The sequence below is a fragment of the Mesorhizobium sp. WSM4808 genome (assembly GCF_055811675.1).
In genome coordinates this window covers 181,256-236,426 of record NZ_JBVVQX010000012.1, presented here as the reverse complement: position 1 = coordinate 236,426, position 55,171 = coordinate 181,256, and the positions used below count along the sequence as shown (strand labels likewise).

The window sequence follows — 55,171 nt, the reverse complement described above, 5'->3', positions numbered from 1 at the left end:
TCGTAGTCGGAGGTCGTCTCCTCGATCTGGCCCTTGATCTGGGCGACGCGCGCCTGGATGGTCGCCTTGGTGCCGGCCCCGTCGATGATCGTGGTGGTGTCCTTCTCGATCAGCACACGCTTGGCGCGGCCGAGCATCTCGATGGTGACGTTTTCGAGCTTGATGCCGAGGTCTTCCGAGATCATCTGGCCTGATGTCAGCACGGCGATGTCTTCCAGCATTGCCTTGCGGCGATCGCCGAAGCCCGGCGCCTTGACGGCCGCGACCTTGAGGCCGCCGCGCAGCTTGTTGACGACCAGCGTCGCCAGAGCCTCGCCCTCGACGTCCTCGGAGATGATCAGCAGCGGCCTGCCGCTCTGCACCACCGCTTCGAGGATCGGCAGCATCGCCTGCAGATTGCCGAGCTTCTTCTCGTGGATGAGGATGTAGGGCTCTTCCAGCTCGACGCGCATCTTGTCGGCATTGGTGACGAAATAGGGCGAGAGATAGCCGCGGTCGAACTGCATGCCTTCGACGACGTCGAGTTCGGTCTCGGCGGTCTTGGCTTCCTCGACGGTGATGACGCCGTCATTGCCGACCTTGTCCATCGCTTTGGCGATCATCTCGCCGACGCTGGCATCGCCATTGGCGGCGATGGTGCCGACCTGTGCGATCTCGGCCGACGACTTGACCTTCTTGGCGCGCGCCTGGATTTCCTTGACCACGGCGGAAACCGCCTGGTCGATGCCGCGCTTCAAATCCATGGGGTTCATGCCGGCGGCGACCAGCTTGGCGCCTTCGCGCAGGATCGAGGCGGCCAGCACCGTGGCGGTGGTGGTGCCGTCACCGGCGAGGTCGTTGGTCTTCGAGGCCACTTCGCGCACCATCTGGGCGCCCATGTTCTCGAACTTGTCGGCAAGCTCGATTTCCTTGGCGACGGTGACGCCGTCCTTGGTGATGCGCGGCGCGCCATAGGCCTTGTCGATGATGACGTTGCGGCCCTTGGGGCCGAGCGTGACCTTCACCGCATTGGTGAGGATCTCGACGCCGCGCAGCATGCGGTCGCGCGCGTCGGTGGAGAATTTGATTTCCTTGGCAGACATGATTTTTATCCAGTTCGTTCGGAGAAAATGAGGTCAGGCAGCTTTCTTGGCGGCCACGGTCTTGTCGGTTGCGGCCGTCTCGCTCTTGTCGATAACGCCCATGATGTCGGCTTCCTTCATGATCAGAAGGTCCTCGCCGTCGATCTTGACCTCGGTGCCCGACCATTTGCCGAACAGGATGAAGTCGCCGGCCTTGACGTCGAGCGGAACAAGCGTGCCGTTTTCGTCGCGTGCGCCAGGGCCGATGGCGATGACTTCGCCCTCCTGCGGCTTTTCCTTGGCAGTGTCGGGGATGATGATCCCGCCCTTGGATTTGATATCGCCTTCGGCGCGACGAATGACGACGCGGTCGTGGAGTGGCCGAAATTTCATGGGAACTTTCTTTCTGGGGCCGGCACAGGCGGCCACGCCCCTCCTCTATAGACGCGTTGGCACTCGATAGATAGGAGTGCCAAAAATTATTCGCGGGGCAAATTAAATATTCAAAAGTATTATTTCAGCTGGCCGTTTCGTGATATCCGCAGAATGTCAAATAATTCAAAAGATTGAATTTTGCCGATCGAGTGCCTATTTATCGGACAAGTTCACTTTCACGATTTCAGGCACAAGGGAGATTTCTTCGATGGCCGAAGGCAATCAGACGATCATGGAAAAAGCTGAAGCCCGCTTTGTCGACAAGCAGAAGAAGACAGCGGAGAAAAACAAGGCGACCGCCGAATATATGTCCGAGGCAAGAGCCAGGGAGATCAAGACGGCAAGGCTGAGGGAGCTTCGGCTGGCCAAGGAAGAGGCCGATCGTGTCGCCGAGGCCCTCAATCCTACGCCGAAGAAGAAGCGGGCGACCAAGAAAGCCACGGAGGCCAAGACATGAGCCTCACCTTCCCCAACCCCAGCCGCAGCTATGACGAAGCGGGCCAGCGCATTCGTTTCGTCGGCCATGACGGCATGTTCCAGATCTCATTTTCCGTCGCTGCCGACGCCATGGCCAAGATGCGGCCGGGCACTGCTGCCGATGAAGCCGGTTATCTCCAGACATTCGACACCGAGAGCAGCGCCATCCGCGAGGTGGCGTCGAAGGCCTACGACCGCACCCGCAAGAGCATGTATGTGCTGACGGCGGCCGATTTCGGCTGAAATGCCGGCGAGTTGGCGCTGACCGCGATCAGGTCTTGCGCTCGGCCCTTTCGCGGCGTTTGACGTCGCGGACATTCATCTGCACGACCATGTCCTCGGCCTCGCGCGGCCCCATCCCGACCATCACCTTTTGCCGGACAACCGCAGGCTGGCCGGTGAAGACATCGATGATGCTCCAACTCTGGGGAAGCTCCATGCGCACCGTGTAGCGGTTGGCCATGCCGGTCAGCCTTGCATCCTGAAAAACACGGCGCCCAGGATCAGCACCGTCCAGGCGACGACCGACAGTTTCAGCACCATGCCGCCATGCGCAGCCAGAAGCTTCCGCAGGTGCGGCACACCTGCCGGCGAGATTGGTGCCGCCGCCAAGGCGACAGGGGTCTTGAGGCCAAGTTTTCCAAAAACGGGCAGCAGCGACGGTTCACGCACGAAAGGCCTCGAATGTCAGGAAAAAGCGAAGCAACAACGCTCGCCTCCCTTCCATAGCACTCTTTTCGCGAGCGCCTGCATGCCAAATTCAAGACAGGACTGCTTTGACGGCCGGTCCGTACTGCCTTCGCAACACACAATCTATTCGTGGGACCTGACTGCGCTCGGGGCAGATTGGGACGCCAAATTCTGGAGGCCTCGCCTCGGGATCGAACCGAGGCTTCAGAGATTTGCCGTCTCCAGCGTAGCCGCTCCGCCACGAGGCCATGGCTGTCGAAGTAGCGGCCAAATATTTACGGAAAGGTTAATCCCGAGGGGATTGTTCAGAATTTTCGGGATCGAGTTTCAGAGTGTTCGCCAGCCAACCTTGCCGGGCCTAGCTTCCGGCACAGAGTTGCGATCCCTCACGCCCAAGCGGCAGCCCGCCCCGTCTCGACCGAGGGCCTCCAGCACTGCGACTGACGTTCTTCCCCTGAGCTACGCGCTTCCGAGGCTGCTTTATACCCCGGGTTGCATTTCGGAGGAGAGGAGCGGAGGCCAACCAACTTTCCCCTTGAACAGCGATTCGATCTGGCTTAGCTTCATCTGAGAAAAGGTTTTCCCAAGCAATTGTCGTTGGGCTCGGCCACCAGCCGGGCCTCATCCGGCTCGGTAAGAGAAAACCTTTTCCCAACCAAGGATCTCGGCGCGATGCCATCGGACGATCTGCCTGTTCCGGTCTTTTCCAAGCCAGTCACCTTGCGTGACGTGGCCGCCCAGGCCGGAGTCAGTGTCGCCACCGCATCCAAGGCACTCAATGGCCAGGGCCGGATGACAGCCGAGACGCGCGAGCGCATTCGCGAGACCGCCCGGCGGCTTGGCTTCCGGCCCAACAGCCTGGCGCAAAGCCTGCTCCGGCGGCGCAGCTTCACCGTCGGCCTGCTCACCAACGATACCTATGGCCGCTTCTCGCTGCCGCTGATGTCGGGCATTTCGGACGCGCTGGTCGACAATGGCGTCTCGGTGTTCCTGTGCAATGTCGAGGAGGATCCGCGGCTGGGCCAGATGCATGTCGACGCCATGCTCGACAAGCGCGTTGATGGCATCATCGCCACCGGCAAGCGCATCGATCGCCATCTGCCCGTCGACCTCTCCAATCTGCGCGTCCCGGTGATCTATGCCTTCACGCAGCCAGATCCCGACGCCGTCGCCTTCGTCTCGGACGATGTTGGCGGCGCCCGGCTGGCCGTCGAGCATTTCTGCCGGCTGGGCCGCAAGCGCATCGCCCACGTCACCGGGCCGGCGAGCTTTGCCGTGGTGCACGCGCGCGTCCAGGCTTACCGCGACGTGCTCGTCGAAAACGGCCTGACGGTCAGCGAGCCGCTGCTCGGCTCCTGGTCGGAAGCCTGGGGTCACCAGGCGGTTGCGCAACTGTTCGACGGCAAAAGCGAAAGGCCGGACGCGGTCTTCTGCGGCAACGACCAGATCGCGCGCGGCGTCATCGATGCGCTGCGCGAACGCGGCCTCGACGTCCCCAGTGATGTCGGCGTCATCGGTTTCGACAATTGGGAGATCGTGGCCGAGGCGACGCGCCCGCCGCTGACCTCTGTCGACATGAACCTTGTCGCGCTCGGGCGCGAGGCCGGGTTGACCCTGCTTTCGCTGGTCGGCGGCAAGCCCGCCGCGCCGGGCATTCGAAAACTGCCGTGCCGGCTGGTGGTGCGGCAGTCATGCGGCCATCCGCCGGGTGGCTGAAAACGAAGCGCCGCGCAATCGGCGCCAAGCCGCGGACCGCGGCCAACCTTGGAGGAGGAGAACATGAGGAACCTGATTGCCAAACTGACCCTGGCCGCTGCCGTTCTGGGTGGCGGTCTCGGCACTGCCGCCGCCGAGACGGCCAACATCTGGGTGCGCGCCGACGGCTCGAATTTCATGCCGAGGATCGTCGATGCCTACAACAAGGCGCACACCAACCAGGTCAAACTCGACATCATTCCCAATGCCGAGATCATCCCGAAATACGGCGCCGCGGCCGCCGGCGGCACGGCGCCCGACGCGCTGTCGCTCGACTTGATCTACACGCCCTCCTTCGCCGCAGCCGGCCAATTGGAGGACATTACCGACTGGGCAAAGTCCCTGCCCTATTTTGCCAGCCTGTCGCCGGCGCATGTGAAGACCGGCACCTACAAGGATCACATCTATGGCCTGCCCTTCTCCGCCGACGCCTCGGTGCTGATCTGGAACAAGAAGCTGTTCAAGCAGGCCGGCCTCGACCCCGAAAAAGGTCCGGCCAACTGGGCCGAGATCGCGGCCGATGCCGAGAAGGTCAACGCGCTCGGCGGCAACATCAAGGGCTTCTACTTCTCCGGCAATTGCGGCGGCTGCAACATCTTCACCTTCACACCGCTGATCTGGGCGTCTGGCGGCGACATCCTGAGCGAAGACGGCTCGAAGGCGACGCTGGACAGCCCGCAGCTGCGCGGCGCCATTGATCTCTACCGCTCGATGGTCAAGAAGGATCTGGTGCCGGCGGGCGGGCAGACCGATACCGGCGCCAACTTCTTTGCGGCATTTGCCGCCGGCAATATCGGCATCTCGCCGTCCGGCGCCTTCGCCATCGGCGCGCTCAACACCCAGTATCCCGATATCGACTACGGCGTCACCTTCCTGCCGGGCAAGGACAGCGGCTGGTCGTCCTTTGCCGGCGGCGACAATTTCGTCGTCACCAAGGGCACCACGAAACTGCCCGTGGTGAAGGAGTTCCTCGACTTCGCCTATTCGCTCGAAGGCCAGACCATCCTCGCCAAATACGGCAGCCTGCCGGTGCGCGGCGACATCGCCAAGGAAGCGCTGAAGGATCTCGATCCGCGCTACCAGGTCGCCGCCGAGGCCATGACCAAGGGCAAGACGCCCTATTCGGTGGTGTTCAACGACCTGATCAACTCCGCCAACGGGCCGTGGACGCAGATGATCAACGAGGTCTTCTTCGGCGACGATGTCGACGGCGCCATAGCCAACGCACAAGAGACGATGCAGTCGATCATCGACCAGGCGCCGCAGAAATAGCCCAACCTCACCTCCCCCTTGAGGGGAGGTCGGACCGCAGGTCCGGGTGGGGTCGCCACCGCAGTGCTCGACGTTTCTTGATGTCGCGCGCTCCGCAGAGGACCCCACCCCCGGCCCACGGCCGGACCCTCCCCTCAAGGGGGAGGGGGACGCAGCGCCAAGGGAACAGCCATGACCATCACCGCAGCAACCCCTGCCCCGCCCCGCGCCCGCAGGGTCGCCAGCCGCCAACAATGGATCGGCCTGCTCTATGTCGCGCCGGCTGTCGCGCTGGTCGTCGTCTTTTTCCTGATCCCGCTCGGCATGACGGCGTGGATGTCGCTGCACAACTGGCCGCTGATGGGCGAGCACAGCTTTATCGGCCTCGGCAATTACGTCGCCATCCTGCGCGACACCAGGTTCTGGAACGCGCTGCGCTTCACCGCCTTCTACACGGTGATCGTCACCATCGCGATCTTCGTGGTGGCCTTTCCGCTGGCGCTGTTCGTCGAACGGCCGCGGCCGCTGACCAATCTCTACCGCACCATGTTCTTCATGCCGGCGGTTGTCGGTTTCGCCTCGGCCAGCCTGCTCTGGTCGTGGTTGCTGAATGTCGATTCCGGCCTGTTCAGCCCGGCCGCTTACGACCTCGGACTGATCGACAGGAAGTTCAACCTTCTGGCCACCTTCCAGCCGGCCTTCTGGTCGATCATCGCCATGGTCGTCTGGAAGGTCGCCGGTTTCACCATGATCATCCTGATGGCCGGCCTGCAATCGATCCCGCAGGACCTGCAGGAGGCGGCCGTCATCGACGGTGCCGGGCCTTTCGCCAGGTTCAGGGCGATCACCCTGCCGCTGATGCGCCGCACGCTGGCGCTGGCGCTGATCCTGTCGGTCGCCGGCTCGATCCTCGCCTTCGACCAATTCTACATCATCCTGCGCGGCGGCCCGCGCAACCAGACGCTGACGGCGGTCTACTGGATCTTCAACCAGTCCTTCGTGTCGTTCAAGCTCGGCTATGGCGCGGCACTTTCCATGGTGCTGCTGGTCATCCTGGTGGCGCTCAGCCTCGTCCAGCTATGGTTGTTGCGCAAGCCGGAGGGTCTCGACTGATGGCGCAGGCAGCCTCCCGTAGCCGCCGGCTCCTGAGCCGCGTCGCAGAGCATTCTACCGGCATCGTCGCCTCGGTGCTGTTCGCCGCGCCGATTGTTTGGGCGGTGCTGTCGGCGTTCAAGCCGGCGGCCGAAGCACGCCTGCCGCCGCTGCCGCCCTGGCCGACGTCGGGGTTCTCGCTGGAGAACTATGCCACGCTCAACAGCTTCGGCGACGGGCTGTGGGCCTCTGCGCAAAACAGCATCTATGTCTCGCTGATGACGGTCGTGCTGTCGGTCGCCGTCAGCGTGCTGGCCGGCTACGGCTTTTCGCGGTTTCGGTTTCCGTTCAAGGACCTGTTCTTTATCCTCATCCTGTCGACGATCATGATCCCGTTCCAGTCGATCCTGACGCCGATCTTCCTGGTGCTGACCAAGCTTGGCCTGCACAACACCCTGACCGGCCTGGTCGGCGTCTATGTGACGCTGCAACTGCCGTTCTCGATCTTCATGATGCGCAACGCCTTCGACGCCGTGCCGCGCGAAATCGAGGAGGCCGCCCGCATGGACGGTGCCAGCAATCTCACAATGCTTTTGAAGGTGATGCTGCCGCTGGTCTGGCCGGGCGTCGTCACCATCGCCCTGTTTGCCTTCCTCGGCGCCTGGAACGAATTCCTCGCCGCCCTCGTGCTGATGACCGACCAATCCAAGTTCACGCTGCCGGTGATGATGACCGCACTGCAGTCGGGCCGCTTTGGCGCCATCGACTGGGGCGCGGTGCAGGCGGGCGTCACCGTGATGATGGTGCCGTGCCTCATCCTCTTCCTGGCGCTGCAGCGCTTCTACATCCGCGGCCTGATGGCCGGGGCCGTCAAATAGAATGGAGTAAGTTCATGACCGCATCGCCATCCGCAAAAGGAAAACCGAAGCTCGCCTTCCGCCCGCTGCCGGTGCCGCAGGTCGACGTGCACGGCTTCTGGGGCGACCGCGCCGACGCTGTCGCCACACGCACCGCCGACATCCTCTACGAGCGCTGCGTCGAGGCCCGCATGCTGGAGCAGATCGATCCGGACCGCCCCTCGCCCGGCATAGTCATCCCCTTCCACTCGCCCTCCCCCGACGAAGCCGACCGCCAGGGCGCGGAATTCACTGGATCGACGGTGACCACGCAGATGTTCTGGGATTCCGATCTCGGCAAGACGATCGAGACCGCGGCCTATTCGCTTTACCGGCGCAAGAACCCCGAACTGGAGAAGAAGATCGATGCCGTCATCGACATGTATGGCAAGCTGCAGCAGGAGGACGGCTATCTCTCGAGCTGGTATCAGCGCATCCAGCCCGGCAAGCGCTGGACCAATCTGCGCGACTGCCACGAGCTCTATTGCGCCGGCCACCTGATCGAGGGCGCGGTCGCCTATTACCAGGCGACGGGAAAACGCAAGCTGCTCGACATCATGTGCCGCTATGCCGACCATATCGCGTCGGTGCTCGGCCCCGAGCCCGGCAAGAAGAAGGGCTATTGCGGACATGAGGAGATCGAGCTGGCGCTGGTCAAGCTGGCGCGGGTGACAGGCGAGCGGAAATACATGGAGCTGGCCAGATACTTCATCGACCAGCGCGGGCAGCAGCCGCATTATTTCGACGAGGAGGCCCGCGCCCGCGGCGCCGACCCGAAGGCCTATCATTTCAAGACCTATGAATACAGCCAATCGCACATCCCGGTGCGAGAACAGCACAAGGTTGTCGGCCATGCTGTCAGGGCGATGTACCTCTATTCCGGCATGGCCGACATCGCGACCGAATATGGCGATGATACGCTGCGAGCAGCACTCGACCTTCTGTGGGACGATCTCACCACCAAGAGCCTCTACGTCACCGGCGGACTGGGACCGTCGGCGCACAATGAGGGGTTCACCAGCGACTACGACCTGCCCAACGAAAGCGCCTATGCCGAGACCTGCGCCGCGGTCGGCCTGGTGTTCTGGGCCAGCCGCATGCTTGGCATGGGGCCGAACGCCCGCTACGCGGACATGATGGAACGCGCCCTCTACAACGGTTCGATCTCGGGCCTGTCGCTCGACGGCTCGCTGTTTTTCTACGAGAATCCATTGGAAAGCCGGGGCAAGCACAACAGGTGGAAATGGCACCGCTGCCCGTGCTGCCCACCCAATATCGGTCGCATGGTCGCCTCGATCGGCAGCTATTTCTACAGCCTGGCCGACGATGCGTTGGCCATCCACCTCTATGGCGACTCGACCGCCCGTTTCGACATATCGGGCGTCCCGGTCAGCCTGACACAGGCGAGCAGGTATCCCTGGGACGGCGCCGTCGAGATCACGCTTGAACCGCAGGCGCCGGTCGAATTCACCTTGCACTTGCGCATTCCCGCCTGGAGCGCCAGTGCCCAGTTGAAGGTGAACGGCGAGGCCATCAAGCTGGCTGAGATCACCAGCGACGGCTACGCCGCGATCAAGCGGACATGGAAGAAGGGCGATGATGTCCGGCTCGATCTCGAAATGCCGATCGAGCGGCTCTATGCCAACCCGCAGGTGCGCCAGGATGCCGGCCGAGTCGCGCTGTCGCGCGGCCCGCTGATCTATTGCGTCGAGGCATCAGACAATGACAGCCAGCCGCATCGCCTGACGCTGCCGCGGACGGCCACCATCGAAGCGCAGCACCGGCCGGAACTTCTCGGCGGTGTGGTAACGCTGTCGACCGCGGCACTTGCCGATGCCGCCGACGGGTGGCAGGACGGGCTGTACAGGCCCGAGCCGCCGGCCACCGCCGAGACACGCCTGACCGCCATTCCCTATTTCGCCTGGGACAACCGCGAGCCCGGCGAGATGCTGGTATGGCTCAGGGACGGGTGAGTTGTGATGTTAGCCCGATTTCTTCGGCCACCAGTTCCTGCAGCCGCCACAAATTGCGGTCGCGGATGCCGCAGGCTTCGAGGTGGCGGATCGTCTCGAAAAGATATTGCGCGCCCGAGCCCCAATGACCAACGGCTGTCACCAGCGTCGCCGCGATCGCCTGCTTGTCGAGGTTGCCGGCATAACGCGGATTGGCGGGATCGACGACGAAGCCAAGCGCGCGACATGGGCCGCCTTCGGTCCTGACCTGCAGCCAGCGCGGCACGTTGACGGCGGGCAGGATGGTCATTTCGCGGCGCAGGAGCGCTTCGAGGTTAGCCGCCACCGGTTCCGCGATCTCGAACACCATGCCCTGGCACTGGCCGCCGCGATCGAGCGCCATCATCAGGCCGGGCTGCTCGACCGTGCCGCGAAAACGCTGCACCGTGAAGCAGAACGAACGATGCCAACCGCTGGCCACCGCGCGTTCTCCGCCCGTCACCTCGCCGGCGGGCTTCCACAACAGCGAGCCATAGGCAAATAGTTTCAGCGACCCGGCCGGAGCGCCGGCCAGCACCTCGTCGCGGATGCGCGTATAGTCGGCATCGGTCATGTGAACCATGCCCGGCGTCGGCCCGGCATCCTCGACAGCACGCATGGTGCGCGCGACCAACGCCTCGGTCAGCGCCATCGGCGTGTTGCGCGGGACCCTCGATGATGCGGTGGAAATGGCCTTGCTCATCTTCGCGCTCCCAGTCCTACCGCCATGTTGCTGAAGGCTGAAGGATTCTCAAGGGCCGTGCAGCCGAGATAGATCACGAGTGGCCGATGCCGCTCTTGCGTGACGCGTCTTGGAACGATGTTGCCGGCAAACTGTTCTGTTCCTTGCCGGAGGATGCCATGAACGACGCGTCGGCAAAGCCCGTTGGTCCCGTCCTCTCATCGGCGGAGCGCGTCAACACGCTATCCCATTTCCATCGCGCCGAGATCGCTCGCATGGCGGGATGGCGCGACCGGCTCGACCTGACGACCAACTGGGCAATCACGGTGGTGGCGGCGCTGCTTTCGGTATCACTCTCGACGGCCAGTGCGCATCACGGCGTGCTGCTGTTCGCCATGCTGCTGATCCTGCTGCTGCTGTGGATCGAGGCGCGCCGCTATCGGTTCTTCGATTTCTATCGGGCGCGCGTACGCCAGTTCGAACGCCACTATTTCGCCCAGATCTTTTCCCCACAGCCCGACTTCGCCTCGGACTGGCTGCTCATCGTCGGCGAAGGCCTGCGCGCGCCGAAATTCCTGCTGTCGCAGCGCGTCGCGCTAGCCCGTCGGCTGCGGCGAAATTACATCTACCTGTTCCTGATCCTGTTGCTGGCCTGGGTGCTCAAGATATCCACACCCAGCCTTCAAACCGTGGGCGTCAGGACCGGCTTTGCCGGCTCGCTTCGCCAAGCCGTGGACAGCGCCGCCCTTGGCCCCGTTCCCGGTGTGGCGATCGTGGTTATCGTGGCCGCATTCTATGTCGGGTTGCTTGCCATCGTCTTTTTCACGGCCGATGACGACGGCGAACTGTCCTTTGGCGAGGTGCATGTTTGACGTTTATGCCCGCAACAAGTCGCTGCAATGCAAACGGCGGCCCGCGCGTTGAAATGGTCGGTCCGCCGAAACGTTTGGGAGAACGGAACTGCGCGCCTAGATGCCGAAGAACTGCTTGCCAACCATGTAGCCCAGCGCCGCTACGACCAGCGGAAACAGTGCCGGCGCGGCTTTGCCTAGAAGGGAGACCTGCAGGTCCTTCGCCGGCGTATGACGTGCATTGCCGAGATTCTTGGTCATTGCTTGCCTCGGGTTCGAAAGACTCATTAGCAAATGCTGATTAACAGCATGGCCGCGTTAACGGCCTGATAGGAAATCAACTCTGATCAGATGCAAATTCGAATGATCGGCACATGGACGGCAAAGACGCGCTGCCCTATTTAGCGGCGTTCGAAGCATTGGCCGGGACGCGCTGCCTGTTCGCGCCAATCGGGAAAACCGCGCCTGAACAACAAGATGGCTCAGGAGCTCAATTTAGCAGATGACGCCAGCTCCAGAGCCGCCTCGCCCGAGCCTGGTGTTGATAAGCGCTGGTCGAACGGCAGGCCCGCGGCGTACACAGGCCGCACGCTGTCAAAAAATTCGCAAACCAATGTCGGACTGGCCAGGCTTCGTCCGTCCTTGGGGTATCGAACAGGCATTCATGAAAGGATCCAGCTATGCCCGGCACCGTACGTTTGCACCGCGTCCTGACGACCAGCCCGGAAAAGGTCTATCGCGCCTTCGTTGAAGCGGACGCGCTGGCCAAGTGGCTTCCGCCAAACGGCTTCACCTGCACGGTCCATAGTTTCGAGGCAAAGGTCGGCGGCACGTTCAAGATGTCGTTCCGCAATTTCACCACCGGCGACAGCCATTCCTTCGGCGGCGAGTACCTCGAACTCGTCCCGGGCGAGCGCCTGCTCTACACCGACAGGTTCGACGATCCCAACCTGCCCGGCGAGATACGGGTCACCGTGACCTTGAAAAAAGTGTCGGTCGGCACCGAAATCGATATCACCCAAGCCGGCATTCCGGACGTCATTCCGGTCGAGGCCTGCTATCTCGGCTGGCAGGAGTCGCTCAGAAACCTGGCAAAGCTCGTCGAACCCGAAATCAATCAATAGGCTGGGGCCGGAAGAACGGGTCGTTTCTGGCCTGCCGAAGCGTGAGACTTGGACTGTGGCGGGAACTGCCCTTTGTCGCTAGCAATTCATCATCGACATCCCCTGTGACTGGACGTGTCAATGAAGAATGCAGCGGAGGCTGAAAAAGCATGACTCTGACCAACCGAGACATCATCGAGTTGACCGCGTGGCGACGCCAGCTGCACCAGGCCCCGGAAATCTCGAATGAAGAGGAAAAGACGGCAAAGGAGGTTGTCGCCTTCCTCGCCGATACGGGGCCGGACAAGGTGCTGACACAACTCGGCGGGCACGGCGTCGCGGCCATATATGACAGCGGCAAAGCGGGGCCGACGGTGCTGTTCCGTTCGGAACTCGATGCCTTGCCTATCGAAGAACTTTCAGGCGTACCGCATTCGTCGCGCGTGCCGGGCAAGTCGCATATGTGCGGCCATGACGGACACACCGCGATCCTGGCATCCCTCGGCCGTCAGTTGGGGCGCGAAAGGCCTGCAAGCGGCCGCGTCGTGCTGATGTTCCAGCCGGCGGAGGAAACCGGCAATGGCGCGGCAGGCGTCGTCGCCGATCCGCGCTTCGGCGAGATTGCTCCGGATTTCGCTTTCTCATTGCACAACCTGCCCGGCGTGCCATTTGGCGAGGTGCGGCTCAAAGCCGGCGTGGTCAACTGTGCTTCACGCGGCATGCGCATCGTGCTGGAGGGCAAGACCGCCCATTCGTCCATGCCGGAGACCGGCATTTCGCCGATGCTGGCGGTCAGTGAGCTGATGCCGGCGCTGCCGGCGCTCGGGCGCGGGACCTTCGCCGATGACGACTTCTCCATGCTGACGGTCACCCATGCCGCGATGGGCGAAGCCGTGTTCGGCATCTCGCCGGCTCACGCCGAGGTGTGGGCCACGCTGCGCACCCGGCGTGACGAGCGCATGGCGAACCTTTGCGCTGCTGCCGAAGCACTGGTCGCCAGGATCGCGGGCGAGCATCGCCTTTCCGCCCGCTGGGACTATCACGAGATCTTCGTCGCCAGCGTCAACGCGCCGGACGCGGTGGAGCATCTGCGGCGCGCGCTCGATGAAGAGGGCGTCGCGCACGGCGAAGAAGCCCTGCCGATGCGCGCCTCGGAAGATTTCGGCCTGTTCGGCCGTAGTGCCAAATCGGCGATGTTCTTCCTCGGTGCAGGCGAGCGGCATCCTGCCTTGCACAATCCCGACTATGACTTTCCCGACGACCTGATCCCGATCGGGTCGAGGATCTTCATGCGCACGGCACGCAATCTCCTGGGTTGACCTCCGCCAATTCCAACGCCGAAAGGAACACGCAATGCCAAAGATGCCAAAGAACACGATTTGCCTCTGGTTCGACAAGGACGCCGAGGCTGCGGCGCGCTTCTACGCGGAGACCTTTCCCGACACCATGGTGGGCGCCGTTCACCGTGCGCCGAGCGACTTTCCGTCCGGCAAGAAAGGCGACGTGTTGACGGTCGAATTTACCGTTGCCGGCATTCCCTGCATCGGATTGAACGGCGGCTCCACATTCAAGCAGAGCGAGGCCTTCTCGTTCCAGATCGCCACCGACGATCAGCAGGAAACCGACCGCTACTGGAATGCCATCGTCGGCAATGGCGGCCAGGAGAGCGCGTGCGGCTGGTGCAAGGACAAATGGGGCGTGTCCTGGCAAATCACGCCGCGCACGTTGACCGAGGCCATGGCGGCCGGCGGCGAGGAAGCCAAACGCGCCTTTGATGCAATGATGGAGATGACGAAGATCGACGTCGCGGCGATCGATGCAGCCCGGCGCGGCTGACCTCGATCGCAGCTGAGTTGCTATCGGACCTTGATGACGACCTTGCCCTTGGCGCGTCCTGTTTCGACATAGGCCAGCGCCTCGTTGGTCGCCTCGAAGGGAAAGACCCGATCGACGACCGGGCGGATCGCGCCGGCTTCGATGAGCGATGCGATCTTGCTCAACTGCTCGCCCTGCGCCCACATGAAGAGAAACGAGAACGTCACGCCACGGCGCTTGGCTCTCGCTCGAATACCGCGGCTCAGCAGGCGAAGCACCAGCTTCAGCACCATGTTCAGTCCTTTTTCCCTGGCGAAGTCGGGATCCGGTGGGCCGGAGATGGAGATGAGCTTGCCCCCCGGTTTCAAAACATTCAGTGACTTTCCAAGTGTCTTTGTGTCCTGGCTGTTCAAGACGACGTCGTAGCCCGACAGCACTTTTTCGAAATCGTCTTTCCTGTAGTCGACGACGACATCGGCGCCGAGCCCCTTGACCAGGCCGGCACTCGCCGCGCTGGCGGTGGTCGCAACGGTCGCGCCGAGATGCTTTGCCAGTTGGATGGCGAATGTCCCCACGCCGCCGGATCCGGCTTGAATGAAGACCTTCTGTCCCCTCTTCAGGTTGGCCCTTTCGATGAGCGCCTGCCAGGCGGTCAGGCCGACCAGCGGGATCGAGGCCGCCTCCTCCATGCTGAGGTTCCCGGGCTTCAGGGCCACGTCGGCTTCATCCATGGCTATGAACTCGGCGAACGTCCCGATCCGGCCATCGCGCGGCCGCGCATAGACGTCGTCGCCGAGTTTGAACTTGCGGACTTTCGATCCCACGCGGACAACCCTCCCGGCCACGTCGTGACCCAGGATGAACGGCCGGCGATAGGGCAGGATCAGCTTGAACTCTCCGGTTTTGACCTTGGAATCGAGCAGGTTCACCGCCGCGGCGTGGACCTCGACCAGCACATCACTGTCCCCGAGTTTCGGCTCCGGCATTTCGGCCAGCCGCAGCGTGCCGTTCTTGCTGTATTTGTCGACGACGAATGCCTTCATGGCAGTGACTTTCTGAGAGATTGTTGATGTTCGGGACGAAAGCCGCCCGGTGAGAGGTGTCAGGCCTCGAGAAAGGCCAATGCTTTCGGAACGAAATTCGCGTGGTTCTGGAACACCCCGCCATGGCCGGCATCCGCATAGATCACCAATTGCGCCCCCGGAATGCGGCGGGCGAGATCGTGGGTATTGACGCTCGGCACCATCCTGTCGTGATCGCCATTTGCGATCAGCGCAGGGACGCGGATGGCGCTCAAATCTTGCGGCGCCTGTAGTCCATAAGCCTTCACCGCCCGGAGTTGCGCGCCGAACGCGCTAAGCGATATCGGCCTGTCGCGGTCGGCCTTGCGCTCTGTCAGCCGCTGCAGGAACGCCTTCGCGGCGCGGCGCCCGTTCACCGTTCTGGTGAAAAACAGATAGTATTTCGGATCCCGAAAAGTCAGCGCACCCTTGATCATGTCCACGATCGTCAGTGGCGTCATCTTGTCGATGCCTTGGCCGCCGGCCGGCCCGGTGCCGGCCAGGATGAGCTTGCGCACAAGCCTGGGCTCGGTCAGCACGATCTCCTGCGCCACGAAGCCGCCGAGTGAGAAACCGAAGAGATCCAGCGCCCGGACAAAGGCGACCGCATCCCGTGCCATCTCGGCGATGCGTGACGGCGTTTTGCCGCCTGAAGCACCAACGCCCCTGTTGTCGAAGGCAATCACCCACCGGGTCGCGGCGAGGCCATCGACGATGCGTGGATCGAAATTGTCCAGTTGAGCGCCGAGATGGTTCAGCAGGATTACCGGCACGCCCGTCCTTGGTCCGAGCTGCCGATAGACGAATGCCGTGCCGCCGACATCGGCGGAGTGCGTTGGCGTGTCCTGGAACGATGCCCGTAAGTGGGGCGACCGCTTGAACCCATGTGTCATGCTTGGCACCTCCGCCTTGCGGGGGCTGGCCAATCGTGTTGTCGTTGCCAGTCGCATGTGCGTAAAATCCTCTGCTCGCTGTTGTTCAAACCGGCAGGCGGAACTGTTTGCGCAGGCTCTTGTCGAATATCCCCGCGGGAGCAAAGCGACGCAGCAGGCTGACTTGGTGCGCTGCCCTGCCGGCGGTGTAGCGCCGTTGCGGACGGGCATCGGTCGCTGCTTTGACGACCACCTGCGCCACCACCTCCGGCCGATCGGCTACGGGCATCACATCGCGAAGCAGCGCTTCCAGCGTAGCTCGAGCCTGATCGTATTCCTGCAACGACGAATCCGGTTGGATCCCGTTCTGGTCGAAGACAGTGCGAACGAATGCCGGCTCGATGACCGAGACGCGGATATTGAAGGCACGAACCTCGTGGTCGAGCGATTCCGAATAGCCCTCGAGCGCGTGCTTGACCGCCGAATAATGCGCTGAATACGGCGCCGGCACCAGTCCCAGCACAGAGCCGATATTGACGATGCGCCCCTCGCCACGCCGCCGCATCGACGGCAGCACCGCATTGGTCATGCGGATGACGCCGAACAGATTGACGTCGAACAAGGCCTGCACCTGTGCAATCGAGAATTCCTCGGCGCCTCCAAGCTGGCCGACGCCGGCATTGTTGACCAAGAGGTCGATCCGGCCGGTCTGCGACAGCACCGTCGAAACGAGTGCGGCAACGGCCTCACCGTCGGTCACGTCGCAAACCAGCATGGTCACCCCGTCCGGGCCGTTGTCGGCCTGGCGCCGGCTGGTTCCGAAGACTGTGAACCCCGCCTTTGCCAGAGCCTCGGCACTGGCGCGGCCAATGCCCGAAGAGGCTCCCGTCACAACAGCGGTTTTTTCGGAATTCGCATTCATTTCGTGCTCCAAAATCATGAGGGCTAGCTTTTTTGCGCCCGTTGAATTACAGTCGTAATATCAGATTACACTCATAATGCAATAGCAGAAAGGAATAGCAGCCATGCGCTACGAAAAGGGCCGGAAGGACGCCTCGCGCGGACGGATCCTGGAGGTCGCTGCGGAACGCTTTCGCGGCGACGGCATCGCCGCGTCCGGACTGGCGACCATCATGAGCGACGCCGGGCTGACGAACGGCGCCTTCTATCCGCACTTTCAATCCAAGGCGCAGCTTGTCCGCGAAAGCGTGGCGGCGGCGATGGAGCTTCAGGCGCAGCAACTGGCGGAAGCATTGGCTTCGGGCGTGGAGATGGCCATCGGCACGTATCTGTCGGCCGAGCACCGGGACAATCCCGGAAAGGGCTGCGCGTCAGCCGCGCTGCTGCCGGAGCTCGCCCGTCAGCCGCCTGAGACGCGTGAAGCCTATACAAACCACCTGCTGGCTTTGGTGCGCCAGTTGGCGCAAGCGCTACCGCAGGCCAAGGATCCGGAGGGCGTGGCGCTGGCTGTCTTCGCAACGCTCCTCGGCACGCTGCAAATGGCCCGCGCCGTGGGCGGAACGGAATTGTCCGATCGCATCCTCTCGGTGGGGAAAGATGCGGCGAAGACGCTGATCGAGCAGCGTTAGCGCTCCAGGAAGCTGACAGTGAGGAACATGCCGGGCGCTGACGATAGCCGATCCGTCAGATCTTCCGGCTGGCCAGCAGCCTTGTCAGCCAGTCCGGATTCATTTCCGGAACAGAGGACAAAAGCCGTTCGGTATAGGCCGCGTGCGGTGGCGTGAGAACTTCGCTCTTCAATCCCTGCTCGACGACTTTGCCGCGGTGCATGACGACGATTTCGTCGGCTATCGCGCGCACGGTAGCAATGTCATGGGTAATGAAGATGTAGCTCATTCCGAGTTCACGTTGGAGACGTATGAGAAGCTTGAGAATTTCCTCTTGGACGATCTGGTCGAGCGCGGACGTGATCTCGTCGCAGATGATAAGCTCCGGATCGGCAGCCAACGCCCGGGCAATGCAGACGCGCTGTTTTTGGCCACCCGACAGCTCGCCAGGCAGGCGTTCCAGAAAATCCTCGCTCATCTCGACCATGTGCATAAGTTCGCCGATCCGGCGATCCCTCCGCGCGCCCTTAAGGCCGAGGTAGAATTCGAGCGGCCGAGCTATGACTTCTTCGACCGTTTGGCGCGGATTCAGGGCGTTGTCGGGCATTTGATAAATCATCTGGATGCGGCGCAGGACCTCCTTCGGCCGCGTCTTCAGGCCCGTGGAAAGAAGCTGGCCGGCAAAAGAAATCGAACCTGAAATTGGCGGCAAAAGGCCGGTGACGACTCGAGCGAGCGTCGATTTCCCCGAACCGGATTCGCCGACCACAGCCACGGTTCTTCCGCGCGGAACCTTGATGGAGACATCCTGGAGCACCTTGACCTTTCCTGCATAGGCCGCGGTAACGTTGTCTATCGTCAGCAGATAGTCATCGGCTGGAACTTCGGGCTTGGCGAGCTTGCGTACGGCCCAGAGCGTTTTTGTATATTCCTGGCTGGGCGAGGCCAGCATCTGGCGTGTATCAGCCTCCTCCACGGTACGTCCGTGGCGCAGAACCATGATACGATCCGCCATTTGCGCCACCACCGCCAGGTCATGCGTCACGTAGATTGCAGCGGTGCTGAATTCCTCCACGATGTTGCGAATGGAAGCTAGAACTTCAACCTGCGTGGTCACGTCGAGCGCCGTTGTTGGCTCGTCGAATATTATGAGGTCCGGACGACAAGCCATTGCCATCGCTGTCATTGCCCGTTGCAACTGCCCGCCGGAGACCTGATGAGGATAACGAAAGCCTATGGTTTCCGGTTCTGGGAGCTGAAGGCGTCGATAAAGATCGACGGCGCTCCGGTTCGCCTCTTCCCGGCCGGCAATTCCATGCGCCACCGCGGTTTCGACGGTTTGTTCTAAGAGCCGATGTGCCGGATTGAAAGAGGCAGCCGCGCTTTGCGCGACATAGGCAATGCGGGAGCCCCTGAGGCGACGGCGCCCTTTTTCATTGACTGCCAGAAGATCAATCCCGTCGAACAGGACCGAGCCTTGCATGATCCGGCAGCCCGGCTTGGCATAACCCATTGCGGCAAGGCCAATGGTGGACTTGCCGGCGCCTGACTCTCCGATCAGCCCAAGAACCTGGCCCCGCTTCAGCGTCAGATCGACCCCGTGGACAATGGGATGCCACCGCTCATCCGAGAACCCCTCCACATGCAGATTGCGGATTTGAAGCAGATCCTTTCCTTTTTCGCGTGGGCCTGGGCCGCTACTTTTCATCCCGCAACCCGCTTGTTGCTTGCAGGAACCAGTCCACCACGAAATTCACGGACACGGTAAGGAGAGCAATCGCGCCGGCCGGAAGTAGCGGGGTGACATCGCCGTAGGTGATTAGGGTCGCGTTCTCGCGCACCATTGATCCCCAATCGGCCGTCGGCGGCTGAATACCGACGCCGAGAAACGACAGCGCCGCGACTGTCAGGAACACGAAGCAGAATCGCAAGCCGAACTCGGCGACCAGTGGCGGCATGACATTGGGAAGGATTTCCCTGGCGATGATCCATTTCGGTCCCTCGCCGCGTAATCGTGCCACCTCGACATATTCCATCACCGCCACGTTAAGCCCGACGGCGCGAGAAAGCCGAAAGACCCGGGTGGAATCCAGAAGCGCAATGATGACAATCAGGCTCGTGATCGACGAGCCGAAGATCGTCAGCAGCACCAGCGCGAAGATCAGACTCGGGATTGACATCAGCACGTCCACCGCACGCGACAAGATCTGGTCGAGCCACCCCCTGTACAATGCGGCAAGAAGGCCGAGCGAGACGCCGACCGCGAAGGACAGCAACGTGGTCGCGACCGCGATAGCGATGGTGTTGCGCGCACCGTAGATCAAGCGGGTGAGCATGTCGCGGCCGAGCTGATCGGTTCCCAATTTGAACTCCTGGCTCCACGGCGCGAAGGCTTCGCTGAAAACCTGCGTCTCGCCATATGGGGCTATCCAGTGCGCGAAGACCGCAACAAAGACGTAGCCGAGGATCACGACGATGCCGAACCATGCGCTGAACGGTGCCTTCTTCAGCGCAGTTTTCGCCCGGGTGGCACGCGAGCGCCTCAGCCTTTGAACCGCCGCGACAGATTCGGATCTGGTCATCGCGGGTGCAAGAGCCTGGGATTGGTGGCGATGGAAATAATGTCGGCTAGCAGGTTGAGAAGGATGTAAGTCGCGGCGAAAATCAGGGCGCAGGCCTGGACAACCGGAACATCCCTGGATTTCACCGCGTCAACCATCAGCTGGCCGATGCCGGGGTAGACGAAAACGACCTCGACCACGACCACTCCGACGATGAGATACGCCAGGTTGAACGCCACCACAGTGACGATCGGAGCCCAGGCATTGGGCAGGGCATGCCTCAGCACGATCACCATCGGGGACATTCCCTTGAGGCGCGCCATATCGATGTAGGGGCTTGCCAGCATGTTGATGATGGCCGCTCGGGTCATGCGCATCATGTGGGCCACGATTACGAGCGTAAGCGTGATTGCCGGCAGGGCGACTTTCCAGAGATGCTCCCAAAATGGCGTCTGACCGTTCACATTCGACAATGTCGGAAATTTGGGAACCGCATTGAGCATCCAGTTCAGCAAGACAGTGAGCCAATGAGGCAGCGTTTGAGCGAAATCGGATCCGATGAACGTGTCGCGCGAGATCACCAGGTAGGCGAGCATATAGGCGACGAAAAATTCCGGGAATGAAATGGTTGTCAGTGTCGCGACATTCACCAGCCGGTCGAACCAGCCGTTGCGGTACAGCGCAGCCAGAATGCCAAGCCCCAAGGCCAGAGGAACAGCTATCAGCGCAGTCACCGCTGCAAGGAACATCGTGTTGTAGAGGCGTGGTGCGATGATCTCGGCCACGGTACGCCGATATCCGGTGCGGCTCGCAAACGAAGAGCCGAAATCGCCATGGAGCATCTGGGCGACCCAAACGAAGTAGCGCTCGACAGGCGGGCGATCGATGCCGATTTCCCGCTGGAACGCGGCGACCGTTTCGGGCGTCGCCGATTGCCCGAGCGTGGCCTTGGCGAAGTCGCCTGGAAGCATCGCGATCGCAGAGAAGATAATGATGGACACGATGAACAAAGTGACCAGGCCGAGGCCAAGGCGCTGCAGGACCGTTCTTGCGACGGGGTTCATGTGCGTGGCGTTTCCCTTTGGGCGGCAGCCCTGCACTCGGAGCCAGCTGGCCGGAGCCTCAAAACCATCGCGGCTCCGGCCCGCCATCTCATGCCGTGGCGATCCACCAGCGTTCGGCCATTTTCAGTCCATCGTTCTCCCAGTTGGGCGCCACATCACCGTGTGCGAGCTTTTTGGATTGGGCGCTGACGAAATTGTTGAAGACCAGCACGATGCTGCCGCCGTCATCGTGGGTTAACTGCTGCATCTCGGCATACATCGCCGCTCGCTTGGCCTCGTCCGTCTCGGCGCGCGCCTGGACAAGTAGTTCGTTGAAATGGGGATTTTTCCAGAAGGATTCATTCCAACTGGAGTCGGCGGCGAAGGCTTGCGTGAACATCCAGTCGGCCGTCGCCCGACCGCTCCAATAGGAAGCGCACCAGGGTTTCTTCAGCCAGACATTGTCCCAATAAGCGTCCTCGGCCTCACGCACGACATTGACGTCGATGCCGCATTGGGCTGCCGTTTCGCGAATGAGCGAAGCCGCGTCCACGGCGCCGGCAAAAGCGGCATCGGCGACCGAGAGGTCCACCTTCAGGTTCTCCATTCCGGCCTTTTTCAGGTAGTGCTTGGCTTTTTCCGGATCGAAGCTGTGTTGCGGTTGCGGATCCTTGGCGAATTTGATGGCCGGCGCGATCGGGTTGTCGTTGGCCACAGTGGCGTGGCCAAGAAAGATCTTGTCGACGATTTCTTGGCGATTGATCGCCCATTTCAATGCCATTCGCACGTCTGGATTATCAAATGGCGCCATCGTGACATTCATCGGCAAGGTATAGTGCCCATAACCAGTGACTTCGACGATCTCCACCTTGGGATTGCGTTTCAACATGCCGAGGGTCTTCAGGTCGGCGCGGCCGATATAGTCCACCTCCCCCGTCGACAGCGCCGCCATGCGAGCGGCAAGATCCGTGATGGCGATGAACTCCACCTCATCGAGATAGGGCTTGCCGTTCTTGAAGTAGTTTGGATTGCGCTTGAGCTTGGCCGAAACGCCGGGCTGGAAATTCTCGACGACGAAAGCACCGGTGCGAACGCCTGAAGCCCAATCCGCCTTGCCATCCTTGGCCGGCATGATGACCAGATGGTAGTCACTCATAATGTAAGGGAAATCGGCGTTGCCGCTCTTGAGCGTGAAAACCACCGTTTCCGGGCCATCCGCCTTGATGTCGGCGACGGAGTCCAACAGCGATTTCGCCGCCGATTTGGTGTCCTTGCCCATGTGATATTGCAAGGAGGTCACGACGTCATCCGCCGTCACGGTCTTGCCGTTGTGAAAGGTTGCGCCTTTGCGCAGCTTGAAGGCCCAGGTTTTGGCCCCATCCGAAGTTTCAAAGCTCTCGGCGAGGTCCGGTTGGACATTGCCTTTGGCGTCGACCTCAGTGAGGCTGTTGGACAGCGAGCCCGAAAATGCGGTTTGTGTGAACGTGTCGGGGTAGCCGGCCGGATCGATCGAATCCGTCGTCGCGCCATGAGCCATGCCGAGCTTGGCGAAGCCGCCCTGCATCGGTTCGGCCCGCGCCGTGCTCACGAACAGCCGGTCGGCGGCGGCAACGGTCAGGCCCGCGGCCAGCCCAAGATGAATGAAATCGCGACGGGAAACCTTGCCGCCTCCGATCAGGCTTTGCGCGATACCAAGCTTGTATTCAGATTCTGACATTTGACTCTCCCATTGCGGAGTTCTCCGCGTTATTTCTCGTCAAGCACCGGCGAACAAATCTGCTTATCGGCTCCCGCCACCTTTCCTTCGAATTTTTCCAATCCCAATCGGCTTGCGCCAATCAGGCCGTCACGTAGATGCCACCGGCTTCGACGGTGACTGGAAATGTGCGCGCGCGAACGGACGGATCGACCAAGGCCGCGCCTGACTTGATGTCGAACTCCCAGCCGTGCCAGGCGCATCGAACGATCTCGTTTTCGCGATGATAGATGAATTGCGCCTGTTCAACGGGCGCGGTTGTGCCGCATTGCGGCCCCTCGCAAAGCGGAGCGCCACGGTGCGGACAGACATTCAGCAGCGCGTGGAATGAATCTCCGATGCGGAAAATCCCGACCGAAAGGCTGCGGATCTTGGCGATGAACGGAGACCCTGTTTCGATCTCGTCGACGCGGCAGATATATGTCTTCTCGGGCATCGTATGCTTCCTCAGGCGGCATTCGCGGCTTGCGCGCGGGGGATGCGTTTGTAGACTTCCAGCGCGTTCAGTCCCATGATCTTGCTCCTCCAGGCAGGAGGGATTTGCAGCGTGTTGGCATCGTCGTAATCCCAGTGCGGATAGTCCGATGCAAACATCAGCGTGTTTTCTCCGTCCATCGCTTCGAGCGTGGACCAGAGATGTTGGATGTTTGCAGGCTGCTCCAGCGGCTGCGTGGAAAAGCGGATGTTGCGCCGGCAATATTCAGACGGCAGCATCTTCAGCCATGGCGTCTCCTTGCGCAGCGCTTTGTAGTCGGCGTCCAGGCGCCAAAGGACCGACGGAACCCAGGCGACGCCGCATTCGATGATCACGAAGTAGAGGTCCGGCCATTTCTCGAAGACGCCATGGGCGATCATGCTTGCCACGTGCGACATCGCCGACATGTGCAGAATGGCATGCGTTTCCCAGAAGAATGTTGTCGGGGCGGGAGCAATGGCAGTTGAATTCACGCCGCCATGCCCGCCCAGATGAATGGCGAATGGCAACCCCACTTCCGCGCAGGCTTCGTAGATCGGGTGGTAAAACGGGTCGCCATACGGCTTGACGGACCCCTGGGAGGCGAGAACCTGGACCATGCGCGGATGACTGCCAAGACGGCGAATCTCGGCGGCAGCGAGCTTCGGATCCTGTGGCGCGATGATGATCGAGCCCATGAAACGATCGTCTTTCGGCAACCACTGATCGATCTGATAATCGTTGTACGCGCTGACCAGAGCGCTGGCATAGTAAGGGTTAGCCAGGGTCGACGCCTCGATAGGCTCATCGCCGGTCAGGATCGCCACGTCGACTTTGTATTTGTCGAGGTGCTTCTCTTTCATGATGAGATAGTTGTCGGCTTCCGTTTTCGGACGGATGTCCTTGCGGGAGAAGTCCTGCGGGTGGAACCAGGGCCGATGGCCATGCGGAAAGGCGCCAACGGGACCTGTTTTCTCGCCCTCGATGAACATGTCTTTCCACAAGCCGGAGAGATAGGGCTCCAACACGGTGGCGCTTGACCAGTAATTATGACAGTCGCAGTCGACTATGAACACTTCTTCCGCTCCGTATCCGTATCTCGTCCCGGCGGCGCTGCCGGCCGTTGATCTGCTGCAGCTTCCGCCTTGAGTATTGTTTGATCAAGCTTATGATACGTGGAATATGATCGAGTTTTTCGATTGGAGATTTCATGCAACTTGATCACATCGAGACCTTTCTCGACATCATCGAATCGAGAAACTTCAATCGCACCGCGGATCGGCTAGGATTGACCCAGTCGACGATCAGCACCCGCATCAAGAACCTCGAGAGCGCAATCGGGTCCGAACTGTTCCAGCGCGGACGCGCCGGGGCGGAGCCGACCGCCGCAGGGCGCCGGTTCGAAGCTTATGCAAGATCCTTGCTGTCCACATGGTCGCAGGCTCGCCACGATGTCCGGGCGTTCAATCGTTTCGAAGGCACCTTGCGCGTCGCCGCGCAGGTCGGGATGACCCGCTCGGTTTTGCCGGGTTGGGTGGAGACGCTGTGTCAGGCTCTTCCCAAATCGTCGATCCATGTCGAGTCGGATTATTCAAACCAGATGGTCAGCGACCTGAGCATGGGAAATCTCGATATCGCAGTGCTTTATGCCCCGCGATACCTACCCGAAATCTCCTATGAGCATTTGATGGTTGAGGAATATGTGATGGTTTCCACGGTGGCCAGAACCCTCTCCGAGGTCGATCCCGAAACCTACATTCGTCCGGGCTATACGGTCCTGCTGGAGAAGGCCCATGCCGAATTGCTCGGCGAGTTGGCGATCTGTCGCCTTTCCATGGGATCGGAAACCTTGGCGGAGATGATGCTACGGCGCACGGGCGGCACCTGCTATATGAGAAGTGACGATGCGCGCAGGTTCGCCCTCGAACGCCCATCGTTCATCGTCGAAGGCGCTCCGACGCTGCATCAGCCGGTCCATACGGCCATCCTGGCGCGCCGCAAACACGAACCGATCATTCGCAAGGGAATCCGCGCCCTTCACGTTGCCGTGATGTCACTGGATATGTAATCGAAATAATCGATCATAACTCGGGAGGGATGCTTCTGTTGCGGGGGGCCTGGAACTGGCATCTTGGGTTCGACTTCGAACCGAGATGAATGATGAACGCACACGTTTCCTTGGGGGCCCCCGACCTCCTGCCGATGAGGCATCATCGGCAATGGGCACAAACCACATCGCAGCTTGTACTCTGCCGTCGTGTAATCGAGGAAACGCCCGATGTGAAAACTTTCGTTTTCACATCCCCGACGGATCGGATGTTCTGCTTCAGCGCGGGCCAGTATGTACTCGTGCACCTCAAGATCGAGGGTGCCGCGGTGACGCGCTCCTACTCTGTTTCGTCACCACCGACGCGACCGCTCGACCTGCAGATCACGGTGAAGCGAACACCGGGCGGCCTGGTTTCGAATTGGCTCCACGACAATTTGGGGGCGGGCGACGAGATCGAGATCGAAGGGCCGCTCGGCTCATTCAATCTCGATGACCTACCCTATGAAAAGCCGCTCTTCCTTTCGGGCGGCAGCGGGATAACGCCGGTGATGTCCATGCTGCGTGCGCTTACCGACCGCGCGGCCGACCAGGATATCTCATTCGTTCATAGTGCCAGAACGCCTGGTGATATAGTCTTTCGACGGGAATTGGACGCACTTGCCTCTCGCTTTCCCAACGTAAAAGTAACGTGCGTTTGTAGCCAGGAAGATCCCACCTGGAGGGGGCCGACTGGCAGAATAGACAGTCAGATGCTGCTGACCCTCGTTCCCGATCTCCACAACCGCACTATTTTTGCCTGTGGCCCTGAAGCGTACATGAAAGCCGCACGTGCCTGCCTGGATGCGATTGGCGTGGCTCCGTCACGGTACCACCAGGAGAGCTTCGGCGGCGGCAGCAGCCCCCAGTTGGAACCGGCCCCGACAATACCATCTTCGGTCCGTTTCGTCCGCTCCGGGATCGTGCATAACTGCTTGCCCGGAGAGACGCTGCTGGAGGCGGCGCGCCAATGTGGCGTCTACGTCCCAACCGCCTGCCAGCAGGGAGTTTGCGGCACATGCCGCATCGCCAAGCTGTCCGGCGAAGTCGCCATGGAGGATCTCGGCGGGCTGGCCCCTGAAGAGAAGTCGGCCGGCTATGTCCTGGCATGCTGCAGCCACCCTAAGGGCGCGGTTTCGCTCGATCTTTAACCCCGGGTGCTTGGTTCAGCATTGAAGCCGGCGCAGTAAGTGTGTTGAACTGCCGGTGAAGGCGTTGCGGGCGTAGCGGACTGATGCGCATCGACCTCAGCCGATATTGCTCAGAAGTCGAGAGCAACCATCATGCCACGGACTTCGGCCATTTCCAGCAGCAGGTCCTGCAGTCTGTCGTCCAGCGCGGCACCGGTCAGCGCCAGAAGCTCGGTAATGCTCTCTCTCATCGATATGACGGCGGCGCCTGTCTTCTCGGCGAGCAGCCGTCCGATGGCAGCCCGGATCAGCTCGTCCTGATCAGACATGCTTCACCTCCCGACGCACTGCAACCTCTCCTTGCTTTCCATGCCTCACCGCCGCTTTCGACAACGTGCGTGATTTTCCCATACGGTATGTTTTTTGATGCGATCGCGGGCGGCTTTGCTCACGCCAGCAGATCGTCTTTATCGACCTGGCAGTCGTTCAAAGCCGCCAATGAAGGCAGCAGCGAAAAATGGCCGGGTTGGACCGTTTCAACCGCTGCAAGCAGCTCCTGCGGCACTTCCTGCCGATAAAGCCCGGTGCATACGCCCCCTTCGACCCTTGCCGGCAATTCCGTGATTGCGTCGAAAATCGGAAATGTACCCGTTGGTTCTTCCAGGTTCTCGAAACGCCCCACCCGAAACCTCCTCTTGCGCAAAAGTAGCGACTAACGCCGCTATCCCCAAGTGGTTCCCTAGCCCGGCACATTTTTTCGCGCCTTGGTTGTAGCGCATGCCGGTAGGACAGTCATGCCCCCAGGGTGCATCGTCAAAATCGGTACGCACCACTTTTAAATCTTGACGCGTGTCAATTTTTTATAAAACATGCGCAAACGCCGGATTGGCATCGGCCGGCGCTCTGGGAGGAGCAATGCCTGACATCGAAAAGTGCCCAAACCTCGGCTGCAGTCCGCACATTCCAAAGCGGGCAGCAATCTGTTGGCGGGACCATCGCGCCAGGCGCCGGGGCCGCTTGCGCGCCGTCTAACATTGCAGTCACCGGACAGCGACATTGATGCAGCCCATAAAACAATCAGGAGGAGGAAAAACCATGCGTATGTTCAATTGCCTGAAGCTTGGCACGAACCTGCTTGGCGCAGGCATGCTTGCAGCCATCGTCGCAGCGCCCGCCCATGCCGAGGATACGGCGAAAGTCGCGGCCATCGTCAAAGGCCTCGACAATCCGTTCTTCCAGACCATGCAGAAGGGCATCGAGGAACAGGCCAAGGCAAACGGCGTGAATGTCAGCGTCCAGGCCGCCGCCAATATGGGTGACGCCACCGGCCAGGCCGACCGCCTGACCGCCATGGCCATGCAGGATTTCGATTGCTACCTGGTCAACCCGATCAGCGTCTCCAATCTCGTCCAGGCGCTGGTGCCGGTCGCCCAGAAGAAGAAGCCGATCGTCAACATCGACTCGACCATAGACCCCGAACAGGCCAAGGCCGCCGGCTTTGCCGTCTCGACCTATATCGGCACCGACAATGTCGCCGCCGGCGCGCTGGCCGGCGAAGAGATGCTGAAGCTGGTGCCGAAGGGCTCCAAGGTCGCGCTGGTCGCCGGCATCATCGGCGATGTCGGCTCCAACGCCCGCATCAAGGGCTTCAAGCAGGCGGTGGAAGGCAAACTCGACATCGTGGTGATGGTCAGCGCCGACTGGGATCGCGAAAAGGCGCTGACCGCCGCCACCGATATTCTCGCCGCGCACCCGGATCTCGCCGGCTTCTTCGCCGCCAACGACATCATGGCGCTCGGCGTCGAGCGCGCCGTGCGGACCTCGGGCAAGGACGTCAAGGTGATCGGCCTCGACGGCATCGTCGACGCGCTCAAGTCGATTGCGGCAGGCGAACTCACCGCCACCGTCGCCCAATATCCCTATGTTGTCGGCGCCATGGGCCTCGAGGCCTGTGCAGTGGCCGCCAAGGGCAAGGAACTGCCGGCCAACGTGCCGGCGCCGGTGCTGTTGATCAACAAGGACAATGCCGAAGCCTCGCTGAAGAACTTCCCGCGGCCCGGCGGCGACTATCCCGATCCCTTCCGCGAGATGCTGAAGTGAGCACACCAGCAGACAACGCACCCGCCGCCCATTCGGCGGGTGCTGAGGAGAGCCGTCCCTCCCTGGCGGCTCTCCTCCTCGATCCGTCCTTCTGGGCCGACTGGGCATCCGTCGTCGGCCTGGTCGGCCTCGTCATCGTCTTCGGCATCGCCCAGCCGGTCTTTCTCAGCGTCGCCAATCTGCAGGCGCTGCTGTTGGCGGCGGCGATCCTGGTGGTGCTGTCGATCGGCCAGACCTTCGTCATCGCCACCTCGGGCATCGACCTGTCGCTGGCGGCAGCCGTCATGCTCGGCGCCATCATCCTCGGCCTCGTCAACGCCGCCGGCTACGGCATCTTCGTCGCCTGCGGGCTCGCGGTTCTCGCCACCAGCGCCGTCGGTTTCCTCAACGGGCTGATCATCACCGCAGGCAAGATCCCCGACTTCGTGGTGACGCTCGGCACGCTGTCAGGCATCACCGGCCTTGGCCTCATCCTGTCGGGCGGCGAACCGACCATGGTCGGCTCGACCTTCCTGCTCAGGCTCGCTTCCGGCTCGCTCGGACCGTTCGGTTATCCGGTCTGGGTAGCAATCGCAGCCGTCATCGTCGCGCATATCGCACTCTACCACACACGCTTCGGCGTGCATCTGCTGGCGACCGGCGGCCAGACCGAAAGTGCCGGCGCGCTGGGCATCCGCACCAACCGGGTCAAGATCGCCGCCTATACAATCTCGGGCTTCTGCGCCGGCATCGCGGCCATTCTTCTGGTCGCCCGCATCGGCTCGGCCGAACCGCAGATCAACACCAGCCTGCTCTTGAACTCGGTGGCGGCGGTGGTGCTGGGCGGCGTCAGCCTGTTCGGCGGCCGCGCCAGCATTCTGGGACCGGCGATCGGCGCGCTGATGCTCACAGCACTCGTCAACGGCCTGACCTTGCTCAACGTCTCGGCCTTCTACCAACCGCTTGCCGTGGGCGCCATCGTGGTGCTGGCGGCCCTGATCATGCGGTATCAGAAATGAGCGCGCCCCATCACATCCCCGCCGCTGAGGCGATCATCGCCTGCGAAGGGCTGAGCAAGCATTTCGGCGGCATCCGCGCCTTCACCGACGTCGCCTTCCAGGCCCGTCGCGGCGAGGTCACCGCCGTCATCGGCGACAATGGCGCCGGCAAGTCGACGCTGATCCGCAGCCTGGTCGGCGTGCATCAGCCGGACACCGGCAATTTGTTCTTCGACGGCCGGGCGCGGCCCTTCGCCAACCCCGACGAGGCACGCAAGGCCGGCATCGAGACCGTGCACCAGAACCTGGCGCTGATCGACGAATTGACGGTCGCGCAGAACCTGTTCCTCAACCGCGAGATCGTGCGCCGCATCGGGCCGTTCGCTTTCCTCGATCGCAAGGCGATGAAGCGCGAGGCCCGTTCCATGCTGTCGCGGCTGTCGATCAACGTGCCGTCGATCAACCAGCGTGTGCGGCGCTTGTCGGGCGGCCAGCGGCAGGCGATCTCGATCTGCCGCGCTGTCGGCTCCGGCGCCAAGCTGGTGGTGATGGACGAACCGACGGCAGCACTCGGCGTGCAGGAGACCGCCAATGTCGAGGCTCTGATCCGGCGTCTGCGCGAGCAGTCGGTCTCAGTCATCCTGGTCAGCCACAATTTCGATCAGGTCCGCCGCCTGTCCGACCAGATCTGGGTGATGCGGGCGGGAAAGATGGCGGCGACCGTGCGCGCTTCCGAAACGTCCGGAAACGAGCTCGTCGCGCTGGTAACCGGCGCGGCATAGTCCTGCAGCATCAGACTTGAAATCAAAGGGAGTTCGCCTGTGGCACCAATTCGTGTCGGACTGATAGGTCTTGGAGAGGTCGCGCAGTCGATCCATCTGCCTGTGCTGGGCGATCAGCGCGACCGCTGGGTGATCGCGGGCGTGTACGACGTGTCGCCCAGCCTGGTGTCACTCGTCACCTCTGAATTTACGACGGCAAAGGCCTTCGACACGGCCGAGGCGCTGATTAGTTCGCCCGACATCGACGCGGTGTTCGTGCTGTCGTCCGACGACACCCACAGCCGCTTCGTGCGGGCGGCGATTGCAGCCAACAAACATATCCTGCTGGAAAAGCCCGCCTGCCTGACGGTGCGCGAAATCGACGATCTGCTGGCGCTGATGCCGGGCTACGACAAGACCCTGTTCGTCGGCTATATGCGCCGCTACGCGCCGGCCTATCTGGCGGCCAGGGACGAACTGCCGGCATACGCCGACATCACCCATGTCCGAATCTTCGACATGATCTCGGAAGGCCGGCACTTTCTCAAGAAGAGCCAGAACGTCCTCTATCCCAACGATATAGACCCTACCCTGCTGGCGCGTGGCGCAAGCGAACGCGACGCACTGATCCGCGAAGTCGTCGGCGCCGATGCGCCGGCCGACCTGGTGCGCGCCTATCGCGGCCTGACGGCGCTTTCCTCGCACCACATTTCAGCGATGCGCGGGCTGATCGGCGAGCCGGCGCGCGTGCTGGCCGCGCACCGCACCAATGGCGGCGCCAACACATCAGTCAGCTTCGACTACGGCCATTTCGCTTGTCTCTACGACGCGGTGGTCGACGATCTCGGCCTGTTCGACGCCATGATCGAGGTGCGCTCGAACACCAGGCGTGTGCGCATTCTCTACGACACGCCCTACATCCGCAGCCTGCCGACGCGGCTGGAGGTCACCGATGCCGGCCCGCTCGGCCCGGTGACGAAAACCTTCGGGCCTCTCTACGGCGATGCTTTCTCGAATGAACTCGAGATTTTCCACCGCCACATCACCGAAGGCACAAAGCCTCCGACCGACCTCGCCGATTCACGCCGCGACCTGGCGCTGATGGCCGAGATCATCGAGCGGATGAAAGAAAGTGGCGGGCGCTGAGGCGCCGCCTGCCGCCTACTTCCCACAGTGATGGTCGTTGATCTTGTTCACCGCATTCGCGTCGGGTCCGACGCGATGATAGGAGCACGCGCCGGCGGCCGTCGTCACCAACTGCTGATCGTAGTAGCGCGGGCCGCCGAACAGGATGTCGATGAGATCGCCTTCGGCGGGAACGTAGCGTTCGGATTGGACCCGGCGGTCGTGGTGCCGGTCGCCAGCGAAAGCCGGGGCGCAAGCGCTTGAGCCCATGGCGACAGCGAGAGCTAGGATCGCAACGCATTTGGTGGTCATGCCAATACCCTCCTGGCCATTCCGGAATCACACCATACATCCAAAACCGCCAGCCGGACAAAAGTTCCGGAGCAGACCGCGATAGGCTCTTGCCGAAGGCAGCTGCCTCGCTCATCCATGGTGCGTAGAAATGTGGAACCTGTGATGACCGATGCCAGCCTTCATCTCGTCGAAGCGACGATCGACCAACTGCGCCGCGCGCTTGATGACGGCACCGTCACCAGCGTCGAACTGGTCGGGGCTTATCTCAGGCGCATCGGGCATTTCGACCGCCACGGCATCAGCCTCAATGCCGTCCCAGTGCTCAATCCTGATATGTTCGAGGAGGCGGCAGCCTCCGACCGGCGCCGCCGCAACGGCGCCGTGCTCGGACCGCTCGACGGCATCCCCTACACCGCCAAGGACAGCTACAAGGTATCAGGCCTGACGGTCGCCGCTGGTTCGCCCGCCTTCGAGCATCTCATCGCCAATGAGGACGCCTTCACCATCGCCCGGCTGCGCGCCGGCGGCGCCGTGCTGATCGGGCTGACCAACATGCCGCCAATGGCCAATGGCGGTATGCAGCGCGGCGTCTACGGTCGCGCCGAGAGCCCCTACAATGGCGACTATCTGACCGCCGCCTTCGCATCGGGCTCATCCAATGGCTCCGGCACGGCGACAGCAGCCAGCTTCTGCGCCTTCGGGCTTGGCGAGGAGACCTGGTCGTCCGGCCGCGCGCCGGCCACCAACAATGCGCTGGTCGCCTACACGCCGTCGCGCGGCGTCATTTCGGTGCGCGGCAATTGGCCCCTGGTGCCGACCATGGATGTCGTGGTGCCGCACGCGCGGACAATGCCCGACATGCTCGAATTGCTTGACATCATCGTCGCCGACGATCCCGAGACGCGAGGCGATTTCTGGCGCGCGCAGCCCTGGGTCAAGCTGCCGAAAAGCTCCGATATGCGGCCGCCCCGCTATACCGATCTCGCACTGGCGGGATCGTTGAAAGGCAAGCGCCTGGGCGTGCCCAGAATGTATATCGGCCGCGACAGCGAGGCCGATGCGCCGATCGAAACCCGCGCCTCGGTGCTTGCCCTGTGGGAGCGGGCCGCGGCCGATCTCACGCGGCTTGGCGCCGAGGTGGTCGAGGTCGATTTTCCCGTCGTTTCCAACTATGAGCGCGACCGCCCGGGTGCTCGCACCATGGTCGAGCGCGGGCTGATGCCCCAGGAGTTCGCCGAGCGCGAACTCTGGGATCTCTGCATCTGGGGCTGGGACGACTTTTTGCGCGCCAATGTCGACCCGGCCTTGCCCGATCTCGTTTCGGTCGACGGCCCAAAGATCTTCCCGCAGCCGCCCGGCACGCTGCCCGATCGCTATGAAGGCGGCTTCGACCTGAGGGAATATGTCGAGCGGGCATGGTCCGGCGTCACGCCCTTCGTGGACATTCCAACGCTGGAAGAGGGACTGAAGGGACTGGAAGCGACAAGGCGGATCGATTTCGAGGACTGGCTGGACGCGCAAGGCATCGACGCCGTGGTGCTGCCTGCCGCCGCCGATGTCGGGCCGGCCGATGCCGATATTGATGAGATGTCCGCCGACCTTGCCTGGCGCAATGGCACCTGGGTCGCCAACGGCAATCTGGTCTGGCGCCATTTCGGCATCCCCACCGTCACCGTGCCGATGGGAACCATGGCCGATATCGGCATGCCGGTCGGCCTCACCTTTGCCGGCAAGGCCTATGACGATGAGAGACTGCTGCGCATGGCCGGCGACTTCGAACGCTCCACGCAGCGCCGCACCCGCCCGCCGCGCACGCCGGAACTTGACGACGATGTGTTTTCAGGCCGTCCTGCCCGAGCCGGCGACAGCAAGGTGCCAGCGTTCGCGATCACGCTTGCCGCCGAGACGCGGCCTTCCGGCGATCAGGACGAGATCGTCATCACGCTCGAACTGCCCGGCGAGGCCGCCGAAACGGCCAACATCCAGGTGCATGTCAACGGAGAGGTCGTCGTGCTGCAGCGAAGCGGTGCGCGCCTCAGCGGGCATGCCCTCATTCCGGCCGCCGAGCATCAGCGCTTCCACAGCGTCTGGCGTGGCTCCTACGGTTCGATCGTGACGGCGGTGGTGCGGCTGGAGGATGGGCGCACCGCTGGCGCCTTTGCGGTCACCGGCGGGATAAAATGAGTGCTGGGCACTAGGAGGGCAGAGAGGCCAGCCATTCTTCCCAAAATTCCTGCTGAATGTGGACGAAAACCGGAACCACGTCGACGCCATCGTCAAATATGTCGACCAGATCCGTCTCTTGGGGAAATCGCCCCATCGTCACCTTGCAGGCCATCAATCCGCGACTCTTCTCCATCACGGTATTTTCGGGATAAACATTGGCACTCGCCCCGTAGCAGAAGGGCAGCAAACCATCGGCTTCGAGCCCCTGACGGATCTGGAACAGAGCTTCGAAAAAATCTTCCTCTTCGGCCCTGATCACCTTGTCCCGGTAGCCGCATGTCAGGCTGCAGACGGCGCCCTCTACATGCAGCGTAAACACGGCTTCCTCGTCTCCGCCCGTGCCCCCTCCGACCAAGAATACTGTCCGCTGATGATCCATTCCACCCCCCTTTGCTGTTCACCGGATGGTAGTTCGACAGCGGCCGACTTTCTAGCCATTGCAGGAATTCAGACCTCGCTGCCTCCGCGGTTCGCCGCTCGCCTTTCGCAATTGGTGACTGACAGAGGCTACCCCCGCGCCGCCCAAAGCAAACCCCGCTCCACCATCAGCGCCATTTCCGGCACCGCGAACTCATCCGCAGTGTGACCAAGGGAACTGTAGAAAACCTTCCCCGCCCCATAGCGCCGTTTCCAGACGACCGGCATGACGACGCCGCCTATCCCAGGAAAATGCGCGTCGGTGAAGGTGGTGGTCGCCAGCACTTCGTTGCTCGGGTCGACATGCATGTAATACTGCTCCGACCGGTAGGCGAAATCGCTGATGCCCAATGTGATCGGCTCGTCCGGCCTGGTGATCGCGACAGTATAGTCGATGATATTGCCGGGGTGCGCCACCCATTGGCCGCCGGTCATGAACTGATAGTCGGGCTCGTTGCGAAAACTGTCGCCCATAGTGCCGTGGAAACCGCCGAGCCCGCTTCCCCCGCGAACGGCAAGCGTCAGGTTCTGCAACTCGGCCTTTTCGATCGTCGACATCGTGATGACGGGCACGATGAGATCGAAGGAAGCAAGCTCCGGATCGGCGAAAATCGCGGTGCCTTGGCCGAGCGTGACGTCGAAGCCGTTTCGCTCAAGCAAGGTGCGAACGATATTCGCGCTCTGCTCCGGCGTGTGGCCCTCCCAGCCGCCCCAGGCGATCAAGGCCTTCTTTGGCATTGTGTACCTCCCTGGAACTCCGCCCTGATCGATCCGGCGTCAGCGCCAGCCAAGCGCCGGCGCGACATGGGTCAGGATCGCCTCGATGACATGCGCATTGTAGTCGACGCCAAGTTGGTTCGGAACGGTGAGCAGCAGCGTGTCGGCCTCGGCGATCGCCTCGTCCTGCGCCAATTCCTTGATCAGCACATCCGGCTCGGCCGCGTAGCTGCGCCCGAAGATCGCCTTGGTGTTCTCCTCGATGAAGCCGATCTGGTCGCGGCTCTCATTGCCGTGGCCGAAATAGGCACGGTCGCGATCGTCGACCAGCGCAAAGATGCTGCGGCTGACCGAGACGCGCGGCTCGCGACTGTGACCGGCCGCTTTCCAGGCCTCGCGATAGATGCGGATCTGCTCGGCCTGCTGGATATGGAACGGCTTGCCGCTCTCGTCGAATTTGAGCGTCGAACTCTGCAGGTTCATGCCGAGCTTGGCCGCCCATTCCGACGTGGCGTTGGTGGCCGCACCCCACCAGATCCGCTCGCGCAAACCCTCCGAATGCGGCTCGAGGCGTAAGAGGCCGGGCGGATTGGGGAACATCGGCCGCGGATTGGGTTGGGCGAACCCCTCGCCCCGCAGCGTCTCGAGGAAGACCTCGGCGTGATGCCGCGCCATGTCGGCGTCGCTCTGGCCTTCCGGCGGCGCGTAGCCGAAATGGCGCCAGCCATCGATCACCTGCTCGGGCGAGCCACGGCTGATGCCAAGCTGCAGGCGGCCGCCGGCGATGATGTCGGCAGCGCCCGCATCCTCGGCCATGTAGAGCGGGTTCTCGTAGCGCATGTCGATGACGGCGGTGCCGATCTCGATGCGGCTGGTCTTGGCGCCGACGGCTGCCAGCAACGGGAACGGCGACGCGAGCTGGCGGGCGAAATGATGCACGCGGAAATAGGCGCCATCCGCCCCCAGTTGCTCGGCGGCGATCGCCAGCTCGATGGATTGCAAAAGCGCGTCCGAAGCCGAGCGCACTTGCGATTGCGACGAGGGCGTCCAGTGCCCGAATGACAGGAAACCGATTTTCTTCATAGCCATGCGATATAAGGATGCGCGTCAGGCTTCAATGCAAAAGAGATTTTTCGACACGCCCGATCAAGGCTCATGCATCGCTATTCTCGAAGGCGCCGATGCCTTGTGCGATCAGATTGGTTGCCATCACCAGCGAGACGATTGCCGCGGAATTGAAGACGACGACCCACCATTTGCCGCCGGTCAGGAAACCATAGCCGTCGGCGACGGCCAGCCCCCAATCGGCCGATGGCGGCTGGATGCCGAGGCCGAGAAAGCTCAGCGTCGCGATCGAGAAGAACGCGTAGCCCAGCCTTGTGACGAGCTCGATGAGGATCGTTTCCCTGATGTTGGGCAGGATCTCCAGGAACATGATGGCGAGCGGACCTTCGCCGCCGAGCCGCGCGGCGCTGACATAGTCGCGCTCCTTCTGCTCGCGCACGGCGGCGCGGACGGTGCGCGCCACTAGCGGCGCGTAGGCGATGCCGATCACCAGGATGACCGTTAGATTGGACGGGCCGATGGCCACCAGCGTCATGGTGACGAGAACGATGAACGGAAACGCCATCAGCGTATCGAGCAGCCGCGCGCCGATGGCATCGACCAGGCCGTCGAAATAGCCGAGCACCAACCCGATGATGCTGCCGGCGGCGACACCGGCCAGCGTCGCCAGCGGCGCAACCAGCAGGATGTCGCGCGATCCGACGACTATGCGGGACAGCACGTCGCGGCCGAGCTGATCGGTCCCGAACCAGTGCAGCGCGTCGGGCGGCGTCAGCATCGCCAGGAAATCCTCGGCATAGGGATCGTAGGGAACGAAGAGGTTGCCTGCTATGGCGCACACGACCCAGAACAGAAGCAGCAGCGATCCGACCACGACCGACGGCGGCAATCCGGCGAAAGCACTGCGGATCCGGCGCACTGCCGGAAAGCCGGCCACGGAGCGCGGTGGTGCGGGAAACTCCGCCAGATCCGTCATGGCGAGGTCCGGCGGCGTTGCCGCGGATCGAGCAGCGCCAGTACGAGGTCGCCGGCCGCCGCCGACAGCACGAAGATTGCCGCCATCACCAGCACGCCGGCCTCGAGCACCGGGAAATCGCGTGCCTTGGCCGCATTCAGAACCAGATTGCCAAGCCCCTGGATGCCGAACAGCGCCTCGATCACCACCAGCCCGCCAAGCATGTAGCCGGTCTGCGTCGCCAGCACCGCGATGGTCGGCGTCAGCGCGTTGCGCAGCACGTGCCGAAAGATGATCTCGCGCCGCTCGAGCCCTTTCAGGACGGCGGTGCGCGTATAATCGGCGGCCATTGCCTCGATCACCCCTGCCCGCGTCATCCGGGCGATGTAGCCGGCAAGGTTCAGCACCAGCGGCAGCGCCGGCAGGATCAGATAATAGCCATGCGTCCAGAAGCCCGCGCCATCGGGCGCAACACCGGAGATCGGGAACCAGTTCAGCCACAGGCCGAAAACGATGAGCAGCATCAGGCCAGAAACGAAATCAGGCACAATGCCGAAGGAGACGCCTGCCATCACGATCAGCCGGTCGATCAAGCGGCCCGCATTGAGACCGGCAACGACGCCGGCACCAACGCCCAGCGGAATGAGAAAAATCAGAATAATGCCGGCAAGGGCGGCGGAGCGCTTGAGGCTTTCCAGCACGAAGGGCGCCACCGGCCCGCGCATCGACAGCGAGGTGCCGAAGTCACCGGTGACGGCCTTGCTAAACCAGAGCCAGTACTGGACGAGAACCGGCTGATCGGCGCCCAGCCGCTTGTTCAGTTCCGCCACCGCCTGCGCATCGGCAAAAGGCCCGAGCATCACACGGCCGACATCGCCGGGCAGGACCTGCCCGGCGAAGAACACCAGGATGCTGACCAGCCACAGCGTGAGGACAAGTGTGCCCAGACGCGCTGACAGAATGCGACCGGTCAGCATGTCGCGATCATGCCTGGACGAAGGAAACGCGGTCGAGCAGCAGATGCGAGATCGCGGTGAAGCCCACGCCCTCGACCTTCGAGCTGACGATCCGGCTGTATTGCGAGAAGTAGCTGATGATCGCCGGCGTCTCGTCAAGCAGCAAGGTCTGGATCTTGCCGGCAACGAGGCGCTGTGCCTGCAGATCACGCGCCTTAGAGTAGTCGAGCAGCAGCGCATCATAGGCCGGGTTGTTGAAATGCGCCGCGTTCCAAGCTCCCGAACTCTTCAGCGTGGCGTTGAGGAAGATGTCGGGCGTGCCGCGATGGCCGTAGTCGGTGATGCCGAGCACCGAATCCAGCCAGGGCGAGCTGCCGAAGGTGGCCGAGCCGTAATAGGCGTCCTGTGGCAGGACATTGAGCTTGACGTCGATGCCGGCCTTTTTGGCGAAGTTCTGGATGATCACCGCATAGTCGGGAATGTCATAGGCGCGCTCGGTGGTCAGCGTCACCTCGAAGCCGTTCGGCACACCCGCCTCGCCGAGCAGCCGCTTGGCTTCCGCAATGTCCTGCTTGCGCTGCGGCACCGACGGATCGGCCGATGGGAAGATCGGCGCGAACGGGGTGTCGTTGCCGACGATGGCGCGGCCCTTCAGCAGGCCCTTGACCACCGCCTCGCGGTCGATGGTGAGCGCCAGCGCGCGGCGGATGCGCTTGTCGGTGAACGGCGCCTGGTCGGTTCTGAGATGCACCTGATCATGCGAGCTTGCCTGCACGCTCAGCAGCTTGAAATTGGGATTGCCCTCGATCGCCAGCTCCAGGCGCGTCGTGCTCGGGATGACGTCGAGCTGGCCGGCCTGCAGCGCCAGCACCTGCGCCTGCTCGTCGTCGAAGAACTTGATCTCTACCCGGTCGGGCAGCGCCTTGTCGCCCCAGTAGTCCTCATTGCGCACGAAGCTTGCCCCTTGCTTGGGACGGAAGGATTCGAGCTTGAACGGACCGGTGCCGTTGAAACTCTTCTCGAAATCACCGGCATAGTCGGCCGGCAGGATGACGGCATTATAGACGTCGGAGGAGACATAGAAGGGAAAATTGCTGTTCGGACCATCGAGATGGAAGGCGACTGTTTCGTCATCGACCAGCTTGGCGCCGCCCTTGGACAGGATGCCCTTGTAGGCCGACAACGCCGACGAACCGCTGGCCGGATCGACCAGCCGCTCGAAGCTCGCCACAACATCCCTAGCGGTGACCGCGCGACCATCGTGGAATTTCACCCCTGGCCGCAATTTGAAGGTCCAGCGACTGGCCGTCTCGTTTGCTTCCCAGGACAGAGCCAGCTTCGGCTGCAGACCATTCTTCGGATCGTCGAGGATCAGATACTCGCCGACCTGGCTGATCACCCCGATGCTGGCCGGATCGGTCACCGAAACCGGATCGATCGCCTTGGTCGGCTGGCCGAGCCCGACGCGAACCGTGCCGCCGGCAGCAGTCGAGGCGCGCGCGCCTCCAAGCCCTTGCGAAGCGGCAAAGCCGGTCAGGCCGAGCAGTGCGGCGTATTTCAGGAGATCGCGGCGCTTGAGAAAGCCGCCCTGATATTCGTCGACGGCGACATTCCAGATGTCCCCCGACAGATTGCGAACTGCGTCGATATCTCTGAGTTTGGTCATGTTAAACCCCTGCCTTGAAATGAAGATTGAGAACCTATGCGACAGGTTCGCCGTCGAGATGGATGCGGTCGACGGCCTGCGGATAGAACGCGATGAGGCCCTTGATCTTGGGCATTTCCTCTATGGGATCCCGGTAGCTCCAGGCGATGTCAGGGCGCACCGAGCCGTCGCTCAGCAGGCCGGACCAATAGGAGGCGATACCCTTGTAAGGACATCGCGTTGTTGTGACGGACGCCGTCAGCCGCTCCAGCCGGATGTCTTCCGCCGGCAGATAGAAACGCGTCGGCAGATGCGTCTCGAAAAGCAGAACCGGGCGGTGGCTGTCGGCGATCGGCTCGCCGTCGAACCAGATTTGCACATGGCTGGAGCTCTGCAGCACATCGATGCGTGCATAGGGATCGCGGGCGTGGACGAAGACTTCCTCTTCCTCCTCGAACCATTGGTCGACGGCTTTCCAGGTGAAGGCGATGCGGCCGGCCAGAGGCGCCAGGTTTTCATCCGGTGGCGACACGAAAGCCCAGGCCGCGTTGGCGCTGCGCCTGTCACCGCTGTCGATATTCCAATAGGCGGTTTCGCCACCGACCGGGTGCGGTTCGCGATGCAGTGAGGGTCTCAGCACCGACGGGTCGACCGCTGACGGCGGGAAGAAATAGATCGGCAGGAAATGGTTGGAGCGCAGCACCAGCACGTTGCGGCTGTCGGCGATGGTGCGGCCGCCGAACTTGACGCGCACGCGCTTGGGGCTGTGCAGGACATTGACGAGCTGCGGCGCGGTGGCTTCGCGGGGCTGCAATCTTGGTGCAACGGTCATGATCGTTCTCCCGGCCTGACGTCAGGACACCGCGCGCGCATTGTCGCGTTGTTCGGCGAAGCGATTGGCTGGTCGCGCCAGGCCGAAGCGGTCGCGCAGCGTTCCCGGCGCGTATTCGGTCGGGAACACGCCGCGCCGCTGCAGCTCCGGAACCACCTGTTCGGCGAAATTCACCCAGTCCTCGGGCAGCAGCGGGAACATCAAGTTGAAGCCGTCGGCGGCACCGGAAACGAACCAGTCCTGCAACTGGTCGGCGATCTGTACCGGCGTGCCGGCGACGGTCGGCACCGAACCGCTGTTGGCGAGTTTGCGGGCGATCTCGCGCAGGCTGAGATTCTGCTTCGCCCATTGCTTGACCCGGTTGAGCGACGTGCGTCCGCCGTTGAACGTGCTCTCGTCCGGCAGCGGCGGCAATGGCCCGTCCGGCGGGAACAGCGACAGGTCCAACCCGCTCCAGCTGGACAGAAGGTCGATGCCGACCTGATCCGGCAGCAAGGTCTGCAGGTATTCCTGCTTTTCCCGGCCTTCTGCTTCGGAGGCGGCGACAACAGGCAGGATGCCGGGCAGGATCTTGAAGCTCTCCGGCCGCCTGCCGTGGCGGGCCAGCCGCTCGTTGATATCCTGACGGTATTTGATGCCATCCTCCTTGGTGCTGTAGATGGCGAAGTGCGCATCGGCCTGTGCGGTGGCGAAGTTCTTGCCGTCTTCGGAGGATCCGGCCTGGACGATCAGCGGATGGCCTTGCGGCGGCCGCGAGACGTTGAGCGGCCCGCGCACCTTGAAATGCTTGCCCTTGTGGTCGACGGGGTGGACCTTGTCGGGGTCGGCGAAATAGCCCGACGCCTTGTCGATCAGCAGCGCCTCGTCTTCCCAGCTGTCCCACAGCGCTTTGACGATATCGAGGAATTCGGCCGCACGCTCGTAGCGGAACGCATGTTCGATATTGCCGTCGCGGCCGAAATTGCGCGCCTCCTCGTCCATCGCCGAGGTGACGACGTTCCACGACGCCCTGCCCTTGCTGATGTGGTCGAGCGAGGCGAACATGCGCGCCACATTGTAGGGCTCGCTGTAGGAACTCGATGCCGTGGTGATCAGGCCGATATGCTTGGTCACGCCCGCCAGCGCCGAGAGCAGCGTCAGCGGTTCGAGGCGCGCATTGGCGTAGTGGGCGACGCCGCTCTTGACCGAATCCCAAATCGAAACGTGGTCGGCGACGAAGATGGTGTCGATCCTGGCGCGCTCGGCCGCCTGCACGAGATCGCGGTAGAATTCGAAGTCCAGCACCTCCCGTTCCGGCGCCCTGGGATGGCGCCACGACATCCGGTGATCGCCCTGCGGGTTGAAGAAGAATGCGCTGAGGATCATGTGGTCTCGAGCCATGACGGCCTCCTTCCAGATCTGCTCCGGAGACCGTCGCGCTGCCTCGGCAGACGGCGACAATCTCTCCTGAGGCATGAAAGGTAGATTGCGCTTCGGCTTAATCCGAGTAATTTTATAGAGATAATGCACTCCGAAAGCGGAAGCGATTGCCCTCGATGGCGGCGCTGGAAGAAAGTGGTTTCAAGTCCCCATGTCCTCCTCGGTTCTGAACGTAGACCAGCTGTCCGTCGCCTATGACGGGCGCAAGGGATCACATCCCGCCGTCAGCGGCGTGTCGCTGCACATAGGCCAAGGCGAGGCGCTCGGCCTGGTCGGCGAGTCAGGATCGGGCAAAAGCTCTGTGGCGCTCGCCATCCTGCGTTATCTGCCGAAGAACGCCCGTATCGCGGCCTCAGCGCTTGAATTCCAGGGCCGCGAAATCCGCGACCTTTCCGCCGAGCAGCTCCGCCGGCTCAGGGGAAATCAAATCGCGGCCGTCTACCAGCATCCGGGCGCGGCGCTCAATCCAAGCATGACGATCGGCCGGCAGATCACCGAGACGATCATGCGGCACCGCCCGGTTCGCCTCGACGAGGCGCGCGAGCGTGCGGCCGAACTGCTCGGCCGGGTCCGCGTCAGCCATCCGGAGCGTGTGCTGGATCTCTATCCGCACGAACTCTCCGGCGGCATGCAGCAGCGCGCCAACATCGCCATCGCGATTGCGCTCGACCCGTCGCTGCTGGTGCTGGATGAGCCGACGACGGCGCTCGACGCCAGCGTCCAGTCCGAGATCATCGCCATCCTCTCCGACCTGCGCAAGGATCACAAAACCAGCATCCTGCTGATCAGCCACGACATCAACATGATCCGCCGCTCCTGCGACCGGGTGGCGGTGATGCAGGCGGGAACCGTGGTCGAAAGCGGCGTTGCGGGCGATGTCTTCGACAACCCCTCTCACGCCTACACCAAGGCGCTCATCGCCTCGATCCCGGCGCTCAACTACACCAAGCGGGACGGAAGACTGGCGGAGGACGGCATGCCAGCGCACCCCACAGCGCAAGGCGAAGACGCCGGCTTGCCATAAGAACGCCGGATCGCGATCGCCTGCAAAGGCATCAGCCATGTCTTCGGCAGCCAGCCAGTGCTGCACGGCATCGATCTCGACATCGGCCAGGGCGAAACCTTCGGGCTGATAGGTGAGTCCGGTTCGGGCAAGTCGACCCTGGCACGCATCGTCACCGGCCTGCAGATGCCCAATGCCGGATCGGTCGAGCTGTTCGGCAGGACGGTCGCGCCGCGCGTCGAGAAGAGAAACCTTGCCGAACGCCGCGACGTGCAGATGGTCTTCCAGTCGCCGGATCGCACGCTCAACCCGCGCCAGCGGATCGGCCGCATCCTCGGCCGCCCGCTGCGCCGGCTCGCCGGCCTGCGCCGCAGCGAGGTGAGAGCCCGCGTCGGCGACCTGCTGGGCTCGGTTCGCCTCGCCGGCACTACCGCCGAGCAGAAGTCGCGCTCGCTGTCCGGCGGCCAGCGGCAGCGGGCGGCGATCGCGCGCGCCTTCGCCGGCGTGCCGAAGGTCGTCGTGCTCGATGAACCGACCTCCGCGCTCGACGTCTCCGTCCAGGCGACCGTTCTCAACCTGCTCAACGACCTGCAGCGCGACAAGGACACGACCTATCTGTTCATCAGCCACGACCTCAGGGTGGTGCGCTACATGGCCGACAGGATCGGCGTGCTCTATCGCGGACGCCTGGTCGAAACCGGTTCATCCGACCAGATTTTCAAAGGTCCCAACCACCCCTATACGGCCCTGCTGCTGGCCGCTTCTTCCGATGAGGCCGAGCCGAAACTATCCGCTCCAGCCGAGATCGAGGCCACCGGTGTCCCGAACACCGGATGCGCCTTCGCCGATCGCTGCCCCCTGGTCCTGCCCGACTGCAGAAAGGCAGAACCGCCCGCCAACGAGGTCGCGCCCGGCCACCGGATCACCTGCTGGCGGCACGGCCAGGGTTTTTGAACGGCTCAACAGCAGTACGAAGGTCCGCAGCAGCGGGGTTTAGCGGCAAGCAAATCGTCGATGTATGGAACCTCTCCGACGGCTACTGCGAAGTTCACGCGGCCATGCTTTAGTTGGGCGCTTCCTCGCATACAAATATATTCGTCTGTGCTAATATATTGCGGTCATGCACATTCGTTCGTGACGAACATGTGGGAGGATGCGATGAAAACCATGAATCGCAGGTCTGCAATTGCTCTGGGTGTGACGGCTGCCGCGATAACGCCTCTGTTCACCTTGGCGGCATCAGCGAAGGTCAAGAAATACGGCCCGAAGGAAGGCAAGGAGATTGCGCCCGGTGTCAGGGTGGTTGAGGTCAGCACCGGCGACTCCGACATTCCCGCCTACAAGAGCATCGCAATCGTCGACGTGGTGTTCCAGCCCGGCGCACACGCGCCTCAGATGGTGATGGACAATGACATGGTCTGCACCATTACTTCAGGCGCGTTCACGATCAAGAAAGCCGACAAGGAATTCAAGCTCAAGGAAGGCGACATGTACACCTGCGCCAAGGGCAAGACCGACGAGGCGACGAATACAAGCAAGGAGGTCGGCGTCCATCGTATCGCCGTCCTGATACCTGCCTAGAGCATGATGCCGAAAAGTGTGAAGCGGTTTTCGGACGACATCATACTCTATCTCTTTGATTTAGAGACGGATTCAGATTTCAGCTCGATTCGACCTGAAATCATCCGGCTCTAGCAGACCGGATTCCGGCCGGATGGAAGATCGCACGCCGTCCGGCCGTCGCTTGCGTACAGCCCGGATGCTGGCCTCGTCCGGCCAACGCCCTTCAGCAAGAGGATTCCGTCGCTGGTGCCAGCCGGATCGCAGTCGCATGCTCGCTTTCCGTTCAGGCACAGTGCGATACCGGAATTGGCTCTTGAACGGCCAAGTCGGACACGCGTAACATCGCGCCATCTGAATTGAGTCTGCTTTATTAGTCCGGACTAACCTCCGGATTGGTTTGGATGTTTCCCTTGAACACGCAAGCAATCGGCGGCGCGCCGGAGCGCGGCAAATCGTTTGCCCATGTGGCGGAAGCCTCTTGGGGCAAGGGCCTCAGCACCTTGCTCCGCATCGTGCGCATGACGCTGCGCCATCCCTGGCAGGTCGCCATCACCATCGTCTCGACCTTTATTGCCGCGACCTTGCAGCTTTTCATTCCCCGCCTGCTGGGCCGCGCCATCGACCAGGCGCAGGGCGTCATGGCCGCGGGTGCCGGCGCTGCCGCGGAACAGGCGCTGTGGAATACGGCGCTGACGCTGCTCGTTGTCTCGATCCTGCGCGGCCTCTTCACAATGGCGCAGAACTACTATGGCGAGGCCGTCGGCCACCGCACCGGCTATGAACTGCGCCTGGCTTTCTACGAGAATATCCAGCGCCTGAGCTTCGCCTACCACGACAGGGTCCACACCGGCGATCTCATCACGCTCGGCCTGCTCGATCTCGACGGCGTGCGCATGTTCTTTTCCACTGGCATTTTGCGCGTGGTGCTGCTCGGCGTGCTGATCGGCGTCGGCGCCTATCTCCTGATCAGCACCGATCCCGTGCTCGGGCTGCTCAGCCTGAGTTTCGTGCCCTTCGTCGCCTGGCGGTCCTCGGTCACCCAGCTCAAACTGCGCAGCACCTGGCTGACGTTGCAGGAGCGCCTCTCGGTGCTGAGCCGGGTGATGGATGAGAACCTCGGCGGTATCCGTGTCGTGCGGGCCTTCGCAGCGCAGCGGCATGAGCTGGAAAAATTCGATCGCGCCAAGCGCGATGCACTGGACCTCGCCAATCAGCGCGTCGACATCCGCGTCGCCAACACCAGCGCCATGAACTTCTCGTTCCTGGCTGCCATGGGGCTGGTCCTGTGGTTCGGCGGCCAGAAGGTGATCGCAGGCCAGATCAGCGTCGGCACGCTGGCGCAGTTCCTCACCTTCATGACCATCCTGCAGATGCCGGTGCGCCAGCTCGGGCTGATGGTCAATTCCTTCGCCCGCGCCTCGACCTGCGGCACCCGCCTGTTCGAACTGCTCGACGCCGAACTCGACATCGAGGACGCGCCCGGCGCCAGGGATCTCGTCGTCAGCGACGGCGTGCTGCGCTTCGACAATGTCGGCTTTCGCTATGAGGGCGCAGGCGGCCGGCCGACGCTGTCCGGCATCTCCTTCGAGGCCCGGTCCGGCGAGACCATCGGCATTGTCGGCCCACCGGGCAGCGGCAAGTCGACCATCGCGCATCTGATCCCGCGTTTCTACGACGTCACTTCGGGTTCGATCACCATCGACGGCCAGGACATTCGTGAGGTGACGCTGAAATCGCTGCGCAAGGCCGTCGGCGTCGTGCAGCAGGACGCGTTCCTGTTCACCACCTCGATCGAGAACAACATCGCCTATGGCAATCCCTGGGCGCGCGAGACCCGCATCGGGCAGGCAGCCGAGTACGCCCAGCTGCACAATTACATCATGGGCCTCCCGGCCGGTTACACCACGGTTGTCGGCGAGCGCGGCGCGTCGCTTTCCGGTGGCCAGCGGCAGCGCCTGACCATTGCGCGGAGCCTGATGCTGCGGCCATCGGTGCTGGTCTTCGACGATTCGACCGCGGCAATAGATGCCGGCACCGAACAGCGCATCCGGGCGGCGATGAAGCGCTTCGCCAGGGACCGCGTCACGCTCATCATCTCGCACCGGCTGAGCTCGCTGATGCATGCCGACCAGATCCTGTTCGTCGAGGGCGGCCGAATCGTCGAGCGCGGCACGCACGAGGAACTGCTGGCGCTCGGTGGCCGCTATCGCGCGCTCTACGATTTGCAGCTGCGGCCGGACGATGAGCGGCCTGTCGTGGCGGGAGCCGCATGATGTCGACACAGGCCGACGACGACAAGGAAGACACCAGCCGCCGGCCGACAAGGGCTGTCGTGGGCTCGCATCGCGAAGAGGAAGAAGTCTTCGGCAAGGCCTACGACCCGCGCATCGTCAGGCGCATCTGGAGCTTCGTGAGACCGTATCAGAGCCGGATCTTCATCTCGGTCGCCGCGGTGCTGGTGTTCACGCTGACGCAATTGGCGATCCCGCTGGTCATCCGCTACGCCATCGACCACGGCATGACGGCGGGCAGGCTCGACCAGCCGGTGATGATCGCAGCGATCATCACTTTCGCCGTCATCATCCTGATCAACTATGCCGCCTCCTATGTGCAGGAAAGCGTCGTCGGCAAGGTGGCCGAAAATGTGCTGTCCGATCTGCGCCGCGCCATGTTCAGCCACCTGCAGCGGGTTTCGTTGAGCTTCATGGACAAGACCGAGGTCGGGCGGCTGATGTCGCGTCTGCAGGGCGACGTCAATTCGATGCAGGAATTCCTCGAAACGTCGGTCATGTCGGTGGGCGACATCGTGCTGCTGTTCGGCATCGTCAGCGTGCTTTTGTGGCTGGATTTCCGGCTCGGCCTGCTGACGCTGTCGACCATGCCGGTGCTGTTCATCGTGCGCCTGTTCTGGCTGCCGCGCGCCAAGGTCGCCTTCATGGCCGCGCACGAAACCAACTCGATCGCCAATGGCGCGCTGGCCGAAGGCATCCATGGCGTGCGCACCGTGCAGAGCCTGGAGCGCCAGCACGTCAATTTCGACCTCTATGACGAGAAGGTGCTGGCCAATCTCAATGCCCATCTGACCTCGGCGAAATACGCGCAGGTGATGGTGCCGATCGTCGATACGCTGACCGGCATCGCCATGGCGACCGTCATCGTCGTCGGCGGTTCGATGGTGCTGTCGCACAGCCTCGACATCGGCGTCATGGTGGCGTTCCTGTTCTACATCCAGCGCTTCTTCGACCCGATCCGTTCGCTGACCATGCAATACAGCGTCATGCAGCGCGCCATGGCTTCGGGCCAGCGCATTTCCGAAGTGCTCGACGTGCCGGTCGATGTCAGCGACAGGCAAGGCGCGGTGACGCTGTCGCGCGACATGGACGGCTCGGTCGAGTTCAGGAACGTCACCTTCGGCTATAGGCCGAACCAGCCAGTGCTGAAGAACATCTCCTTTCGCGTCAATCCGGGCGAGACCGTGGCCCTTGTCGGCCCTACCGGATCGGGCAAGTCCAGCTCTATGGCGCTGGTGCACCGCTTCTATGATGTCTGGTCGGGCGAGGTTCTGGTCGGCGGCCATGATGTGCGTGACCTGACCCAGGATTCGCTCGGCGATCAGGTGGCGATGGTTCTGCAGGAGCCGTTCCTGTTCTCCGGCTCGGTGCTGGAAAACATCCGCTACCACAAGACATCAGCCAGCCGCGAAGAGGTGGTGCGCGCCGCACAGGCCGTCGGCGCGCACGATTTCATCGAGAACCTGCCAGATGGCTACGATGCCGAACTCGAGCAGCGCGGCGGCAATCTCTCGCTCGGCCAGCGCCAGCTGATCAGTTTTGCGCGCGCGCTGGTGGCGGATGCCAAGATCCTGGTGCTCGACGAAGCCACGGCCAGCATCGATTCCTACACCGAAATGCTGATCCAGAAGGCGCTGATCACGCTGCTGGAAGGCCGCACCGGGCTGGTCATCGCCCACCGTCTTGCGACCATCCGCGGCGCCGACCGCATCATCGTGCTGCAGAACGGCGAGATCGTCGAAAGCGGCAACCACGACCAATTGATGGGCCGAAAAGGCCTCTACGCCCGCCTCTACAACATGAACTACGCCTCGTTCGACGATATTTCCGAAGGCGAGCTGGAGTTGGATGCGGCGGTCGGCAAGGCGACGTGATTGGGCCTACTGATGACCACAGGCGCCTACGCCATTTCGGGGCGTTTTGAACCTTCGCGGATGGCCTTGTGCACGCCGCGCTGCAGATCCATGAATGCAGGGCTTTCCATCACCTCTTCGCGGCGCGGGCGCTCGATATCGACGTTGAAGGTCTGCGTGATGCGTCCCGGGCCGATCCCCATGACGACGATGCGGTCCGACAGATAGACGGCCTCCTCCACATCATGAGTGACAAACAGGACGGTCAACCTGTGTTCCTCCCAGATCTGGGTGAGCAGTTCCTGCATCTGATGCCGGGTCAAGGCATCGAGCGCGCCGAAGGGCTCGTCCATCAACAGCATCTTGGGCCGGTAGGAAAGCGCGCGCGCAATGGCGACGCGCTGTTTCATGCCGCCCGAGAGTTCGGCCGGATAGCGGTCGGCGCTGTCGGACAGCTTGACGAGTTCGAGATGTTCCAGCGCGATCCTGCGGCAGGTCGGGCGATCGTAACCGGCGGCCTTGAGGGCAAATTCGATGTTCTGCCGCGCCGTCAGCCAGGGAAGCAGCGTGTAGGACTGGAAGACGACGCCACGGTCGAGACCCGGCTGCAGGATCGGCGCGCCATCGATGCTGAGATCGCCGGCGTCGAAGTCCTGCAGTCCGGCCACGATCGACAGCAGCGTGCTCTTGCCGCAGCCCGACGTGCCGACCAGGGAGACAAACTCGTTGTCGGCAAGATCGAGATTGATGTCGCGCAGCACTTCCGTGCGCCGCTCGCCGGTGCCGAAGCTCTTGTGGAGGCCGGCGATCCGCAATTTGGGGGGGCTCATCGGCTGGACCTCATTGCGAGCGGCCCTCTTGCTTGAACAGCACCTTTTCCAGCGCCTTCATCACCTGGTCGGTGATGAGGCCGAGCAGGCCAAGCAGCAGGATGTAGCCGATGATCGTGTTGGTCTGGAAATACCGCTGCGACACGGTGATGCGATAGCCGAGCCCCGAAGTCGCGGCGACAAGTTCGGCCAGCACCAGCCAGGTCCATGCCCAGCCCAGGCTGATGCGCAGCGTATCCCAGATGCCCGGCAAGGCGCTGGGAACGACGATGCGCGTCAGGATCTTGCGATCCGGCAAGCCGAGTGTACGCCCAAGGCCAATGAAATCGGCTGGAACCCGTTTCACATTGTCCATGATCATCAGCACCTGCTGGAAGAAGGTGCCGATGAAGATGATCAGGAACTTCTGCGAATCGCCGGTGCCCGCCCACAGGATGGAGAGCGGCACGAAGGCTACGACCGGCATGTAGCGGATGAAATCAACCAGCGGCTCGATGGCCGCTTCCCAGGACCGGAAACTGCCGATCAGCACGCCGATCGGTATCGACAGTGCCGAGGCGATGAGGAAGCCGATGGAGATACGATACATCGAGGCTTTGAGGTCCAGCCACAACGTGCCGTCGGTCGCGAGCTTGGCGATCTGCATAGCTACGCTGCCCGGCGACGGCAGGAAGATCGGCTTTACCAACCCCAGTCCGGTCGCCGCCCACCAGGCAAGGCCGAGCCCGATGAACACGGCCACCGCGATGACCAGGAAGCGCGACCTGGCGATGGGCACGCCGATCCCGGAGGATCGGCGGCGCCTCGCCGGTTTCGTGACCGGTCCTGCCGCCGGTCGCTCCCGGGGCATCTGTGTCACCACCGCGATCCGGCCTTGGTCATTCCGCTGCCTTGACGAAGGCCGGGTCGATCATCTGCTCCGGCGTCACATCGGCCTGCAGCAGCTTGGCGTTCTTGGCGGCGGCTTCGACATCGGCGAAGGTCTTGGTGGTGAAGTCGCCTGTCAGCGCCGTCTTGTTTTCGGCGAGTGAGTAGTAGCGTACGCCGTCAAAGGCGGTGTTGAGGTCCTTGACGTCCGAACCGACGGCCTTGGCGATGATGGCGCGTCCACCGGGCGTGTCGGCATTGTAGTTCTTGAGCGCCGCGTCCCAGCTCTTGATCATGGCCAGCACCTGGCCGGGCCGCGACTTGATCACCTCGTCACGCACCACCAGCACGTCGCTGATCAGGCCGGGATCCTCGCCGGCGGTGAACAGCAGCTTGAGGTCCTTGTTCTGCGCCATGGCGACGGTGAGGTACGGTTCATAGGTCACCGCAACCGGCACCTGGCCGGCGATCAAGGCGCTGCCGGCATCGGACGCCGGCATCGGAACCGGCTTCACATCGTCGATCGACATGCCGTTCCTGGCGAGCGCGTATTTGAGCAGGATGTCGCTCGTCGTGCCTTCCTCGAAGGCCACCTGCTTGCCCTTGAGGTCCGCGATGGAGGTGACGTCCTTGCCGGCGATGATGGCGTCGGCGGTCATGGAGACGTCGAGCAGCAGCACGATCTTCACCGGCAGGCCGGCCGCAACCATGCCCATCGCCGTGTGGGTCGCGATGTTGGCGGCGTCGAGCTGGCCGCTTGCAAGTGCTGCGTTGATGTCCTTGTCCTCGGCGAAATTGACGATCTGGACGTCGCTCAGCCCGTTTGTCTTGAACAGGCCCTTGGCCTCGGCGACATGCCATTGGCCATAGCCAAGCCAGGGCTCGATGCCGATCTTGAACGCTCCTGCCTCGGGCGTGGTGGGAATGGCCGCGTCGGCTGCGTAGGCTGCCGGGGCGGTGGCCAGCCCGATGGCGGCGGCCATCACGAGCGCGCGAAATTGTCCTGTTAGGTTACGCATCATCTTTGTTCCCCTTGATGATCAGACCGCTTTTTCTAACCCAGGCAGCCGGTCTGGTGAGACTGCGGGTTTCTGCTCTTGCGGCACTGTGCCTCGGCGTCTTACCTGCCACTTCATGGTGAAGTGCGAGGATATTTCAGCGTCAGCGGGAGCGGATGTCAAGGCTAAAATACATACATGCATATACAAGTTGGAAAGACTCAATTTTCACGCTTTTCCGGATCGATCCGATCGAGGAAACCCGTCACCCGATCGGCTCCGGCAACGGGTTCGCTGCCGACCATGACCGCGACTGAGAAGGCAATGAGGGAGGAGACCCGCGTATGGCTGCGCGCGTCGGCCCGCAGGTTCATGACCAGCGTCGGCGACAGGAAAAGACCGGCCCGCAGCACCGCGCGCCAATCGGCCGGCAGCATGCCGCGCCGTTTGAGCTCCAGCAGCAATGGCCGCCACAGCGCTGTCGCCTTGACCTCCAGCAGGTCGCGGCGGACGGGGCTCAGGTCCCAGTCCGTGTCGACATGGAGCAGATTTCCGTCCAGCCGCGCCTGGGCGCGAAAAGCCTCTGTCGCGGTCGCCGGATCATAGAGCCAGAACGGATGGGCAAAGATGTTGTGGAACGTCGCCTTCACCTCCGCCAGCAGCGTCGGGATATGCGAGCCGGCAAAGGCGGGATCGAAGAAGGACAGTTCCGCCCTCCCCGCCTTAGCCGTGTACCAGACATTGGCGTTGTGGGCGTCGCCATGCGCGACCACGCCGCCGGCATCGGCAAGCCGGTCGGGCCGCAAGCGCACCGCGGCGGCATCGAAAAGCTCACCGACGCTGTGGGTGTACTGCTGGCCGTTGATGACGAATTTCAGCCGGGAAAACCGATCCCAATCCAGCTCGGCACCGGGAAAGACGAACGGCTTGCCGACATAGAAATCGGCCAGCCGGCCGCCTGGCGACAAGCGTGTGTTTGCATCGATCAGCCGCTCATGAAACAGCCTGTGGATCGGCTCCGCCGAGACCTCCGCGACAGTCACCGGATGCAGCGTCTCGAGATAGACCTTGAGCAGCCTGGCCGACAGGCCGCGCTCGGCAAGAACGGCTTCTTGCCGCTTGCCGGCATCGTCCTGCGCATCCAGCGCGAACAGCACATCCGAAAACCTCGGATCCGTGCGGCGGCGGTAGACAAGGATCTGCTCGCCGGGCTGCGCCGACATGTGTACGGGTTGGTCGACCGGCAGGCCGGCGCGCGACAGAATCTCGGCGCGGTAATACTCGCCCGTCATCGCCTCCTCCCGCTCCTCCTGATGGAACTTGAAGAAGTAGGCCTTGCCGTCGTCTTCGAAGAAGCCGTTCAGGGAATTGAGGCTGTATTTGTCGAAGTTGATGCGCACATTGCGGGGACTCATCGCGAACAGGTCGCCCAGCAATGCCGCCAGCGCGCTTTGTGCTTCGGCAACATCATGCTGCGCGAGTGCCCGGATCTGCGCCGTGCGACTCGGTGTCTGCGTCATCTGTTGTCCTTCTTGGCCCGTCCATTCGAGAGCGAAAGCGTTCTCGTCAGCACATGTATATACATTGACAACGAAACCGCTCCGACTTGCATTCGTCCTGCTTCCGTTAGCTGCTTTTTGAAGGGGAATAGCGGCTGCCGAGCGAGTAGCGGCTGCCGGCATAAGTCAGCTTGCTGATGGTGGCCACCACCGCGCCTGTCCATGTCCGGCGGTGCAGGAAAAGGCAGCAGGCGCCGACATCGATGCCCAGATGCCGCGCCGTCTCGGCGTCGGCCGGGATCGCCGAGATGATATGCTCGACTTCGGTCACCGGGGTTTTCTGCATGAGATAGTCGTAGGTCGCCGTCTTCGAAAAATCCTGCTTGTCGTAATCGGGAATGAGGCTCGGATTGACGAAGCGCTCTTCCAGCTGCACCGGCAGATCATTCTCGAAATTGACGACGACGGAATGATAGATCGAGACGCGCTTTGGAAACTCGAACGACAGCGCCAGCTCCTTTGTCGGCATGATGGTTTCGAGGACGAGGACTTCGGAACGATGCCTGTTGCCGCGCTCGACGATCTCGGCTGCGATGTTGTTGATCTCGATCAGCGTCGATTGCGGCCGCGGCGGCGCGATGAAGGTTCCCACACCTTGCAGGCGGATCAGGAACCCGGCCGAGGTCAACTCTCTGAGCGCCCGGTGAACCGTCATCCGCGACACGCCGAGCGACGCCACCAACTCGTTCTCGGACGGCAGCTTGCGATCCTTGCCCCACCGGCCCGTTCCGATGTTCGCCAGGATGTAGTCCTTCACCTTCTCGTAAAGAGGGCTGGCCGTGTCGGGCAAAGTGATCATTTCAAAAGTCCTTTCCGGCGATTCATCGGAAATCACGACTGCTCGACAGGTTGCCGCATGCGGATGATTGTTTTCAAGCCGTCGCTGTGTCCCGCCAACAGCCGCTCATAGGCAGCCGGAATGTCATCCAGGCCGATCTCCTGGTCGATCAGCGCCAACAGCGGTTCGCTGAGTTCACCTAGCATCCGCACCGCCTCGGGCAGCTCATCGGCAAAGGCGTGGCATCCCAGCAAGCCGATTTCGCGTTCGACCAGCGTATTGGGATCAATGTCGAGGCGGCCATGGAAGATGCCCACCATGGCGATCGTGCCGCCGGGATCGACAACGCCAAGCAACTGGTTGAGCGCCGCGACGCTGCCGGTCGCCTCAATGGCCGCGAGCAGCGGGGCATTGGCGGTTGCGGCGGCAACGGCATCTCGGTTCAGATCGACGATCCTGGCACCCGTCACCTGCGACACGCGGGCGCTGCGAGCTTGGTTGCGGTCGGCGACGAGCACGGTGCCGGCGAAGGTTCGCGACAGCAATAGCGCGGCAAGACCGCCGATCGGCCCGCAGCCGACGACCAGCACCGAGCCGGCCGTTTTCGGCAGGCGCCGCACCGCGTGCAGCGCCACCGCCAGCGGCTCGGCCATCGCCGCGACCCGCTCGTCGAGCCCGGCATCGATGATATGCAAGAGCCGTGCGGGCAGCACCGCCTGTTCGGCAAACCCGCCGTCGCAGACCTCTCCGACGAAGCCCAGTGACGCGCAGAGCTGCCGCCTGCCGCCATGACATTGCGCGCAGTCTCCGCACCAGAACCGAGAATCAGCGACCACCCTGTCGCCGACGGCGAAGGCGTCCACGCCCGCGCCGATGGCAGTCACCGTGCCGGTCAGCTCATGGCCGGCCGTCGAAGGCGACCGGCTTATCCACCGTCCCGTGCGGAAATTGTGCAGGTCCGAACCGCAAATGCCGGCGGCGTCGACCCTGAGCTTCACCCAGCCCGCACCCGGCACGCCTGGCGGGGCGATGTCCTCGACACGCAGGTCACCAGGTCCATACAGTCGTGCGGCCTTCATCGCGATCGCTTCCGCTCAGCCGGCGAGATAGCGGTCGCGGATTTCCGAGACCGCGTTCTCATGCGAGCTGAAGCCCTCGTAGCGGGCGAGCCTGCGGGCGTGCAGAGCGAGTTCCGGATAGGCCACCGAGGTGACATAGCCGATCGACGAGCGTTTGACGAAATCCGTTACCGAAAGCGGCCCGTAGGTTCGCGCCCAGCGGCTGGTCGGCAGTACAGCATTGGGACCGAG

58 protein-coding genes and 1 tRNA gene (2 of these 59 cut by a window edge) are annotated in these 55,171 nt (G+C 62.5%); 25 read left to right on the top strand and 34 right to left on the bottom strand.

The features are described 5' to 3' along the window. Together groL and AC0L2U_RS22305 are read right to left on the bottom strand one after the other, a co-directional pair. A protein-coding gene (gene groL, locus AC0L2U_RS22310) for a chaperonin GroEL (RefSeq protein WP_127255944.1) crosses the window boundary here: on the bottom strand, positions 1–1,082 show its 5' portion. The gene continues 550 nt to the left of window position 1, outside the view; only the first 1,082 of its 1,632 coding nucleotides appear in the window; its start codon is at positions 1,080–1,082; the stop codon falls past the left edge of the window. Between the two features lie 33 nt (positions 1,083–1,115). Next, a complete protein-coding gene (locus tag AC0L2U_RS22305) occupies positions 1,116–1,454 on the bottom strand; it encodes a co-chaperone GroES (RefSeq protein WP_128288596.1) in 339 nt (112 codons plus the stop codon). Positions 1,455–1,704: 250 nt separating this feature from the next. On the opposite strand from AC0L2U_RS22305, the gene AC0L2U_RS22300 reads away from it, so the two are divergent. Then, on the top strand, positions 1,705–1,953 hold the full coding sequence (locus AC0L2U_RS22300; RefSeq protein ID WP_127269690.1) for a hypothetical protein: 249 nt from the start codon (positions 1,705–1,707) through the stop codon (positions 1,951–1,953). Beyond that, positions 1,950–2,216, top strand: a complete 267-nt coding sequence (locus AC0L2U_RS22295) for a DUF1488 family protein (RefSeq protein ID WP_127269692.1) — start codon at positions 1,950–1,952, stop codon at positions 2,214–2,216. Before AC0L2U_RS22300 ends, AC0L2U_RS22295 begins: the two co-directional genes overlap by 4 nt. A gap of 28 nt (positions 2,217–2,244) precedes the next feature. Here the strand turns inward: AC0L2U_RS22295 and AC0L2U_RS22290 are convergent, their stop codons facing one another. The 3 genes from AC0L2U_RS22290 to AC0L2U_RS22280 all read right to left on the bottom strand — a co-directional run bounded on the left by AC0L2U_RS22290 (position 2,245) and on the right by AC0L2U_RS22280 (position 2,911). Beyond that, complete coding sequence (locus AC0L2U_RS22290; RefSeq protein WP_127269694.1) at positions 2,245–2,436, bottom strand: hypothetical protein; 192 nt, start codon at positions 2,434–2,436, stop codon at positions 2,245–2,247. 5 nt (positions 2,437–2,441) lie between these two features. After that, complete coding sequence (locus AC0L2U_RS22285; RefSeq protein WP_127399473.1) at positions 2,442–2,645, bottom strand: hypothetical protein; 204 nt, start codon at positions 2,643–2,645, stop codon at positions 2,442–2,444. A gap of 190 nt (positions 2,646–2,835) precedes the next feature. After that, positions 2,836–2,911: transfer RNA gene (locus tag AC0L2U_RS22280), tRNA-Cys, on the bottom strand. A gap of 424 nt (positions 2,912–3,335) precedes the next feature. Between AC0L2U_RS22280 and AC0L2U_RS22275 the strand changes: the two genes are divergently transcribed. The 5 genes from AC0L2U_RS22275 (at position 3,336) to AC0L2U_RS22255 (ending at position 9,630) form a co-directional block, all read left to right on the top strand. Next, positions 3,336–4,379 (top strand): LacI family DNA-binding transcriptional regulator, encoded by a 1,044-nt coding sequence (locus AC0L2U_RS22275; protein WP_127272522.1) that lies wholly within the window; start codon positions 3,336–3,338, stop codon positions 4,377–4,379. Positions 4,380–4,442: 63 nt separating this feature from the next. Continuing rightward, complete coding sequence (locus tag AC0L2U_RS22270; RefSeq protein ID WP_128288597.1) at positions 4,443–5,690, top strand: ABC transporter substrate-binding protein; 1,248 nt, start codon at positions 4,443–4,445, stop codon at positions 5,688–5,690. A gap of 171 nt (positions 5,691–5,861) precedes the next feature. After that, positions 5,862–6,782 (top strand): carbohydrate ABC transporter permease, encoded by a 921-nt coding sequence (locus AC0L2U_RS22265; RefSeq protein WP_127381884.1) that lies wholly within the window; start codon positions 5,862–5,864, stop codon positions 6,780–6,782. Then, positions 6,782–7,639, top strand: a complete 858-nt coding sequence (locus tag AC0L2U_RS22260; RefSeq protein ID WP_127398214.1) for a carbohydrate ABC transporter permease — start codon at positions 6,782–6,784, stop codon at positions 7,637–7,639. The genes AC0L2U_RS22265 and AC0L2U_RS22260 overlap by 1 nt, the downstream gene beginning before the upstream one ends. A gap of 14 nt (positions 7,640–7,653) precedes the next feature. After that, positions 7,654–9,630 carry a glycoside hydrolase family 127 protein gene (locus tag AC0L2U_RS22255; protein ID WP_473602664.1) on the top strand — a complete coding sequence of 659 codons (1,977 nt, stop codon included), beginning with the start codon at positions 7,654–7,656 and terminating at the stop codon, positions 9,628–9,630. On the opposite strand, the gene AC0L2U_RS22250 is transcribed toward AC0L2U_RS22255, so the two are convergent. After that, positions 9,617–10,351: a gamma-glutamylcyclotransferase gene (locus AC0L2U_RS22250; protein WP_128288599.1), complete on the bottom strand. Its 735-nt coding sequence runs from the start codon at positions 10,349–10,351 to the stop codon at positions 9,617–9,619. The genes AC0L2U_RS22255 and AC0L2U_RS22250 overlap by 14 nt on opposite strands. 158 nt (positions 10,352–10,509) lie before the next feature. On the opposite strand from AC0L2U_RS22250, the gene AC0L2U_RS22245 reads away from it, so the two are divergent. Further along, on the top strand, positions 10,510–11,202 hold the full coding sequence (locus tag AC0L2U_RS22245; protein WP_473602663.1) for a DUF2270 domain-containing protein: 693 nt from the start codon (positions 10,510–10,512) through the stop codon (positions 11,200–11,202). A gap of 96 nt (positions 11,203–11,298) precedes the next feature. Here AC0L2U_RS22245 and AC0L2U_RS22240 read toward each other — a convergent pair whose 3' ends face one another. Further along, complete coding sequence (locus AC0L2U_RS22240) at positions 11,299–11,442, bottom strand: hypothetical protein (RefSeq protein ID WP_127271038.1); 144 nt, start codon at positions 11,440–11,442, stop codon at positions 11,299–11,301. Positions 11,443–11,555: 113 nt separating this feature from the next. Here AC0L2U_RS22240 and AC0L2U_RS22235 point away from each other — a divergent pair, with 113 nt between their 5' ends. The 4 genes from AC0L2U_RS22235 (at position 11,556) to AC0L2U_RS22220 (ending at position 14,120) form a co-directional block, all read left to right on the top strand. Then, entirely contained in the window at positions 11,556–11,687 is a 132-nt protein-coding gene (locus AC0L2U_RS22235) for a hypothetical protein (protein WP_281061880.1), read from the top strand. 174 nt (positions 11,688–11,861) lie between these two features. Next, a complete protein-coding gene (locus AC0L2U_RS22230; protein ID WP_128288601.1) occupies positions 11,862–12,305 on the top strand; it encodes an SRPBCC family protein in 444 nt (147 codons plus the stop codon). A 149-nt stretch (positions 12,306–12,454) separates the two neighbouring features. Next, complete coding sequence (locus AC0L2U_RS22225) at positions 12,455–13,603, top strand: amidohydrolase (protein WP_128288602.1); 1,149 nt, start codon at positions 12,455–12,457, stop codon at positions 13,601–13,603. A gap of 43 nt (positions 13,604–13,646) precedes the next feature. Further along, complete coding sequence (locus AC0L2U_RS22220; RefSeq protein WP_164895650.1) at positions 13,647–14,120, top strand: VOC family protein; 474 nt, start codon at positions 13,647–13,649, stop codon at positions 14,118–14,120. A 20-nt stretch (positions 14,121–14,140) separates the two neighbouring features. On the opposite strand, the gene AC0L2U_RS22215 is transcribed toward AC0L2U_RS22220, so the two are convergent. The 3 genes from AC0L2U_RS22215 to AC0L2U_RS22205 all read right to left on the bottom strand — a co-directional run bounded on the left by AC0L2U_RS22215 (position 14,141) and on the right by AC0L2U_RS22205 (position 16,954). Next, positions 14,141–15,142: an NADP-dependent oxidoreductase gene (locus AC0L2U_RS22215; protein ID WP_128288604.1), complete on the bottom strand. Its 1,002-nt coding sequence runs from the start codon at positions 15,140–15,142 to the stop codon at positions 14,141–14,143. A 59-nt stretch (positions 15,143–15,201) separates the two neighbouring features. After that, complete coding sequence (locus tag AC0L2U_RS22210; protein ID WP_473602662.1) at positions 15,202–16,053, bottom strand: alpha/beta fold hydrolase; 852 nt, start codon at positions 16,051–16,053, stop codon at positions 15,202–15,204. A gap of 85 nt (positions 16,054–16,138) precedes the next feature. Next, positions 16,139–16,954, bottom strand: coding sequence for an oxidoreductase (locus tag AC0L2U_RS22205; RefSeq protein ID WP_473602661.1), 816 nt, complete (start codon positions 16,952–16,954; stop codon positions 16,139–16,141). A 103-nt stretch (positions 16,955–17,057) separates the two neighbouring features. Here AC0L2U_RS22205 and AC0L2U_RS22200 point away from each other — a divergent pair, with 103 nt between their 5' ends. Next, the gene (locus AC0L2U_RS22200; protein ID WP_128288607.1) at positions 17,058–17,621 is read left to right on the top strand and encodes a TetR/AcrR family transcriptional regulator; all 564 of its coding nucleotides are present in this window, start codon (positions 17,058–17,060) and stop codon (positions 17,619–17,621) included. A gap of 55 nt (positions 17,622–17,676) precedes the next feature. On the opposite strand, the gene AC0L2U_RS22195 is transcribed toward AC0L2U_RS22200, so the two are convergent. From AC0L2U_RS22195 to AC0L2U_RS22170, 6 genes are all read right to left on the bottom strand, one after another. Next, the gene (locus AC0L2U_RS22195) at positions 17,677–19,308 is read right to left on the bottom strand and encodes an ABC transporter ATP-binding protein (RefSeq protein WP_128288608.1); all 1,632 of its coding nucleotides are present in this window, start codon (positions 19,306–19,308) and stop codon (positions 17,677–17,679) included. Continuing rightward, positions 19,298–20,182 (bottom strand): ABC transporter permease, encoded by an 885-nt coding sequence (locus AC0L2U_RS22190; RefSeq protein ID WP_127326516.1) that lies wholly within the window; start codon positions 20,180–20,182, stop codon positions 19,298–19,300. Before AC0L2U_RS22190 ends, AC0L2U_RS22195 begins: the two co-directional genes overlap by 11 nt. Further along, positions 20,179–21,225 (bottom strand): ABC transporter permease, encoded by a 1,047-nt coding sequence (locus tag AC0L2U_RS22185; protein ID WP_128288609.1) that lies wholly within the window; start codon positions 21,223–21,225, stop codon positions 20,179–20,181. The genes AC0L2U_RS22190 and AC0L2U_RS22185 overlap by 4 nt, the downstream gene beginning before the upstream one ends. An 88-nt stretch (positions 21,226–21,313) precedes the next feature. Next, a complete protein-coding gene (locus tag AC0L2U_RS22180) occupies positions 21,314–22,921 on the bottom strand; it encodes an ABC transporter substrate-binding protein (protein ID WP_127809716.1) in 1,608 nt (535 codons plus the stop codon). A gap of 121 nt (positions 22,922–23,042) precedes the next feature. Beyond that, positions 23,043–23,396 carry a Rieske (2Fe-2S) protein gene (locus AC0L2U_RS22175; protein WP_023809364.1) on the bottom strand — a complete coding sequence of 118 codons (354 nt, stop codon included), beginning with the start codon at positions 23,394–23,396 and terminating at the stop codon, positions 23,043–23,045. Positions 23,397–23,407: 11 nt separating this feature from the next. Further along, entirely contained in the window at positions 23,408–24,490 is a 1,083-nt protein-coding gene (locus AC0L2U_RS22170; RefSeq protein WP_127381872.1) for an amidohydrolase family protein, read from the bottom strand. A gap of 134 nt (positions 24,491–24,624) precedes the next feature. On the opposite strand from AC0L2U_RS22170, the gene AC0L2U_RS22165 reads away from it, so the two are divergent. After that, complete coding sequence (locus AC0L2U_RS22165) at positions 24,625–25,482, top strand: LysR family transcriptional regulator (RefSeq protein ID WP_023809366.1); 858 nt, start codon at positions 24,625–24,627, stop codon at positions 25,480–25,482. Between the two features lie 212 nt (positions 25,483–25,694). Further along, complete coding sequence (locus AC0L2U_RS22160; RefSeq protein ID WP_206622047.1) at positions 25,695–26,651, top strand: FAD-binding oxidoreductase; 957 nt, start codon at positions 25,695–25,697, stop codon at positions 26,649–26,651. A 110-nt stretch (positions 26,652–26,761) separates the two neighbouring features. Here the strand turns inward: AC0L2U_RS22160 and AC0L2U_RS22155 are convergent, their stop codons facing one another. Both AC0L2U_RS22155 and AC0L2U_RS22150 read right to left on the bottom strand, forming a co-directional pair. Further along, positions 26,762–26,959, bottom strand: coding sequence for a hypothetical protein (locus AC0L2U_RS22155; protein ID WP_127270219.1), 198 nt, complete (start codon positions 26,957–26,959; stop codon positions 26,762–26,764). Positions 26,960–27,078: 119 nt separating this feature from the next. Then, positions 27,079–27,312 carry a hypothetical protein gene (locus AC0L2U_RS22150; RefSeq protein WP_127395712.1) on the bottom strand — a complete coding sequence of 78 codons (234 nt, stop codon included), beginning with the start codon at positions 27,310–27,312 and terminating at the stop codon, positions 27,079–27,081. A 413-nt stretch (positions 27,313–27,725) separates the two neighbouring features. On the opposite strand from AC0L2U_RS22150, the gene AC0L2U_RS22145 reads away from it, so the two are divergent. The 4 genes from AC0L2U_RS22145 to AC0L2U_RS22130 are packed head-to-tail and all read left to right on the top strand — an operon-like array spanning position 27,726 to position 31,614. Next, positions 27,726–28,730 carry a sugar ABC transporter substrate-binding protein gene (locus AC0L2U_RS22145; protein ID WP_127381869.1) on the top strand — a complete coding sequence of 335 codons (1,005 nt, stop codon included), beginning with the start codon at positions 27,726–27,728 and terminating at the stop codon, positions 28,728–28,730. Next, complete coding sequence (locus AC0L2U_RS22140) at positions 28,727–29,728, top strand: ABC transporter permease (RefSeq protein WP_127809714.1); 1,002 nt, start codon at positions 28,727–28,729, stop codon at positions 29,726–29,728. Before AC0L2U_RS22145 ends, AC0L2U_RS22140 begins: the two co-directional genes overlap by 4 nt. Then, positions 29,725–30,489 (top strand): ATP-binding cassette domain-containing protein, encoded by a 765-nt coding sequence (locus AC0L2U_RS22135; protein ID WP_127396575.1) that lies wholly within the window; start codon positions 29,725–29,727, stop codon positions 30,487–30,489. The genes AC0L2U_RS22140 and AC0L2U_RS22135 overlap by 4 nt, the downstream gene beginning before the upstream one ends. 39 nt (positions 30,490–30,528) lie before the next feature. After that, positions 30,529–31,614, top strand: a complete 1,086-nt coding sequence (locus tag AC0L2U_RS22130) for a Gfo/Idh/MocA family protein (protein ID WP_128288611.1) — start codon at positions 30,529–30,531, stop codon at positions 31,612–31,614. 15 nt (positions 31,615–31,629) lie between these two features. Here the strand turns inward: AC0L2U_RS22130 and AC0L2U_RS22125 are convergent, their stop codons facing one another. Further along, positions 31,630–31,905, bottom strand: a complete 276-nt coding sequence (locus AC0L2U_RS22125; RefSeq protein WP_127269574.1) for a hypothetical protein — start codon at positions 31,903–31,905, stop codon at positions 31,630–31,632. 144 nt (positions 31,906–32,049) lie between these two features. On the opposite strand from AC0L2U_RS22125, the gene AC0L2U_RS22120 reads away from it, so the two are divergent. Beyond that, positions 32,050–34,071 (top strand): amidase, encoded by a 2,022-nt coding sequence (locus AC0L2U_RS22120; RefSeq protein WP_128288612.1) that lies wholly within the window; start codon positions 32,050–32,052, stop codon positions 34,069–34,071. Between the two features lie 10 nt (positions 34,072–34,081). Here AC0L2U_RS22120 and AC0L2U_RS22115 read toward each other — a convergent pair whose 3' ends face one another. From AC0L2U_RS22115 to AC0L2U_RS22080, 8 genes are all read right to left on the bottom strand, one after another. After that, positions 34,082–34,492: a hypothetical protein gene (locus AC0L2U_RS22115; protein WP_127396571.1), complete on the bottom strand. Its 411-nt coding sequence runs from the start codon at positions 34,490–34,492 to the stop codon at positions 34,082–34,084. Positions 34,493–34,620: 128 nt separating this feature from the next. After that, positions 34,621–35,268: a ThuA domain-containing protein gene (locus AC0L2U_RS22110; protein WP_128288613.1), complete on the bottom strand. Its 648-nt coding sequence runs from the start codon at positions 35,266–35,268 to the stop codon at positions 34,621–34,623. A 39-nt stretch (positions 35,269–35,307) separates the two neighbouring features. Then, entirely contained in the window at positions 35,308–36,330 is a 1,023-nt protein-coding gene (locus tag AC0L2U_RS22105) for an LLM class flavin-dependent oxidoreductase (RefSeq protein WP_164873964.1), read from the bottom strand. Between the two features lie 70 nt (positions 36,331–36,400). Further along, positions 36,401–37,288, bottom strand: coding sequence for an ABC transporter permease (locus AC0L2U_RS22100; RefSeq protein WP_127326506.1), 888 nt, complete (start codon positions 37,286–37,288; stop codon positions 36,401–36,403). Then, positions 37,285–38,244, bottom strand: coding sequence for an ABC transporter permease (locus AC0L2U_RS22095; protein ID WP_292700559.1), 960 nt, complete (start codon positions 38,242–38,244; stop codon positions 37,285–37,287). The genes AC0L2U_RS22100 and AC0L2U_RS22095 overlap by 4 nt, the downstream gene beginning before the upstream one ends. A 7-nt stretch (positions 38,245–38,251) precedes the next feature. Further along, entirely contained in the window at positions 38,252–39,889 is a 1,638-nt protein-coding gene (locus AC0L2U_RS22090) for an ABC transporter substrate-binding protein (protein ID WP_473602660.1), read from the bottom strand. A 34-nt stretch (positions 39,890–39,923) separates the two neighbouring features. After that, positions 39,924–40,700, bottom strand: coding sequence for a DUF427 domain-containing protein (locus AC0L2U_RS22085; protein ID WP_473602659.1), 777 nt, complete (start codon positions 40,698–40,700; stop codon positions 39,924–39,926). Between the two features lie 21 nt (positions 40,701–40,721). Further along, complete coding sequence (locus AC0L2U_RS22080; protein WP_127809708.1) at positions 40,722–42,080, bottom strand: LLM class flavin-dependent oxidoreductase; 1,359 nt, start codon at positions 42,078–42,080, stop codon at positions 40,722–40,724. Between the two features lie 190 nt (positions 42,081–42,270). Between AC0L2U_RS22080 and AC0L2U_RS22075 the strand changes: the two genes are divergently transcribed. The 5 genes from AC0L2U_RS22075 (at position 42,271) to AC0L2U_RS22055 (ending at position 48,850) form a co-directional block, all read left to right on the top strand. Beyond that, complete coding sequence (locus AC0L2U_RS22075) at positions 42,271–43,143, top strand: ABC transporter ATP-binding protein (protein WP_473602658.1); 873 nt, start codon at positions 42,271–42,273, stop codon at positions 43,141–43,143. A 57-nt stretch (positions 43,144–43,200) separates the two neighbouring features. Then, a complete protein-coding gene (locus AC0L2U_RS22070) occupies positions 43,201–44,076 on the top strand; it encodes an ABC transporter ATP-binding protein (RefSeq protein WP_473602657.1) in 876 nt (291 codons plus the stop codon). A gap of 204 nt (positions 44,077–44,280) precedes the next feature. Continuing rightward, positions 44,281–44,703, top strand: coding sequence for a cupin domain-containing protein (locus AC0L2U_RS22065; RefSeq protein ID WP_127809706.1), 423 nt, complete (start codon positions 44,281–44,283; stop codon positions 44,701–44,703). 383 nt (positions 44,704–45,086) lie between these two features. Beyond that, a complete protein-coding gene (locus AC0L2U_RS22060; RefSeq protein ID WP_473602656.1) occupies positions 45,087–46,958 on the top strand; it encodes an ABC transporter ATP-binding protein in 1,872 nt (623 codons plus the stop codon). Continuing rightward, positions 46,958–48,850, top strand: coding sequence for an ABC transporter ATP-binding protein (locus AC0L2U_RS22055; RefSeq protein ID WP_128288774.1), 1,893 nt, complete (start codon positions 46,958–46,960; stop codon positions 48,848–48,850). Before AC0L2U_RS22060 ends, AC0L2U_RS22055 begins: the two co-directional genes overlap by 1 nt. 26 nt (positions 48,851–48,876) lie before the next feature. Here the strand turns inward: AC0L2U_RS22055 and AC0L2U_RS22050 are convergent, their stop codons facing one another. The 7 genes from AC0L2U_RS22050 to hisD form a co-directional block, all read right to left on the bottom strand. Then, positions 48,877–49,659, bottom strand: coding sequence for an ABC transporter ATP-binding protein (locus tag AC0L2U_RS22050; protein WP_127269920.1), 783 nt, complete (start codon positions 49,657–49,659; stop codon positions 48,877–48,879). Positions 49,660–49,669: 10 nt separating this feature from the next. Beyond that, positions 49,670–50,437 carry an ABC transporter permease gene (locus AC0L2U_RS22045; protein ID WP_174800314.1) on the bottom strand — a complete coding sequence of 256 codons (768 nt, stop codon included), beginning with the start codon at positions 50,435–50,437 and terminating at the stop codon, positions 49,670–49,672. Positions 50,438–50,537: 100 nt separating this feature from the next. Next, positions 50,538–51,545, bottom strand: coding sequence for an ABC transporter substrate-binding protein (locus AC0L2U_RS22040; protein WP_127811360.1), 1,008 nt, complete (start codon positions 51,543–51,545; stop codon positions 50,538–50,540). Between the two features lie 200 nt (positions 51,546–51,745). Continuing rightward, positions 51,746–53,044, bottom strand: coding sequence for a hypothetical protein (locus tag AC0L2U_RS22035; protein WP_127809703.1), 1,299 nt, complete (start codon positions 53,042–53,044; stop codon positions 51,746–51,748). 106 nt (positions 53,045–53,150) lie between these two features. Beyond that, positions 53,151–53,882: a histidine utilization repressor gene (gene hutC, locus AC0L2U_RS22030; protein ID WP_013530484.1), complete on the bottom strand. Its 732-nt coding sequence runs from the start codon at positions 53,880–53,882 to the stop codon at positions 53,151–53,153. Positions 53,883–53,914: 32 nt separating this feature from the next. Then, positions 53,915–54,940: a zinc-dependent alcohol dehydrogenase gene (locus AC0L2U_RS22025; protein WP_127809702.1), complete on the bottom strand. Its 1,026-nt coding sequence runs from the start codon at positions 54,938–54,940 to the stop codon at positions 53,915–53,917. A 15-nt stretch (positions 54,941–54,955) separates the two neighbouring features. Beyond that, positions 54,956–55,171: the 3' end of a histidinol dehydrogenase gene (hisD, locus tag AC0L2U_RS22020; protein ID WP_128288771.1), read on the bottom strand. 1,107 nt of this gene lie beyond the right edge of the window; only the last 216 of its 1,323 coding nucleotides appear in the window; its start codon lies beyond the right edge, outside the window; it ends in the stop codon at positions 54,956–54,958.

What these genes read in the sequence shown, in the direction of transcription:
- AC0L2U_RS22235 (WP_281061880.1), top strand. Translation starts at nt 11,556, where the DNA reads ATGGACGGCAAAGACGCGCTGCCCTATTTAGCGGCGTTCGAAGCATTG.
- AC0L2U_RS22220 (WP_164895650.1), top strand. Translation starts at nt 13,647, where the DNA reads ATGCCAAAGAACACGATTTGCCTCTGGTTCGACAAGGACGCCGAGGCT.
- AC0L2U_RS22230 (WP_128288601.1), top strand. Translation starts at nt 11,862, where the DNA reads ATGCCCGGCACCGTACGTTTGCACCGCGTCCTGACGACCAGCCCGGAA.
- AC0L2U_RS22185 (WP_128288609.1), bottom strand. Translation starts at nt 21,225, where the DNA reads ATGAACCCCGTCGCAAGAACGGTCCTGCAGCGCCTTGGCCTCGGCCTG.
- AC0L2U_RS22260 (WP_127398214.1), top strand. Translation starts at nt 6,782, where the DNA reads ATGGCGCAGGCAGCCTCCCGTAGCCGCCGGCTCCTGAGCCGCGTCGCA.
- AC0L2U_RS22085 (WP_473602659.1), bottom strand. Translation starts at nt 40,700, where the DNA reads ATGACCGTTGCACCAAGATTGCAGCCCCGCGAAGCCACCGCGCCGCAG.
- AC0L2U_RS22275 (WP_127272522.1), top strand. Translation starts at nt 3,336, where the DNA reads ATGCCATCGGACGATCTGCCTGTTCCGGTCTTTTCCAAGCCAGTCACC.
- AC0L2U_RS22065 (WP_127809706.1), top strand. Translation starts at nt 44,281, where the DNA reads ATGAAAACCATGAATCGCAGGTCTGCAATTGCTCTGGGTGTGACGGCT.
- AC0L2U_RS22300 (WP_127269690.1), top strand. Translation starts at nt 1,705, where the DNA reads ATGGCCGAAGGCAATCAGACGATCATGGAAAAAGCTGAAGCCCGCTTT.
- AC0L2U_RS22055 (WP_128288774.1), top strand. Translation starts at nt 46,958, where the DNA reads ATGTCGACACAGGCCGACGACGACAAGGAAGACACCAGCCGCCGGCCG.
- AC0L2U_RS22050 (WP_127269920.1), bottom strand. Translation starts at nt 49,659, where the DNA reads ATGAGCCCCCCCAAATTGCGGATCGCCGGCCTCCACAAGAGCTTCGGC.
- AC0L2U_RS22115 (WP_127396571.1), bottom strand. Translation starts at nt 34,492, where the DNA reads ATGGATCATCAGCGGACAGTATTCTTGGTCGGAGGGGGCACGGGCGGA.
- AC0L2U_RS22215 (WP_128288604.1), bottom strand. Translation starts at nt 15,142, where the DNA reads ATGAAGGCATTCGTCGTCGACAAATACAGCAAGAACGGCACGCTGCGG.
- AC0L2U_RS22135 (WP_127396575.1), top strand. Translation starts at nt 29,725, where the DNA reads ATGAGCGCGCCCCATCACATCCCCGCCGCTGAGGCGATCATCGCCTGC.
- AC0L2U_RS22200 (WP_128288607.1), top strand. Translation starts at nt 17,058, where the DNA reads ATGCGCTACGAAAAGGGCCGGAAGGACGCCTCGCGCGGACGGATCCTG.
- AC0L2U_RS22025 (WP_127809702.1), bottom strand. Translation starts at nt 54,940, where the DNA reads ATGAAGGCCGCACGACTGTATGGACCTGGTGACCTGCGTGTCGAGGAC.
- AC0L2U_RS22145 (WP_127381869.1), top strand. Translation starts at nt 27,726, where the DNA reads ATGCGTATGTTCAATTGCCTGAAGCTTGGCACGAACCTGCTTGGCGCA.
- AC0L2U_RS22060 (WP_473602656.1), top strand. Translation starts at nt 45,087, where the DNA reads ATGTTTCCCTTGAACACGCAAGCAATCGGCGGCGCGCCGGAGCGCGGC.
- AC0L2U_RS22095 (WP_292700559.1), bottom strand. Translation starts at nt 38,244, where the DNA reads ATGCTGACCGGTCGCATTCTGTCAGCGCGTCTGGGCACACTTGTCCTC.
- AC0L2U_RS22105 (WP_164873964.1), bottom strand. Translation starts at nt 36,330, where the DNA reads ATGAAGAAAATCGGTTTCCTGTCATTCGGGCACTGGACGCCCTCGTCG.
- AC0L2U_RS22175 (WP_023809364.1), bottom strand. Translation starts at nt 23,396, where the DNA reads ATGCCCGAGAAGACATATATCTGCCGCGTCGACGAGATCGAAACAGGG.
- AC0L2U_RS22125 (WP_127269574.1), bottom strand. Translation starts at nt 31,905, where the DNA reads ATGACCACCAAATGCGTTGCGATCCTAGCTCTCGCTGTCGCCATGGGC.
- AC0L2U_RS22120 (WP_128288612.1), top strand. Translation starts at nt 32,050, where the DNA reads ATGACCGATGCCAGCCTTCATCTCGTCGAAGCGACGATCGACCAACTG.
- AC0L2U_RS22035 (WP_127809703.1), bottom strand. Translation starts at nt 53,044, where the DNA reads ATGACGCAGACACCGAGTCGCACGGCGCAGATCCGGGCACTCGCGCAG.
- AC0L2U_RS22250 (WP_128288599.1), bottom strand. Translation starts at nt 10,351, where the DNA reads ATGAGCAAGGCCATTTCCACCGCATCATCGAGGGTCCCGCGCAACACG.
- hutC (WP_013530484.1), bottom strand. Translation starts at nt 53,882, where the DNA reads ATGATCACTTTGCCCGACACGGCCAGCCCTCTTTACGAGAAGGTGAAG.
- AC0L2U_RS22225 (WP_128288602.1), top strand. Translation starts at nt 12,455, where the DNA reads ATGACTCTGACCAACCGAGACATCATCGAGTTGACCGCGTGGCGACGC.
- AC0L2U_RS22155 (WP_127270219.1), bottom strand. Translation starts at nt 26,959, where the DNA reads ATGTCTGATCAGGACGAGCTGATCCGGGCTGCCATCGGACGGCTGCTC.
- AC0L2U_RS22240 (WP_127271038.1), bottom strand. Translation starts at nt 11,442, where the DNA reads ATGACCAAGAATCTCGGCAATGCACGTCATACGCCGGCGAAGGACCTG.
- AC0L2U_RS22295 (WP_127269692.1), top strand. Translation starts at nt 1,950, where the DNA reads ATGAGCCTCACCTTCCCCAACCCCAGCCGCAGCTATGACGAAGCGGGC.
- AC0L2U_RS22205 (WP_473602661.1), bottom strand. Translation starts at nt 16,954, where the DNA reads ATGAATGCGAATTCCGAAAAAACCGCTGTTGTGACGGGAGCCTCTTCG.
- AC0L2U_RS22270 (WP_128288597.1), top strand. Translation starts at nt 4,443, where the DNA reads ATGAGGAACCTGATTGCCAAACTGACCCTGGCCGCTGCCGTTCTGGGT.
- AC0L2U_RS22090 (WP_473602660.1), bottom strand. Translation starts at nt 39,889, where the DNA reads ATGACCAAACTCAGAGATATCGACGCAGTTCGCAATCTGTCGGGGGAC.
- AC0L2U_RS22290 (WP_127269694.1), bottom strand. Translation starts at nt 2,436, where the DNA reads ATGGCCAACCGCTACACGGTGCGCATGGAGCTTCCCCAGAGTTGGAGC.
- AC0L2U_RS22075 (WP_473602658.1), top strand. Translation starts at nt 42,271, where the DNA reads ATGTCCTCCTCGGTTCTGAACGTAGACCAGCTGTCCGTCGCCTATGAC.
- AC0L2U_RS22110 (WP_128288613.1), bottom strand. Translation starts at nt 35,268, where the DNA reads ATGCCAAAGAAGGCCTTGATCGCCTGGGGCGGCTGGGAGGGCCACACG.
- AC0L2U_RS22165 (WP_023809366.1), top strand. Translation starts at nt 24,625, where the DNA reads ATGCAACTTGATCACATCGAGACCTTTCTCGACATCATCGAATCGAGA.
- AC0L2U_RS22080 (WP_127809708.1), bottom strand. Translation starts at nt 42,080, where the DNA reads ATGGCTCGAGACCACATGATCCTCAGCGCATTCTTCTTCAACCCGCAG.
- AC0L2U_RS22190 (WP_127326516.1), bottom strand. Translation starts at nt 20,182, where the DNA reads ATGACCAGATCCGAATCTGTCGCGGCGGTTCAAAGGCTGAGGCGCTCG.
- AC0L2U_RS22255 (WP_473602664.1), top strand. Translation starts at nt 7,654, where the DNA reads ATGACCGCATCGCCATCCGCAAAAGGAAAACCGAAGCTCGCCTTCCGC.
- AC0L2U_RS22305 (WP_128288596.1), bottom strand. Translation starts at nt 1,454, where the DNA reads ATGAAATTTCGGCCACTCCACGACCGCGTCGTCATTCGTCGCGCCGAA.
- AC0L2U_RS22040 (WP_127811360.1), bottom strand. Translation starts at nt 51,545, where the DNA reads ATGCGTAACCTAACAGGACAATTTCGCGCGCTCGTGATGGCCGCCGCC.
- AC0L2U_RS22210 (WP_473602662.1), bottom strand. Translation starts at nt 16,053, where the DNA reads ATGACACATGGGTTCAAGCGGTCGCCCCACTTACGGGCATCGTTCCAG.
- AC0L2U_RS22100 (WP_127326506.1), bottom strand. Translation starts at nt 37,288, where the DNA reads ATGACGGATCTGGCGGAGTTTCCCGCACCACCGCGCTCCGTGGCCGGC.
- AC0L2U_RS22195 (WP_128288608.1), bottom strand. Translation starts at nt 19,308, where the DNA reads ATGAAAAGTAGCGGCCCAGGCCCACGCGAAAAAGGAAAGGATCTGCTT.
- AC0L2U_RS22265 (WP_127381884.1), top strand. Translation starts at nt 5,862, where the DNA reads ATGACCATCACCGCAGCAACCCCTGCCCCGCCCCGCGCCCGCAGGGTC.
- AC0L2U_RS22180 (WP_127809716.1), bottom strand. Translation starts at nt 22,921, where the DNA reads ATGTCAGAATCTGAATACAAGCTTGGTATCGCGCAAAGCCTGATCGGA.
- AC0L2U_RS22245 (WP_473602663.1), top strand. Translation starts at nt 10,510, where the DNA reads ATGAACGACGCGTCGGCAAAGCCCGTTGGTCCCGTCCTCTCATCGGCG.